The following is a 54,891-nucleotide window of genomic DNA, read 5'->3' as shown; positions in this document are numbered from 1 at the left end:
AAACCAGTTCCGCTCGCGGTTGGACTGCCGGGCGTCGGCGGCATATTGCGCATCACTGAGCCCCCGGCTGCTGAGCCAGGTAATCCATGTGCGTGACCTGGGCCCCTACCTTGAAGTTCTCCGTGAACTGGTAGCGCACGTCAGCGTAAGCCGTTTTGGAGTCAAAGTGCGAGTTGGGCCGCCAGCCGTCGCCGCGCTTGTACTGGGCAAAGGCATAGTAGCTTAGCTTCTTGACTGTGCCGCTGACGCTGTTAAACGAATTGAAAAACCCAAAGGAGCCTACCGTCTGCCGGGACACAACGCTGACGGTCTTATCGGGTTCGGGGGCGCGCAGGCTCGAAGTTGAGCAGCCCCCGAACTGGGTGCCGTACTGCAGCGAAGCGGCCCCGCGCACCAGGCTGGATGCGCTTGATGGCTTCCGTGGGCGGCGTGTAGTAGCTCTCGGGGTAGCCCAGGGCGTCGGCTGAGATGTCGTAGTTGTTCTGGCGCACGTTGAAGTTGCTGGTGCGGTTGGGGTCGAGGCCGCGGCCGCCGATGCTCAGCTGCAGGCCACCCTGGTCGTTTTCCCAGATGTTGAGGCCCGCCACCGGGCATACACCTGGCGGGCGTTGTTGGTAGCCAGGTTGGCCACCAGATTGTCGGGCACGATGACGTCGGACTTCTTGGCCGCGAAGATGGCCGTGCCCTCCACCTCGCGCAGGCGCTGCGGCCCAAAGCGCGACTGCGGGGCTGCCACCACCACTTCCTGAAGCTGCCGCTCCCGACGCGTGAGGGTAAAATCCACGATGCTGCCGTCCACCGGGGCTTCTACTTCCGTTTTGAACGGCTCGTGGCTGATGGAGGAAAACTGCAGCTGCTGGCGCCCGGCGGGCAAGCGGGCAATGGTGAACAGGCCGGCCGAGTCCGTGCGGACAATCTGCCGGGAGCCGCGCACGTACACCTCGCAGCCCACTACGGGCCGGCCGGTGTCGGTTTCGCGCACCCGGCCCTGCAGGCCGGCCTGCTGCGCCAGAGCGGAAAATGAGGTGAGCACGCTCACCACCAGGGCAACGCTATAAACCGGAAATCTCATCGTCAAAGGGTAAAATCCAGGGCTTGGCGCGCAGGTCGTCGGTCACGCCGGCCAAATCCACGGTGGGGTCAATAAAGCTTTTGCCCAGGCGGCCGTTCAGGCTCACGTAGGCATCGGCGTAAACTTTCGGGTCGTACACGCCGCGGCGGGCGTAGTAGTCGCGCAGGTAGTGGGCAAACTGCACCAGCATGTCGGGCTGCGTGCTCATCATCTTCTCCTGCAGCACGCTCAGGTGCTCGTCGTTGTTCACGAGCCGGGCCCGGCCGGTGGCCGAGTCCACCACCTTGAACTGCACCTGGCCCATCTTTTCCATCAGCATCACCCGCCAGGAAAAGCGGTAGCCTTCTTCGGTCCAGAACAGCTCGCGCGGGTAAAGCAGGTAGCGAAAAGGCAGCAGCAGCTGCACCACGAAAAACACCCCCAACGTGAGCAGTAGCGCCTGCCGGGTGCGCGGCGCGTACACCAGCGGCTGCAGCGCCGGGGCTCCCGGAGCCTTCTCCCACCAGCTACGCAGCCGGATGAGAAACCGCTCGTGGGCCCCGGCCGGGAAGAACACCAGCGCGGCTACTATCATTACGTAGGGAAACATGCCGATGGGAAACAGCACCGCCGTTAGCCCGTGAAAGACGACCACCGTGGCGTAGGCCCAGGTCCGGGTGGGGCGGTAGAGCAGGAAAAAGGGCACGGTCAAATCGTAGAACGCCCCGAACCAGCTGAAGGCGTAAGCCACCCAGGGGTAATTGAACAGGGGCCCGACCAGGGCAAATCATTTTTGGCCGGCAGCCAGATGCGCAGGGGCATGGCGTGCCCCAGCCAGTCGGAGTTAAGCTTGGCCAGTCCGGCGTAGCAGTATACGATGCCCACCAGCAGGCGCAGCGCGTCCACTGTCCAGCGCGGTACCTGGTTGCGCCAGCGGGCCGGGTCGAGGTGGGCATCCAGGGAAAAAGCGGCCGGCGGGCAGCAGCATGAGTAGAAACGCCGCCAGACTCACAAAGTAGTAGTGGTTCAGGTACGTGCTCTTGTCCATGAGCCTCGATGTAGGTGAAGCTCACAAACAAGCCCACCGCCGCCGTGCGGTACCACCAGCCCAGGGCCAGCAGCAGGGCGCACAGCCCGCAGATTACAAACAGTGCGTAGGTGTAGGCCCCCAGGGGCTTCACCCATTCGAAGCCGTAGTAGGAAAAGAAGAACTTCGGCTTCAGGTACAGCTCCGCAATCCAGCCCTTGGCCCAGAAGCGCCCCACGCTCACCAGCACCAAAGGCCAAAGGCCACGCGAAACGTGGCCAGTGGGGCGGCAGCGGTGTGAGCCTGCAAGTAGCGCCGGAGGCTATCCCCCATTAGTCGCCGTCGTTGTCGACGTAGGTCACCGTGATGCCCAGGGCCGAGGTCATGTCCACCTTAATCAGGCGCACGGCCTTCTGCATCTCGTTATAGGAAGCCACCGCGTCGGCATTGCGGGCCGTGATGGTCGTGTACAGGTCGGGCCCCAGAGAGCTGAGCTGCTGAAACGACACCCCGAATTGGGTGTTGATGATGCTGGTCAGGCTCTGGCCCGTGCGGCTGTCCTTGGCGCCGAGGGCATCGAGGTAGCTTTTCAGCGAAGGCCGGCCCGCGCGGCCGTTGAAGAACTGCTGCACCGTGGTGTGGGCCGTGGTAGCCAGCTGCAACGGCAGCGTACCCTTCAGGTAGTAGGCTTCAATCTTTTCGGGGCGCGGCGTGCCCGTCATGGTGCCAGCGGGGATGCCCACCTTGCCGGCACGCAGGTAGCGCTCGAAGTAGAGCGAGTAAGCATTGATAACCCGCGAGAGCGAGGAGCTGGCGTCGGTGCCGGCGTTGTTCACAAATGTGTCCCGGTAAGAGCCCGTCCACTGGCCGTACACGGTGCCGAAGGTCTGGTCCATCTTGGCTACCACGTCGGTGAGGTAGCGGCGGTGGTTGGCCGAAGCCACGTACTGCTGCACGATGGCCGCGTCGCCCGTGGCCACGCCGTTGAGCAGGTAGTCCAGCGTGGGAAAGCCCTGCTGCGGAATGGCCGTGGCCACCTCGAAATCGTAGGTGCCGGTGGTGATGTTGCGGTTGATGCCGGTTACGTCGGCCGGGTAGATGTTGAAGTGGTTGCGCAGGCTCACCGACTCGGCCGGGCCGAACTCAAACAGCTCCACTTTCTGCCACTCCAGGTAAGCCGCCTGCCAGGCCTGCCGCGCGTCCAGCAGCGTGGCCGTGGTGGGCGCCGCGGTGAAGGCCGTGGTCTTGGTTTTGAGTGCCGCCAGCTTCTCGTTGAAGCGCTGGTAGCCGGGCTTCACCAGGCTATCCGCCCATTGCGTGAGCAGGGCCTTGCGGTCCAGCGACGTGTCCGGGGCGGGCGTGTCCTCACCCGTATTCTTTTGGCAGCTGAAGATGCCAACGGCGGTGAAAAGCAGCAGCAGGGCAAACAAAACGGTCTTTTTCATCGGGGCAATTTTTCGTGGCGAAGGCCAACGGACCACGCAGCCGGGGCTGCCTGATTCGTTGGCCTTGGGTCCGCGGATGACGCGGGCCAAAAGGTGTTAAATGCTAAACTTGGCCTTGATGGCATTGATAGCCACGTCGGCCTGGGCGTTGGTCAGGCTCCAGGTGCCGTTGGTCCCCGACGTCAGGCCCGTGAGCAGGTTGTCGGAGAAGGTGACGTCGGCGCCGTACTTGCTGCAGAAGCGCAGCGAGTACACGAAGCCGAGGCCTTCGCCCAGCGCGTGGGCTTTTACGTCCAGTGTCGAAGCCGACTTCCAGCTGCTCAGGTAAGACACCGCCGCCAGGGCAATGGTTTTCTCCAGCTCGGTGCGGATGAGGTCGGTCTGGGTTTTCACGCCGGCCGCGTCGTTGTTGACGATAGCCGCGCGGCCCTTGAGGAAGGCCATATACACGGCGGGCGCGGCGGCCGGGTTTTTCTCGTTCACATAGCCGGCCAGGAACCGCTCGCGGGGCATCAGGTTGATGTCCGTGGTCATGATGGCGTTGCTGGTGAGGAAGCCATAGGCCAAGTCCCAGTTGTGCTCCAGCTCGGAGTAGGCTTTGCCATCCACCACTTTGGTATTGTTGGCCTTCAGCGCATTGTCGGTCAGCAGCACGTTGTCAATCTGATCAAGCTGCAGGGCCCCAATCAGCGCCTTTTGAATCACCTGGTTCACCTCAATGCCGTTGCCATCCACCAGGTAGCGGCCCAGGCGGCCGGCCGAGCCGGGCGTGGCCACGTTGTTTACCGACTGGCTGGCCGTGGCCAGCTGAGTCAGCTTCTGGTCTACGTAGGTACGAACGGTTTCCGCGTTGGTAGCCGGGAACGAAGCGGCCGTGCTCGTGCGCAGCGTCAGGCCCGAAGCATTCAGGCCGGTGCCGGTAAAGTAGCCGCCGGTGTTAGCGTAGTAGCCGCGCAGCTTGGCAACGTCCAGCGTTTGGGGCGCGGCCGGGGCCGCCGCCGCCACCAGGGCCATGTACGTATTGAGCTCGGAGAACATGTCCAGGCGCTGGTTCGACGTCGTCAAATCAACCGTCGATTGGCCGCTGGCGTCCTTGAATGATTCCGTGTACTTGGAGGAAGCCGTCAGCGTGCTGGCGTCCATCTTGGTACGCAGAGCCGGGGCCGACTCGGTTTTATTCTTGTCGCAGGAGCTCAGGGCTACAGTCAGGGCCAGCAGCGCGGCCGGAACGTACTTAAAATTCATGAGAACAGGGTTAACGGGGGACATTGGGTTGATGCCCCAAAGGTATTGACCTTATTTGGAATTATTCCAAATAAGGTCGAAGTTTTTTTATAAGGCTTCTAAATAAGTATTAACTATATATGCAATTATTCATAAAAGCTAGAAGCCAGTTGGAGAGGATTTGGCAACTGTTGACAAGGCTTTACCTTTACCCTGCGCAATCCTAACTCTTACCCGCCTGTTTGCATTTTATGGCCAAACGCTACGCTCTGTACATTCTGTTTCTACTAGCCTCCCTGCCCGCGCTGGCCCAGCGGCCCAAGCCGGCGGCCGTCAGTTTGCCGCCGGCCGATACCGTGTATTTCGACCGGGACTGGGAGCGCACCGAGACGCTGGAGGAAGTAGCCTATGCGCGGATTGCCCGCCATGATGCCGCGGGCAAAACGGTGGGCACCGTCCGGGACTACTTCTACCCTTCGTGGAAAAAGCAGTGGGAAGGCAAAATGGCCAGCGAAGCACCCGACAAGCCTACCGGGCTATGCTGCGGCTGGCACGAGAACGGCCAAGTGAGCTTCCGTGGAACCTATGTGAACGGGGTGCAGCAGGCCGACTATCGCAGCTGGCGCGCCGACGGGCGGGAAATTAAGTGCGGGTCTAAGATGGTCGAGGCCCTTCCGCTGAGCAATGCCTCTATTCACTGCAGCAACTGCATGCACTCCAGCCGCAAGGTGTTCATCGTGGATATTCCGGACGGCACCGTGGGCATCGTGTACAAGCTCGATGTGCGGGACGAAGGCCAGCCCCCGGTGTCGTGGTCGACGGCTCTGGCCGTGGCCGCCGTAGCTGGCAGCGGCGGGGCAGCGGCTCCGGCGCTGTTAGGAACCGCCGCATCAGCGCTGGTGAAGCAAGGCAATAACGCCCCGCCTACCGTCAGCACCAAGTGCCACTGGTACATCACGCCTGACGAGGATGCCGCCCAGCAATTCCTAGACACCAAGGGCACTATCAGCAAAGACAAGACTATCCTGCGGGCGGCGCTCAACACGCCGCAGGAAACACGGCCCATTACCTTGCCCCCGGCACTCGGCGCCTGTTTGTGTGCGTAAACAACGACAACTACACCACCGACGCCACGGCGACGCTGAGCGTGAGTGCCTTGGTGCAGGCCTGTAAATAAGAAGCAAAAAGAGCCCGCTGCTGTGTCCCGCCGCTTTAGTGCCTAGGCCGCCCTTCCCGGGAGTTGATGTCGGCTAGGCCTGGCGGCGCAGAAGCAGCCAACCGGCCGTGCGGGCCAGGCAGGTCCACGCAGCAAGGCTGACGACGCTCCTGTCCCAATCGATAGTCCATCCCGCCGGAGACGGCGAGGAGGTGTTGCCAGCTGACTTCAATTTCAGCTTCCGAGGACGGTCTAAAGGCTTGCGCCGCTCGGCGAATCAGGTTATCAAATTCCTCAGTATGCATGAATGGTAGCGCTGTTAGGCCAGCTTTTCAAGCAGCAATAGGGCTGTTGGAAAAGGGAGCGTGGGTACCGGTTCCCCTTTAGGCGTCTTACTGCCTGCTTACCAGACCAATCGAAAACTAGTAGTAGTGGGTTGCCTGTCAATAAACTATGCAATCCTGGCGGGGAGTCGTGTATGCGGCGGCCTCCTAGTTGAGCACTGGCCTAATAGTGGAAGGTGAGGCCGGCGCCCCAACCGTACTGGTTGTCGTAGTTGGTGCTCAGCGAGGCGTATTTGCTGACCATGTAGCGGAAGCCGAGGGTGAATTCCTTATCGGTGTTGGCGCTGATGTCCATAAACACGTTGTTGCTCAGGGGCAGGTCGCGGCGTTCCAAACGCAGGCGCACCTGGCCGGTCAGGTCCGTGCGCAACTCGGCCCGCACCAGCATCGGCAGCAGGTAGTACACCCCGACTTCGGCCTGGCGGCGGAAGTTTCGGTTGTTTTCCGCCGTGCGGCGGTTGCCGCCTTCGGCATCTTCTGCCGAGCGCAGGGTTTTGTTATCGCGGAAATCGTAGCCGACAAAGCCGGCCCACAATTGCCGCTTGTCGAGGTAGTGCAGCAGGTGGGTTTCGGTTTCGTAGTTGCCCTGGTAGTTTACGCGGCCCTCAAATTCCAGCGCGTTGCGGTTGTTGGAAAGGTTGCCTTCGAGGTAGGCGCCCTGCGAATGCACCGACAGGTCAAACCACGGATACACGGCGTTGTCCTCGCGCTTGAGCATGCGGTAGTTGGTTTTGGCAAACTCGTTCTGGGGGCTGGCATCGTAGCTGATGATGCGGGCCATGCCGGCCATCATGTGGTAGAGGATGTGGCAGTGGAAAAACCAGTCCTGCTGCTCGTTGGCCTCAAACTCGATGGTGACCGTGCCCATGGCCGGGATGTCGAAGGTGTGCTTCATGGGCGAGTAAGCGCCCTGGGCGTTGACCATGCGGAAAAAGTGCCCGTGCAGGTGCAGCGGGTGGCGCATCATGGTCAGGTTAGTGAAGGTCATGCGCACGTTCTCGCCCCGGCGGATGGGGATTTTATCGGCCTCTGACAAGGTCTTGTTATCGAACGACCACACGTAGCGCAGCATGTTGCCGGTGAGCGTGAGCTTGATGTCGCGCCACTGCCGGGTGGAATCCAGCGTGGTCGGGTTCAGAGCCCGCAGGCTGGTTGTAATTGAAGTCGCCACCAGAACCGCCCATGCTCATGCCGGCCATTCCGCCGCCCATGTCCATGCCGGGCATACCGCCCTTATCCTGCATCGTTCCCATGCTCTTGCCAGCTTTTTCCTGCATGTTCATCGGGCGGTTCTGGGGCGAGGGGGCCGTGGCGGCGGGCATGGTGCCGTTCTGCATGTTCATGCCCTTCATGGCCGGGTCCGCGGGCTGTTGCGGTGCCGGGCTGCCGGGCATGCTCATGCCTTTCATATCCCCACTGCCCCCTTTCATGTCCATGCCCTTCATGCCGCCACCCTTGGGGTCCATCTGGCCGTTTCCGCCCATGTCCATGCCGGTCATGTTGCCCATGCTGCCCATTTCCCGCATCATCTGGAAGTAGTTGATGCGCGGTAGGTCGGGCGCTTTCATCGGCTCGCCGGCCCCAAAGTAGCTGGACGAGTAGCCGGTGATGTCGTTGGCGGTGGCCCGCAGCTCAGCGGCGCCCGTGGGCGGGATGGTCACCAGCAGGTCGTAGGTTTCGGCCGTGGCAATTTCGAGCTTCGACACCGGGAAAGGCTCGACGTTGATGCCATCGGCGGCGATGACCTGCATGGGCCCGCCGGCGTACTGCAGGTAGAAGTACGAGGAGGCGCTGCCGTTGATGATGCGCAGGCGCACGACTTCCCCGGCTTCGCGTCGGGGTAGTAACTCTTCTCCCGGCCGTTGGTGAGAAACTTGTTGTAGTATATGTCCGTGAGGTCCATGGCCGGCATGCGGCCCCACTCCTGCTTGACCTTGTCCTTGAAGTAGCCGGCAGCAATGGCTTCGCCGTAGCTCTGGGTGGCGCCTTTCTGCACGGCAAACCACTCACCGGCCCGCTTGAGGTAGCGCAGCACTTCCTTGGGCGGGTGGTCGGTCCAGTCGGAAAGCAGCAGCACGTATTCCTTAAGCTCGTACTTCACCGCTTTGGGCTGGATGACGATGGAGCCATACAGCCCGGACTGCTCCTGCAGCATGGTGTGGGAGTGGTACCAGTAAGTACCGCTTTGAATGAGCGGAAACGTGAAGGTGTGCATGCCGCCCGGCTCGATGGGGGCCGTGTTGAGGTAGGGCACGCCGTCGTACTGGTTGGGCAGCAGAATGCCGTGCCAGTGAATGCTGGTTTCCACGCCCATCTGGTTGTGCACCCGGATGATGGCCGTGTCGCCCTCGGTGAAGCGCAGCGTGGGCGCCGGAATCTGCCCGTTGATGGCGATGGCCAGGCGGGTTTTGCCGGTGTAGTTCACCTGGCGCTCGTCCACGTACAGGTCGTACTCGACGCGGTGGCCGGTGTGGCTGGGGCGGGGCGCCACCACGTGGCCGCGCAGGTCCTGGTCCGGAGGAGGGGTAGCCATTCCGTTGGCCTCCTTGCCTTTGGGCATGGCTTGGTGCTGGGGCATCTGGGCAGCCAGGGGCAGCGACCCAAGCAAAAAGAGTAGAAGGGCAAATAATCTCATCAGGATGCTACTGTTTAGCAGGTTTGGGTTTGTTCCGGGCGGGGTTGTTGTCCTCAAAGCGGAACTTGTCCATCGGATTAGCCGGCATGCTCATGCCCGGCATGGAGCCCATAGCGGGCATCGCCTGGCCTTTTTCCATGCCGGGCATGTCTTTCATATTCTCCATCGGCGGCATAGACTGGCTGGGCTGTTTGGGGGTAGAAGTCTTCTTGCCGGGCATATCCGCCATGTTGCCCATGCCCGGCATTCCTTCCATCGCTGACTTGGCTTTAGTAGGCTTTTTGCGCCAGCCGGCTGCTTGTTCATTCCAGGCATGTCCGCCATTACGGGCCTGGCTTTCATCTGCTTTGGCTTAGCCGGACTGTTCATGTTCATGCTCTTGGGCATTGGTTGTGCATTTTTTGAGGCGGGCATTTTCATGCCCGGCATGCTTGGCATAGCGCCCGCCCGGGGGCCGGCCGAGCTTGGCCGGATGGCTGGGAGCCGGACATGTCCATGTCGCCCATCTGGTCGCGTACGGAGGCGTTGTCACTGCCCTTCTTAGGGGACGCCTCGCTGCGCATGTCCATGCCCTGTATATCATGAGAAGGAACCTTAGCAGCGGTAGATGGTTGGCCGGTGGTTGCAGGAGGCTCGTGCCCGTCCTCTTCCCTCTCCATGCCGGGCATCGGAGCTTCGCCGCGCTTGTCTTGATGGTGGCCTTTCATGACCAGGCGCCCCTGCGGCCCCACGCCTTCGACGTACACTAGTTGCGCCCCCGGTGCCCGGCCACTGACAGCACCCCCGCCGTGGCCAGCGCCGACACCAGCACCAGCACCTCATAGGCCCGCCGCTGCAGCTTGAAAAACTGGCCGATGCCCGCCAGCAGCAGCGTAATGCCGGAAAGCCAGAGCGTGTAGCCCGCGAACTTCTCATGGGCGTCGAACACAGCTGCTGCTTTGGGCGGGAGGCCCGAGGGCATGGCGTGAAAAATGGTGCTGGCGGCCAGCGCACCCAGAAAACCGCCCGCCATCACCCCAATGGTAATCCACTTCACCACCGGCCAGTCCTTGTACACCAGCAACGCCTGCAGGGCCGTGCTGAGCAGGAGCAGGACGATGGGAAAATGCACCACCAAGGGGTGCAGGTTGGGAAAATCTGAAAACATAGACGCGGTCAATAGTGCAAAGGGAAAGCCACGCAAGGCGCCGGATATCCTGCCAACGGCCGGGCGTTCCGGTCCTTCCCAGGAAGGAAGCTTAACCGGATGGTCCCGTCCGCCAGCACGGTGGTCCAGTTGGGACCGGATTTGGCCTTGTACGTAACGGAATAAGCCCAGGCGTGGGCGGAGGTAGGCATTCTGCCTGCTTTACGCCAGGTAGGCTGGACAATGTTTGCTGCTATTAGGGGCGGGAGCTACATAATTTCCACTGTCTGGCAAAGGATTACTGCCGAAAGGACCGAAATCAAAAACGCCCGGCAGGACCGGGCGTTTTAAGTACAAGCAAGCAGGCTACGGCTTACGCGGCCTGAATCTTGAAGCCAGCATTTTCCACGGCCTGCACCACTTGCTCCAGCGTGAGCTTGTCAGAACTGATGGTGAGAATCTTGTCCGGGTTGGCGGTATCTACTTGCCAGTTGCCGGCGCCGGCTTCCTGGTTGAGCGTAGGGGTAACGGCCTTAATGCAGCCACCGCAATTGATATTGGTTTTAAACTGAAGGGTTTTCATGGGAACAGAGTAAAGACTGTCGAGCGAGTCGGTTTCAGGTTGGTAACACGCAAAACTAGCCGGGCGTGCGCCGCAGCGGGTACAGAATTACGCTCTGAGCTTGCATGATTTTTACTCGGGAGAAACACGAAAGCCAGCTTGCGGAGCGAACAAGCTGGCTTTGGCAAGCGGGACGGCTTTAGGCGGCCATGCCCATGCGGCAGGCCTCTTCGCAGCGGCGGCACGCCTCGGCGCACTCCTGGCAATGCGGCATGTGGGCGCCGTGCTTGGCGCACTCATCGCCGCAGGCTTTGCAGATTTCGGCGCACTCCTTAAGCAGGTGTTGAGCGTGTTCGGAGCCCCGGGCCAGGAAGCGGGCGGTCAGGGCGCAAATGTCGGCGCAGTCCCGGTCGAGACTAATACAGCGAGCCATCATCTTCACGTCCTGTTCTTGCAGGCAGGCGGTGGCGCAATGTTCGCACGAGGCGATACAGGCATTGAGGGCGTCGAGGAGGCGTTGGTTTTGAGCGTGCATGGAGAAAAAGTTAGGTGGGTAATGGTGTTCAAGATTTTACTCCTAAAAGCAGACCTTGTTATGCACGATTGCCAGCACTTGCCTGCATAATTCACATGGGCCAGCCTGTTTTTTAATGCTCCCTGCACCCTTGCCTTGCTCTTCTGGGTACCAAAGTTTCCCGGTAGCACAGCCCGAAGGCGCACTCACGCCCATTTTAAGTGGCCCGAATGTATTTCCGGGTCAGTTGCTCGATACGTTGAATGGAATACTTAACCGTATCCAATACCTTCGCTCCTGTCAATTCCATTATAAAAGCTTCAACCAGAAGAGGTCGGGGCGGCTTTTTATGAAGGTGAAAGTAACTTCTCGCGAAGTTGTCTTTAAATTCCTGCACCAAGTAACGGGCGGCCAACGCCCAGCAATAAGCGAGGAGCAGGTTTCGCTCTTGGTCCTTAAACACCTTGATGGTAGTGCCCTCCGCGCTGACTCCGAGCGAAACCCTCAGCTCACTTTCCAGAGCGGCAACCTGCGGCAGTTGGTAGTTAAGCGCTAGCACATATTGGTTGATGAAGAGTAAGTAAGGATTTTGCTTTTCCAGGTGGAGAAACACGGGGTTGCGGCCGCTGTCCTTACCGGCTTTGTAATAGCCGATGAACAGATTCTCAGCAACCGGGTGGGTTAAACAGTTGCGCTCGATTGCAGCTTCTGAGTCAGCAAGAATGGCATTGACAACCACGTGCAATTCCGAGCGCAGGGCTACGTCCACACGAAAGTGATTGAAGGAGGTAACGGCACAGCGATAGATAACCGACAGCCAGAAAAAATGCGCTATTCTGACTTGCTGGGGGCTTAGTGCTTGGCCGCTGGCCAGGCGGTTGGCTACCTTTTGCTTATAAAGCGACTCGAAGAAAGAGAGCTTTTTCTCGCATGGTTTACAAAAGATGTAATCGGCTACGTAGGGATTGGGCTCGCTGTCGATTTCTTCGTCCGTCAAGGACCGACCGATAGTTTGTTCCACCTTTTCAGGTAGTACGCTCCGCCCGAAATAGGCCGTCGAGCCGCCGCCGCCGAGCTGAAAGTTCTGTTCCTTGTCGCGCCCTTTGCCTCCCTCGTTGAACATCGATTCCAGGACCGAATGCGGGATGATGTGGGAGCCGGTTTCGTCAGCTTCGTTGAGATTACATAGTAAGCAGGTCATAGCGTAGTTTAGGCTTTACTAGGCAACAAGGTAGATTCCAGCCGAACAGCAAGTGCGTTCTTGACAGTAACAACAGCTGCTCAACCACGCCCGTTATTTTGTCTCTGTTTTCAGGCAGTCTGCGCTCCACTTGCGCACTGAAGCCGGTACTCGGTGGGCGAAGTGCCTGTTTCGCGCTGGAACTGCCGGGACAAGTGCCCCAGGTTGCTGTACCCCAATTCCCGCGCCACGCGGCCCACGGGCAGGGTGCCTTCGCGCAGCAGGCGCCGGGCCGCTTCCACGCGCTGCCGGATGACGTACTGTTCCAGGCTCAGGCCTTCGGTGGCGGAAAAGACGTCGCTCAGGTAGGCAAACCGCCGCTGCAGCCGCTCGCTGAGCTGCCGCGAAAAGTGACCGCTGCGAAGCGTCGCTGGCTCGGTGGCCAGCAGGTGGGTGATGATTTCCTTGATTTGCGCCACCAGCCGCTGCTGCGGGGAAAGCTGGTCCAGAATCTCAAATCCCTCCGCTTCCAGGCACTGCCGCAGCCGGGTCCAATCAATGGTCGTGGCATCGTCGCGCAGCTCCACCTCCCCAGCTCCACCCGGAGCGGCACCAGCCCGAGCTCCACGAGCCTGCTCGCGCACCACCAGGATGCACTTTACGCAGACCATGTGCCGGATGTAGAGGAGCGTGGAGGCCATAGGGGGTGGATTACAGGGCCGGCGATAAAGCGTCCTGGTCGGCGGGCGGCGTCAGCGGCTGGGCGTCCAGTTCCTGCGGGTGGTCGTCCAGGCCCACTTCCTGGTGGGAAGCGAAGTATTGGGCCAGGGCCTTCTCCCCACCAGCCAGAAGACCACCGGCGTCACGATGATGTCGAGGAAGGTGGAGCTAAGCAGGCCCCCGAGGATGACGGTGGCCACCGGATACAGGATTTCCTTGCCCGGCGCGTCCTTGGCCAGCGTGAGCGGCACCAGCGCCAGCGCGGCCACCAGGGCCGTCATGAGCACGGGCACCAGACGCTCCAGCGAGCCGCGGATAATCATCGGCATTCCGAACTTCTCGCCCTCGTGCTCCACCAGGTGGATGTAGTGCGAAATCATCATGATGCCGTTGCGCGAGGCAATGCCGGTCAGGGTGATGAAGCCCACCAGGGAGGCGATGCTGAACGTGCCGCCGGTGAGCAGCACCGCCACCACCGAGCCAATCAGGGCCAGCGGGATGTTGAGCATGATTTGCCCCACCATGTAGCTGGACTTGAAGTGGGAAAACAAGACCAGGAAAATGCCGGCCAGTGAGAACAAACTCAGCCAGAGAATTTTCTGCGAGGCCGACTGCTGGCTTTCAAACTGCCCGCCATAGGTCAGGTAGTAGCCCGGCGGCAGCTTGACCTGCTGGTTAACTTTGGCTTGAATCTCTTTCACGGTAGAGCCCAGGTCGCGCTCGGCCACGTTGAGCGAGATGGTGATGCGGCGCTGGGTGTTTTCGTGGTTGACGGTATTAGGTCCCGGCTCATAGAGGATTTCAGCCACCTGACTCACGGGTATCAGGGCCCCGGAAGGCGTTTCAATGCGGGTCTGGCCAATGGCGGCGATGTCGTTGCGCTGCGCTTCGGGTAGTTTCACCACCAGGTCAAAGCGCTTCTGCCCGTCGAGCATCTGCGAGACCACGGCGCCTTGAAACAGGGTTTCCAGGTCGCGCACCACTTCGCCGCGCTCCATGCCGTAGGCCCGCAGGGCCTCGTCGCGGGGCCGAATGAGCAGCTGCGGAATCTGCACCTGCTTTTCGACCTGCAGGTCCACGACGCCGGGCACCGTACTGGCGGCGGCGCGCACCTCGTTGGCGTAGCGGCGCAGCTCCAGCAAATCGTTGCCGAATACTTTAATAGCTACCTGGGCCCGCACGCCCGACAAAAGGTGGTCGAGGCGGTGGGAAATCGGCTGGCCGATGTTCACGTTCACGCCCGTTATCAGGCTGAGCTTGTCGCGCATGTCGGCCAGAATTTCGTCGCGGCTGCGCATGGTTTTGCCCTCCTTTTCCAGCTCGGCTTCGGTTTTAAAGGCCACTTCGATTTCCGAGTTGTTGACCGATTCGGCGTGCTCGTCCAGTTCGGCCCGGCCGGTGCGGCGGGCGGTGTAGGCCACTTCCGGAATCTTGAGCATCTGGGCTTCCCCCAGGCTGCCCAGCCGGTTGGACTCGGTAAGCGAGGTGCCGGCGGGCGCCGAGAAGTTGACCGTCAGCGAGCCTTCGTTAAAGGGGGCAAAAACTCGGTGCCGAAAAAGGGCACCATGGCCGCGGCCATCACGAACAGCAGCGCCGTGGAGGTCAGCACCAGCTTGGGGTGCCGCAGGCCCCAGCCCAGCAGGCGCGTGTCCTTCTTTTTCAGCCAGCGCACCAGGCCCCCGTCGGTTTCGGGGTGGTCCATCTGCTTCATCTTCGGCAGCAGGTAGTAGCACAGCACCGGCGTGACCGTCAGCGACACGAACAGCGAGGCCACGATGCTGGTGATGTAGGCAATGCCCAGCGGCGCGAAAATGCGGCCTTCCATGCCCTCCAGGGCAAACAGGGGCAGGAACACCAGCACCACGATGATGGTGGCGTATACAATGGAGTTGCGCACTTCCGAGGAGGCCGCGTAAATCACCCTGAGCACGGGCTGCGGATTGGCGCGCTGCTTGTTTTCGCGCAGGCGCCGGTACACGTTTTCCACGTCCACGATGGCGTCGTCCACCAACTCGCCGATGGCAATGGCCAGGCCGCCCAGGGTCATGGTGTTGATGCTGATGCCGGCAAAGCGAAACACCAGCGCCGTGACCAGCAGCGAAAGCGGGATGGCCACCAGGGAAATGAAGGTGGTGCGCACATTGAGCAGAAAGGCAAACAGCACGATAACGACCAGGATGGCGCCGTCGCGCAGGGCCTCCTCCACGTTGGAAATGGACGACTCAATAAACTCGGACTGCTTAAACAGGCGCGTATTCACCTGCACATCCTTGGGCAGCGAGGGCTTGAGCTCCACCAAGGCTTTCTCCACGGCTTCGGTCAGGCCCACGGTGGCGGCCCCGGGCTGCTTTTCAATGCTCAGAATGACGGCCGGCTGGCCGTTGACGCTGCCGTCGCCGCGCTTGAAGCGGGCGCCAAACTCCACCTTGGCGATGTCGGCCACGCGGATGGGTGACTGCTCGCGGTAGCCCACGATGATGTTCTCAATATCCTGCACCGAGCGCAGGCGGCCTAGGTTGCGGATGAGTACTTCCGAGCCGTTGCGGTCAAAGAAGTTGCCGGTGGTGTTCAGGTTGGACTTGCGCAGCGCCTCCTCCACCTGGTTTACCGTCAAACCCGTGGCATTCAGCCGGGGCATGTCCAGCAGCACCTGGTACTGCAGGTTGTCGCCGCCGATGGGAATAACCTGAGCCACGCCGGGGATACTGAGCAAGCGCTGGCGCACCGTGTAGTTGGCCAGCGTGCGCAAATCAGCCGCGTTGGTTTCCTTACCTCCCGACAGCCCCACCAGCATTATCTGGCCCATCACCGAGGAGATAGGGCCGAGCACGGGCGTGATGCCCTGCGGCAACTGCTCGCCGGTGGTTTGCAGCTTTTCGCTCACAATCTGGCGAGCCGTGAAGATGTCGGTGCCGTAGTCGAACTCCACAAACACCATCCCGAGGCCAATGGCCGAGTTGGAGCGCACGGCTGACACGCCCGTGGCCCCGTTCAGGGCTGTTTCCACGGGCAGCGTCACCAGGGCCTCCACTTCTTCGGGGGCCATGCCGGGGGCTTCCAGGAACACGGTCACGCGGGGACGGTCCAAATCCGGCAGCACGTCCACCGGCAACTGGCCCGCGGTATAGCTGCCGGCAATGATGAGGCCTACGGCAAAGGCCAGCATAAGCAGGCGGTTCTGCAGCGCAAAGCGAATTATCTTGTCAAGCATGAGTTAGTGAGGAAGTGCAGGTAAGAGAAGGCGTAGCCCCGGGCCGGGCCGCAGGCTGTCCACGTGCGCCACAAAGGGCTGAGCGCCGGGGCGCCCGTGCAGGTGCAGCCGCTTCGTCGCGCGGCGTTGGGCTGGTGCCAGCACGAAGCCCAGCAGGTCGAGGGGCCCGGGCGCAAAGCGGCCATGGACCCCCAGTTCGGGCGCGGCGGCGTCCGCCGGGCCGGCGGTGGGATAAGCGGCCACGTGCCACCAGACCGCCAGTGGCTCGCCCAGGAGCCGAAAGGGCTGAGATGGCTGAGTCTTTAAGCCCGCCCGGGTAGCTGCGGCGTGGATGAAACCGGCCAATTGCGCCGGAGACGTAACCGTGGCAGGGACCGACCCGGCGTCCTGCCACTGCCTTACCCGGCTTTGCAGCAGCCAGGCAGCGCGGCCCTGAAAGCCGGCAGTGGTTTCGGTGGCCCCATCGGGTCGGAGCCGGGTAGTGTGCGCCTGCCCGGCCACTACCATAATCTCACCACCCCCTTCGGCCACGCCGACCGCGTAGAGCGTGGGCCGGGCCGTGAGCGTGTCCAGCGCCACGGCGGCCCGGGTTCTACCCGGCTGCAGCAGACGCGCCCGCCCGCCGGCCCGCTGCTGCTGGGCAGCCAGGGGCAGCGTCAGACCCAGCAGCAGGAATCCCAGGCTGGTTCGCTGGAGCCCGGGGCGTACCCCGGGAGGTGTCGATGAAAAGTGGCGGGCATGTGCGGGCAGAGGGGCTACTTGCGCGCCGAGTTGTGGTTGCTCACGAACTGCCACTGGCCCGCCGCGTTTTTGCGCAGCACGCTGGTCGCCACCCCGCGCCGCTTGATGGGTGCCGGCACCGCGATATCCTTGGGGCCTTTCTTCAGCCCGATGGCGTAGGTGTAGCTTTCCGTGGCGAAGGCATAAGACCCATCTACCGTCACGTCGGCCTTGTAGTCGCTGTAAGTAAACGAGCTGAATTCCTTGAGCTCGGGGCCCAGGTGGTGGTCCCGATAGCGGGCGTAGGTTCCTTCCCGACTGCCCGATTCCAGCACCACGGAGTTGGCCACAAACAAGCGGGTGGTCCCCGTGGTATCGAGCTTTTGTACCGCCTGCTGGTACTGCTTCAGCACGGCCCGCACGGCGGCTTCGTCGGCCGAAACGGCCGGAGCGGTCCCGGCAGCGGGCGCGGTGGTTTGGGCAAGGGCCGGCGCCGACAAAACGGGCACAGCGAGCAGAGCAAAGAGGAAACGACGCATAGTGAGGAAAGGTGAGGGAATTACTGATTGAGGTAAATGGACTTGAGCCTGGTAGGTGCCGGTGGTTACCACCCGGTCGTTTTCGTTGACCTGGCCCTGCACCAGCACGGTTTGCTCGCCGCTCGCGGCGCCGGGCTGCACGTAGCGAATCTTGAAGCGCTCCGGCTCGGTGTGCACGAATACCACGGGCTTGCCATTCAGGTCGGTAATGGCGGAGGTGGGCACGGTCAACTGCGGCTTGCCGCCCCCGGTCTGGCCCACTACCTGCACGTTCACGGCCTGGCCGGCGCGGTAGGCGCTGCCTTCCTGCGCATCCAGCTCCAGTACCAGCCTGGCGGGCCTGATTGACGGGGTTTACCACGTTGCTGAACACCACCAGCCGGGCGGGCACCCCGGGCTGACCCTGCAGGCCTTCCACCCGGAACACGGCCCCGGGCGTGACCTTGGCCAGGTCCTGGGCAAACACCTGGGCTTCCACGCGCAGTTTGCCGGGGTTGATGACGCGAAACAGCTCGTCGCCCTGGCTTACTTGTTGACCAATCGCCAGATTAAACACGTCCACGGTGCCGCTCACCGGGGAGGTGATGCTGACGCGGCGCTGGCTGGCCTGCCCGTTCTGGATGCCGGCGTTCTGCCGGGCCTGGCGCAGGCGCAGCTCGGCGGCCACCACGTCTTTGCGGGCGGCGATGTCGGCGATGCTCTGCAGGCGGGCGTAGTCCTGCTGGGCGGCGCGCAACTCAGCCTGGGCATTGGCCCGCTCGGTGCTGAGCCCGATTTGCTGGGTGGCGTCCAAGGTTTGCTCAATGACGGCCAGCGTCTGCCCGGCGCGCACGGTCTTACCTACCTGCGCGGTCAGGCTCACGATGCGGCCACCCTGGGGCACCACGATGCGGCCTTCGCCGCCGGCAGCGGCGGAAACCGTACCGTAGAGCGTGGCGCGGCTATACGTCGTGGAGAAAGCGGCCAGGGTGGTTTGCACCTGAAATAGGAACTGGCTTTCCTTGGGCAGCAGCACCTCGTCGGTCAGGGCCACGCCGGTGCTGGCTTTGGCCGTGCCGCCGTGGTCTTCGCCCCCATGGGCCTGGACCAGGCCCGGAGGCGGCAGCAGCACGGTCAGGACCAATCCGGCCGCGGCCGTGGCCGCCAGGAATTTATGCTTGGTTTTCATATCTTTTGAGCTTTAAGGAAAGGGGTGCGACGGCTGGCGGTCAAGGCCTGCTCCGAGGTCTGCAGCACGGGCTCCGGGCGCCGGCGGCGCATGAGCAGGGCCGTCAGGCCGATGCCGAGCACGAAGGCGCCGACCAGCGCCAGAATGGTTTTCCAGGAAGAGAAAAGCGAGCCGTCGGCGTGGGCGACCTCGGCCGCTACGGGCAGCTTCTCTCCCACTTTGATGCCTTCGAGCAGCATCAAATCGGCCTTATCGCCGGCCACGATGTTGGCCGCGAAGCTGTAGGTCTTGTTGGCTGGGAACTGGCCCTCCACCAGGTACACGCCCGGCTCCTTTTCCGTCACCGCCCATTTTAGATTCGCATCCTCCGGGTTGGTGAGCGTCAATTTGGCGCCCTTGATGGGGGCGTTGGTGGCGTAGTCCGAGAGGAACAGGCGCAGGTCGGCCGGCTTGCCGCCTTCCAGCGGCTCGTAGCGCAGCAGCACCTCGAACTGTTCCGAGAGCGCCGCCACGGAGAAGGAGGTCGCGCCGGCCGGGGTCGACGCTTTGGCTCCGTCGCCGTGGTCTTCGCCCCCGTGGGCGTAGGCCGCGCTGCTCAGCAGGAGCAGGCCCAGCAGCAAAATCAGGAGTTGTTTCATGTTATTCACCCCGCAGGTAGTTAAGTTCGATGAGGGCCTGACGGTAGTCGCGGATGGTGGTCAGGTAGGTATTCTGAATGGTAAAGGCCTGGTTGAGGCTCTGAATCAGCACGAGGTAGCTGATTTCGCCCGCCCGAAACAGGCGCTGCGACTGGCTGATGATGGCCCGTGACTGGGGCACGCCGGTCTGCTCGTAGTAGCCCAGCGAAGCCGAGAACTTGCGCGTGTCGGCGAGGGACTGCTGGTAGAGGCTGCTGAGCTCCAGGCGCTGGGCTCGCAGGCTGGTAGCCGGCCGCCTGCGAGCGGGCCGTGGCTGCCTGCAGCTGCGAGCGGTAGGTCCAGAACCAGATGGGCACCGACACGCCGAACTGGAAGCGGTACTTAAGGGCGGAGTTTTCAAACGCTTGATTCTGATAGCCCACCGTCAGCGCGGGCGTGCGCCGGGCCCGCACCAGGCTGATGCCCGACTGGCTCAGGGCCACGTTCTGGGTGGCGGCAGCCAGCGTAGGGCTGCGCACCAGGGCCGTGCTGTCTTCGGGTGGGAGGCTGCTCAGCAGTGTCCCGCCGGTTTGCACCAGGCTCGGGCCCGCTGCGGCGCAGGTCGGTGCTGGTGGTTAAAGTGGCCGAGGGTTGACCCAGCAGCAAGCCCAGGCGGCGCTGGGCGGCGCGCTGGTCTTCGGTGGCCTGCTGCAGCTGCACCGTCACCTGCCGGGCTTCGGCGTCGGTGCTGATGCGCTGCAGGGACGTGACTTCGCCAGCCGCGAACAGACGCTCGGTGGCCACGCGCAAGGCACGGAACAGGCTGTCCTGATAAGTGAGCTGGCGTACCTGCGCTTCGGCAAACTGCAGGCTCAGGTAGGCCAGGCGGGTGTCCCGCAGCACGCTGGCTCGGCTCACCTCGCGGTTGCGTTCGGCCAGGGTGATGCCCGCCTCGGCCACCTGGCGCTGGCGCCGGTACACATTGGGAAGGTCGATGGTTTGCACCACGCCCGGGGCCCACATCTCGCCCGTGGGCGCCGAGAACAGAAAGTCCGGGTTGGCCGGCGCGAAGGAGCCCCGCCTCAGGGCGCGCTGCTCCTCGATTTCACGGTCCGACTGCCGCAGCCGCGGGTGGCGGCGCAGCGTCAGGGCTTCGGCGCTGTCGAGGCGGATGGCGGTTTGGGCCTGCGCAACTTCCGGGAGTAGCCCGAGCAGCAGCGCCAGCACCAGCAGCCCTTGCGCCGCATGTTTCATTTTAGGGTACTTCATGGTATCAGGTTAGAGCTCGTCAATGGCCGCCCGCCGTTGCAGCAGCAAGCGGCCCGAGACGCAGGAGAGGGTCCGGACGCACTGCGTCCGAAAACAGGCTCTGCCTACGCCTTTTTCACGAGGGCCATGCCGCACTTCGGGCAGCTGCCCGGCTTGGTGCTGGCGCTGCCTTCGCACTTCATGGGGCACTCGTAGGCGGCGCCCACGGCCTTGCTGCCCTGGGCGGCCGCATCGAGCTTGTCGAAGCGGGTATTGATGGCTTTGCCGTCGGCCTTCAGGCTGACGATGGCCGTGCGCACTTTCGCCCCGGCGGGCAGCTTGGCCACCAAGTGGTCGGTGCCACCGGCTACCAGGGTTACCGTCGTGGTTTTGTTGTCGGTGGTTTGCACCATCACCGTGCCCGAGAGCGACTTGTTGGGCACCGGAGCCATCTTCGCCGCCAGCAGGTAAATGTGCAGCTCACCGGCCTGCTGCACCAGCTCCATGTGGTAGGGGCTGGCGGAGCGCACTACCCCACCGTGCGGGGCCACGTGGGCGTGGGTTTCGCCGGGGGCCATGTGGGCATCGGCCTTACCAGCGGCGTGGGCGTGCTGCGCTTGCGAGGCCAGGGGGCGAGGGCGAAAAGGGCCGCTGCGGCCAGGGAAATTCCAAAAAGCTTCATGGGAAAAGGAGTATTGAGGGGGTTGTTAAGGGTGAGAACGAGGCCGCCGGCACCGGCCTTCTTTGGACGTTGCTGCCGGCGGCTCGGATTACATCTTGTCGGCGTTCTTGTCGTGCCAGGCTTTGAATTCGGCGATTTCCTTCTGCTGGGCGTCAATCATTTTCTGAGCCATCTCCTTGAGCTTGGTGTCCTTGCCGTGGGCCAGCTCGGCTTTGGCCATGTCCACGGCGCTCTGGTGGTGCACCGTCATCATCATGTTGAAATTCATGTCCGGGTCGGCCACCATTTTGGGCATGCTTTGCATCATGCCGTCCATCGAAGCCTTCATTTTGCTGGTGAAGGGGTCGGCCGGGTCCAGGGGCTTGTAGTTGTTGGGCGCCGAGTCCAGGCGCTCGGCAATGGGCTCCATCTCCCCGATTTCCTTCTGCTGGTCGGCCTTGATTTTCTCGGCTAGCTGCTTCATAGTGGCGTCCTTGCCGTCGCGCAGGCTCGATGTCGGCCATGGCCACGGCGCCCTTGTGGTGCTCCAGCATCATGTGGGCGAAGTCGTGGTCGGTGTTGCCCTTCATCTTCATGGCGCTCATTTTGCGCATCATGTCGTTCATCGACGCCATCAGGGGCGAGTCGCCGGCCGCGCTGCCCTCGGCCATTTTAGAATGGTCCATGCTGGCCATGTCGCCTGAAGCAGTGGCGTCGGTGGCGGTCGTTTCGGTGGTCGTAGTCGTGGTATCAGCGGTTTTGTCGCTGCTGCACGAGGCGACCAGCAGGGTGCCCGAGCAGAGGGCGGCGAGGAAAAAAGCGGACTTTTTCATGGGTTTTGGAATGGTTGAGGGTTGGGAAAAGGAACTGATGCGGTGCCTTGGCCTTAGCTGGCGGCCGGGCCCTTCACGTTGATGGTGAAGTCGCCGGTGTGAATCTTCCCGGCGTGGTTGAACTGCAGGAAAACGCGGTAGAGGCCGGGTGCTTCGAAGTTGGTGTTGAAGCCGATGGCGGGCCCCTTGTCGGCCTGGTCGTTGGGGTGCACGTGCAGGTAGCGCTCGGTGTCCTCGCTGATGACTACCACGTGGCCCAGCGCCCCGAGGTAGTTGTCCAGGTCGGTGACGGGCTGGCCATCCTTGCTGATGTTGATTTTCATGCCCAGCAGGCTGGCCGGTGTTCAGGGCTTGTCGAACGTCAGGGTAGCCGAGTACCCATCCTTCGCCCACTGCATGTCGTCGTTCTTAAACTTGACCGGCGCGTAAGCCGGACCCTTCACCGAGATGGGCTGGCGGCCCAACTGGTGGCCCGAGCCCGTGGGCGTGTAGTCCTGAAACAGCACGTAGTCGCCGCCCTTGGGGAAGGTGTAGGCGGCCCTGTAGTTGCCCTGCGCGGTGTACTCGGGGTGCTCGTGATAGAATTGGCCCAGGTCCTTGCTCACGATGATGAGGTGGATTTTCTTCTCGTGCACCAACGCCAGCGGCACGGGCGCGGCCTCGTTGCCGACTTCCTGCGGCGTGAAAACGAGTTGCGAGGGCTGGCCGGCCGTGGGCTGCATGGGCTGCGGCTCAAACTTCATGGCGTAAGTCTTGCCATTGGCCACCTTATCGTTGTGTTCGAGCTTCATGCCGCACTTGGGGCACGTCTCCCCTTCCTTGGTGCTGGTCACCTCGGGGTGCATGGGGCAGGCGTAGGTGTGGCCGCTGGCGTGGTCAGCCGTGCCATCGGCCGGTCCTGCAGTAGGGGTAGTGACGGTGTTGGTGGCGCTGCTCGACGCGGAATCGGACGAGCAGCGGCCAAGGTTAACAGGCCGGCGACGGCCAGCAGGGAAACGGGTAAGCGAAACATAAAATGGGGTATGGGTGAGAAAAGGAGGTGCCAGAATTGGCGACCCCGGCGGCAGCAAGAGCCGCGTTAGGCATGCCACTGCTGCCAGAGCACGAAGCCCAGTGCAGCCGCCAGTAGGGCGTAGAGCAGGCCCGTAAGCAGCCGGCGGAGCGGGCCGCGGGGGCGGGCCGGCGGCCGGTTCGCAACAATCTTTCATTGCGGAGAAGGGTAAACCCGGAAGATGGAGGGGAGAAAAGGCCGGCTTAGGCGGCGCGACGGGCAAACGAAAAGGCCCGCCCCGGACACAGCGTAGCTGTGCCGGCGCGAGCCTTAGCGCGTCGGAAGAATCAGACAGTCAGCGACTGGATGAAAATGCGGATGTCGGGTATTTTGGGTTTCAGCTGCCGGCGGGCTACCAGCAGCACGGGCCGCGTGCGGTCCCATTGTTGAAAGCGGGCCACCAGGACCAGCGGGGCCGGGGGCAATGCCACCGGCATAAACACCATCTTCTCGATGCCAGCTTTCGGCGGATGGGCCAGCGAGGCCCACACGGCGGCAGCATCGTCCTGGCAGCAGGCTCCCTTGGAACCGTGCTTATGCGGCGCCGGGGTTTCGTTGTCGTGGTGCTCGTGCTTGGCAGTAGCGCCGTGCTGTTTCCCGTGGGAATGCGACGCCTTGTGCTCATGCTTGTGCGCCGGCGTACCGGCCGGGTGCTTGTGCTGATGTCCGCCGGCCGGCGTGGTGGGCATGGCCAGCGCGCAGACGACCTGCCCAAAGAACACGTTGAGGAAGACCACCAGTAAGGAGGCCGCCATCGTGCGTCTAGAATGGGTCTTGAGTCGGAACATTGGTACGAAGCAACGACAAAATTATTCGAAAGGTTTGAAAGGTTCGCCGGCCATCGAAAAGCCCCTTTTAGGCAGTGGCTTGTTCTGCGGCTGGCATAGGTGATTGAAAATGCACGCTTTAGGCCTGTAGTGCGGCTTCCGGCCCGCTGACTAAGGCCTTGCCCATCTGGTCTACGGGCTGCCAACTCTGGAAATCTTACAAGCTCGGCAGCTTAATCATGTACAACCGTGGCAGAATGTTGGCGGGGGACACGAATGTTGCAAGGGCAAAGCCCAATTCTACACATCTATTGCCAACCGAAAGGAGTTTAGATGATGTTGTTTTGCTGGCCGCCTATTGTGCGGCTCCCCAGAATCATTCTTCCTATGGAAACCACTCATCATCACCCCTCGGCGCCTCCGGTTCCGGCTGGCCCTCCCCGGCGCCGGCCGCCGGGTCCGAAACGGCAACGCTCAATATCGAGGGCATGACCTGCGCCTCCTGTTCCAACTTCGTAGAGAAGGCCCTGAGCCGCACACCCGGCGTGACCAGTGCCACTGTCAACCTGGCCAGCGAAAAGGCCACTATCGAGTACCTGCCTAGCCAGATTGACCGTGCCGGTCTGAAAGCTGCCGTGGAGCAGGCCGGCTACGGCGTGCACGAGGCCAGCCCGGCCGTGGCCGCCAACGTGCTGGCTTCCGACGAGGAGCTGGACGCCCGTAAAGCCGCCGCTTACAAGAACCTGAAGCGCCGCTTTCAGGTGGCCGTGGGGTTAGCGCTTCTCATCATGCCGCTGAGCATGCTCATGCTGTGGCCCGCCATGATGAGCCGCATCTCAAAGCCCGTGCTCAATTACGTGCTGCTGGCGCTGACGCTGCCGGTGTTGCTGTACAGCGGCCGGGAGTTTTACGTGTCGGCCTGGAACGGCCTGAAGCACCGCACCGCCAGCATGGACACGCTCATTGCCGTGGGTACCGGCGCCGCCTTCCTATACAGCCTGGCAGCGACGCTGATTCCGCACTGGTTTATGCAGCACGGCATCATGCCGGAGGTGTACTACGACACCACGGCCACCATCATTGCGCTGATTCTACTGGGCAAGGTGCTGGAGAGCCGGGCCAAGTCCAAGACCTCGGCCGCCATCAAGGCCCTGATGGGTTTGCAGGCCAAAACGGCCCGCGTGGTGCGGGGCGGTCAGGAAGTAGATGTGCCCATCGAGCAGGTGGTGGTGGGCGACGAAGTGGTGGTGCGCCCGGGCGAGAAGGTGGCCACCGACGGCACGATTCTCACCGGCCGTTCGGCCGTGGACGAGAGCATGCTGACCGGCGAAAGCCTGCCGGTGGAAAAAAGGAGGGCGACAACGTATTCGGGGCCACCCTCAACAAAACGGGCTCCTTCCGCTTCCGGGTAAGTAAAGTGGGCGCTGAAACCATGCTGGCCCAAATAGTGAAGCTGGTAGAAGAAGCGCAAGGCAGCCGCGCGCCCATCCAGCAGGCTGGCCGACAAGGTCAGCGCCGTGTTCGTGCCCGTGGTCATCATGATTGCCATTGCCACGTTCGTGCTCTGGTTTGACTTTGCCCCCGAAGCCAGCCGCGTGCCGCTGGCCTTGGTCAACTTTGTGGCCGTGCTCATCATTGCGTGTCCCTGTGCGTTGGGGCTGGCCACGCCCACGGCCATCATGGTCGGCACGGGCAAAGGAGCCGAGCACGGCGTGCTGATTCGTAACGCCGAAGCCCTGGAGAAAGCTGAAAAAGTAACCACCGTACTGCTGGATAAAACGGGTACCATTACCCGGGGCGAGCCCGCCGTGACCGACTTTTTGCCCACCAACGGTGATTCGGTCGCGCACCTGCTGCCCCGGCTGGCGGCCGTGGAGCGGCAGAGCGAGCATCCCCTGGCCGAAGCCGTGGTGCGCTACGCCGATGCGCAAGGGGCTACTCCCGGAAGTATGCCGGTAACGGCCACCGCGTTTCAGGCCTACGAGGGCCGGGGCGCCGGGGCCACCGTCGACGGGCAAGTGATTCTGCTTGGCAACCGGCGCCTGCTGAGTGAACATAACGTGGTGCTTTCCAGTGAGACCGAGCAAGCCGCCGCCCAACTGCTGAGCCAGGCGAAAACGGTGCTGTACGCCGCCATTGGGGGGCACGTGGCCGCCCTGATTGGGGTAGCCGATACGGTGCGCGAGTCGAGTCTGGCCGCCATTCAGGCCCTGCAAGCCGATGGCATCGAGGTCGTGATGATGACCGGCGACAACCAGCAAACGGCCGCCAAGGTGGCCGAGCAGGTGGGCATCAAACGCTTCTTTGCCGAAGTACTGCCGGCCGACAAAGCCGGCAAGGTGAAAGAGCTGCAGGCTGAGGGCCGGGTGGTGGCCATGGTGGGCGACGGCATCAACGACGCGCCGGCCCTGGCCCAGGCCGACATCGGGCTGGCCATGGGTGGGGGCACCGACGTGGCCATGGAAGCCGCCGGCATCACGCTCATGCGCTCGGACTTGGAGGGTGTGGTGACGGCCATTGACCTCTCGCGCCATACCATGCGCACCATCAAGCAAAACCTGTTTTTTGCCTTTATCTACAATACCCTGGGCATTCCCATCGCGGCGGGGCTGCTGTACCCGTTCACCGGTTGGCTGCTTTCGCCCATGCTGGCGGCCGCGGCCATGGCCCTGAGCTCGGTGTCGGTGCTCACCAACTCGCTGCGCCTGCGCCGCTACAAGCGCACGGCCTAACGCTGGGCTCCTTCATTCTTTTTTCTTGTTCTCATGGATACTACTCAATTAATTGTGACCCTGGTGGGGGTGGGCCTGCTGGCGTTTGTCGGCTGGTTTTTCTTTCTGGCGCCGCACCGGGTGGCCACGGCCGTTTCCTCGTCGGCGGGCGTGCAGCAGGTCGACATCGTGGTGAAGGGCGGCTACTCACCCAACGTCATCGAGGTGGAGCACGGCAAGCCGGTGCAGCTGAATTTCTACCGCGACGAGGAAGGTACCTGCTCGGAAGAGCTGCTGCTGCCCGATTTCAACATCCGGCGGGACCTGGCCCCGTTTAAAACCACGGCCATTGAGTTTTTGCCCAAGCAGGCGGGTACCTTTGAGTTCACCTGCGGCATGCACATGCTGCGGGGTAGCCTGGTTGTTAAATAAGTGTGATGCTGCAGTCCGCTACTTCGGTTTTGCCGGCCCCGCGGCCGGCGCCAGCCGCCTCTCCATTCGCAATATGGTGTGCCCCCGCTGCCTGCGGGTGGTGCAGCGCGAGCTGGAAAAGGCCGGGCTGGTGGTGGACGATGTGGCCCTGGGCGCCGCCAACGTGCGCATGGCCGATGGCAGCCCGGTGGATGAGCCAGCGGTGGAGGCCGCCCTGCAAGCGTTCGGCTTCGCCCTCGTCGATGACCCGCGCGACCAGCTGGTGGAACAGGTGAAGGCCCTGGTGGTGGAGCTCATTCATTACACCCCGGCCGAGAAACAGCCCTATCAGACGTACTCCCACTTTATCAGCGAGCGGCTGGGGCGGTCCTACGCCTACCTCTCGCACCAGTTCTCGCTGCGCGAGGGCCTGACGCTGGAGAAGTACATCATCCGCCAAAAAGTGGAGCGCGCCAAGGAGCTGCTAAGCTACCAGGATGCCAAGGTGGCCGAAGTGGCCCGCCTGCTGGGCTACAGCAGCGCGGCGCACCTGACCAACCAGTTTCGGCAGGTGACGGGCATGTCGCCGTCCGACTTTCAGGCCCTGGGCCCCGGCAGCGCGGGCCGGCTGAGCCTGCATGATTTGGCGTAACGCTTGAAACTTTGCAACGCCGGAGGGCGAATTGTGAGCATACCAGGTGGGACTTAGCCCGTTAGGAAGAGGGGGGGCTGTTGCACTGAACCGTTCTTCAGGTCGCACCTGGCAAAGCCTTCCTTTGCTACTGGCTTGTGCCTGTGGTGCTTGCTCTTCTCCACTTGCTGGTACCCGGTGGCGTGGCCTTTCTTTTTACCGGCCGCGCATTTGCTGAATATGGCCCCCGATTGCGTCGAATGCTGCCGGCTGGGCATTAGGTCTCCCACCGAAGCAGGTCTTCACCATTGCTCCTTCCCTTTCTTCTATGGAACCCTCCGACACGCTCTCCTCCGCCCTGCAGCTGCTGCGCGGCCGCGGCTACACCGAAGACTTCAACCTGCGGCCCGACTGCCTGTACTGCGCGGCCTACGACCTGCAGCTCCGGCCCGAACAGTTTCAGGTCGACTCGCTCTTCCGGTTTGAGGGGCCTTCTGACCCGGCCGACCAGTCGATTCTGTATGCCATCAGTGCCATTGAGCCGGGACTGCGGGGCGTGCTCGTCAATGCTTACGGCGTGTATGCCGACCCGCTGACGGCAGCCATGGAGGCCCGGCTGCGTTTGCCGCCCCGCTAAAGCCCCGGCCTTTTTGCCGGAGCCTTTAACTCCTACCTGTTTACTTCCCTTCCCATGATGCACCCGATGTCGGAGCCGCTGTTTCCCGAGTACCTGTTGTGGATTTGGTTTGCCCTGACCGCCCTATCGGTGGCCTACGTTGCCTGGGACCTGTTTACCAGCACCCCGGCAATGAAGGTGATGAAGTGGGGCTGGGTGCTGGTGACGCTCTACACCGGGCCGGTGGGACTGCTGGTGTACTGGTTTTCCTGCCGCGAGCCTTCGCTGGGTACCCATGAGCAGTTCGTGGCCCCCATGTGGAAGCAGGCAGTGGGCTCCACTATTCACTGCGCGGCGGGCGACGCGACGGGTATTATCGTGGCTGCTGCCATCACCGGCTACTTTGGGTTGAGCATGGGGGTGGACATCTGGCTGGAGTACGCCGCCGGCTTTGGCTTCGGGCTCTTCATTTTCCAGGCCCTGTTTATGAAGGACATGATGGGCCTGAGCTACGGGGAGGCTGTGCGCGAGTCGTTCCTGCCGGAGTGGATGTCGATGAACGCCATGATGGCCGGCATGCTGCCCACCATGGTTATTCTGATGACCCGCGACATGCGGGCCATGGAAGCTACATCGCCCTGGTTTTGGGCCTCGATGTCGGCGGCCACGCTGGTGGGCGTAGTGGTGGCCTACCCGGTAAATTACTGGCTGGTGAAGAACAAGCTCAAGCACGGCATGGGCACCGAGCGGGCTTTGGGCCATGGCGGCACGCCGGTAGCGGAGGAAGCTACTCCGGGGCGTGCTCCGCAACCTATGGCAATGGCTGCAATGGCCGGGATGCACCACGGGACAACACCGGCCAAGGGTGAGGCGGCCCACCAAGGGCATGCCATGGCCACTATGCCGGGCATGGACAGGAGCAGTGGCGCCCAGGTTTCGGGGCTGCGCAAGGCCGTGGTGACCCTGCTCACACTGGCAATGCTGGCAGTGGGGTATTACCTGGCGGCCCGGTACGGGGACCTGACCATGCGGCCCGGCGAGCCCATGCCGGCGATGCCCGGGCACTCCATGTAGGGCCGAATACTTCTAATCTCACGCCTGGGCACAGCACACTGCGGTCCTGGCTTCCTAGCAGCTCCCAGGTACAAATTATGTAAGTCGGAAGCGCCTACGGGTAAATCCCCGGCGCACAGGTAACGTACTTGCAATGAGTTAGCTGAACCCAAGTCGGTCAAGCCGTGCTGGTGGTTGTGACGGAGCAACTGCTTCGTCGGACCAAGCCCTCAGCCGTCCACCCTGCTGAGTAGCGTCGCCGATGCCCTTTCGACGGCAGGCTTCCACCGCTATGCGCCGATTGTTATGGAGCACAACACCTTCATCTTCGCCACGGGAATTGAAAACAGCTACCCGGTTATTTCCCTCCCGGACGGCAGCCGCCTGCGGGTAGATGAAATGCAGCTGACGCAGCATGACCAGCGCTGGCCCGAGGACTTTCAGCTGGTGCGGGAGCTGGGCCTGACCTATCTGCGCTTCGGGCCCCCATACTATGCCACCCACCTGGGTCCCGGGCGCTATGACTGGAGCTGGGCCGATGCCACCTTTACCCGGCTCCGGGAGCTGGGCATTGAGCCCATCGTGGACCTGTGCCATTTCGGGGTGCCGGACTGGCTGGGCAACTTTCAAAATAAAGACTGGCCCACCTACTTTGCGGAGTATGCCCAGGCTTTTGCCCGCCGCTACCCCCACCTGCGGTTTTACACCCCGGTTAATGAGATTATGATTGCGGCCACCTTCTCGGCCCAGCCTGGGCTGGTGGAACGAGTGCCTGACCGGTGATACTTCTTTTGTCACGGCCCTCAGCAACCTGTGCCGGGCCAACCTGCAGGCCATGCACGCCATCCTGAGCGTGCAGCCCCGGGCCATCTTCATTCAAAGCGAGGCCACCGAATACTTCCACGCCGAGGAGCCTTCCGAGCGCTGCCTGCAGCACACGGCCTTTCTCAATGAAAAGCGCTTCCTGGCCTTCGACCTCACTTACGGGCATGAGGTCAAGGCCAGCCTGTACACGTACCTGCTGGATAACGGCATGCAGCGGCAGGAGTACGAGTGGTTTCGACAGAACACCGTCAAGCGCCACTGCGTGATGGGCAACGATTACTACCAGAGCAACGAGCACCTGGTGCACGAGGATGGCAGCACCAGCGAATCGGGCGAAATTTTCGGCTACTACTCCATCACCCACCAGTATTTCAGCCGCTACCGCCTGCCCGTAATGCACACGGAAACCAACCGCGAAGACCCGGAGGCGGTGCTCTGGCTGCGCAAGGAATGGGCCAACGTGCACCGTCTCAAACAGGATGGCGTGCCCATCGTCGGCTTTACCTGGTACAGTCTGCTGGACCAGGTGGACTGGGATACCTGCCTGCGGGGCAACCACCACCGGGTCAACCGGCTGGGCCTTTACGACCTGGACCGCCGGGTGCGCCCCGTCGGGGAAGCCTATAAATCCCTGGTCAGCAAGTGGAAGCCAGAGCTTACATCGGAATGCTACGGCCTTCACATCTATAATTTCTAGTGAGCCCGGTACAGCTGGCTAACAGCTTGATATAAATCATTTGCCAGGTAGTCAGGTGTCATGCATTGGCTTGAGCAACCAGCTTTCTTTTGTTCTGTCCGCTTGATCACCGGCTGCCAGGTGAGGTCAACAGGTTAGGTGTTGATATTATTCCTAGTGTAAATTGAATTATATACTATTTTATAAGTCGCCCACCAGTTTATAAGTCACCCGCCAGCCGCGTCCGAATCCGGAAGCGGTCGGGGCTCCGCCCCGGAGTCCTGGTAATCTGCTCTCAACTTTCATTGCGATGGCCGTCCTGCTGCACCCTGCGCCTTCCGTTAACCCATCTCGGCCGGCCGGGCGGCCGGGCCTGAGCAGCACGGAAGCGGCGCGGCGGCTGGCCGAGGTGGGACCCAATGCCATCGTGCACGAGGCGGCCCGGAGCCGGTGGGTTATTCTGCGGAGCCAGTTTGCCTCGGCCCTGGTGCTGTTGATGCTGCTGGCGGCCGGGGTTTCCTTTTCCTGGGCGAGGGGCAGGATGGCGCGGCCATCCTGGTGGTTATTTTCGTGAATGCCGCCATCGGCTACTACATGGAAGTACAGGCACAGGTCTCGATGGAGGCCCTGCAGCAGCTGGCGCTGGTGCTGGCGCGCGTGGTTCGTGACGGCTTGCTGACGTCCATCAGCGCTGAAGCCGTGGTCCCGGGCGACGTGCTGTTTCTCGAAGCCGGCGACCTGGTGCCGGCCGATGCCACCCTGCTGGATACGGCGCAGCTGCTGGTCAACGAGTCAGCCCTGACCGGAGAGTCCCTGCCGGCGGAAAAGCAGCCGGCTCCCCTACCCCGGGGCTGCCGCTGGCCGAGCAAACCAACGCCGTGTTTAAGGGCACCAGCATCGTGAAGGGCAATGCCCACGCCCTGGTCACGGCCACCGGCATGGGCACCGAGCTAGGCCGCATTGCCCATCTGGTCCAAACGGCTGAGCAGGCAGCTACCCCTTTGGAGGAGAAGCTGGCCGTGTTTACCCGCACCCTGATTAAAGTCGCGGTCGGGCTGGTGATAGTGGTGTTCGCGGCCGGTCTGCTCAACGGCCAGCCCTGGCTGGAGATGGTGGAAACCAGCATTGCGCTGGCGGTGGCCGCTGTCCCGGAGGGGCTGCCCATTGTGGCCACCCTGGCTCTGGCGCAGGGCATGCTGCGCATGGCCCGCCACCGGGTGGTCGTGAAGAAGCTGGCGGCCGTGGAAACGCTGGGCGGCACCAGCATCATCTGCACCGATAAAACCGGAACCTTAACCGAGAACCGCATTACGGTCACAGGCTTGATTACCCCGGCGCGGGAAGTGACGGCGGGCTCGCTGCCCGCGCTGGCGGAGTCACCCGCTCCTGACCTGACGGTAGCACTGCGGGCCGCCGTGCTCTGCAACACCGCCACCGTCGATTTTGCCTCTACCGAACTGAGCGAAACGGGCGACCCCCTGGAAACGGGCCTGCTGCGGTTTGCCCACGCGGGCGGCACCGACGTCGCCGCGCTGCGGGCCGCCTTCCCCAAGCTTGGGGAAGAACCGTTCTCCTCGGAAACCAAGCTCATGGCGACCCTGCACGCGGGGGCTGCGGCCACACCCTCCACCGTGTACGCCAAAGGCGCAGTCGAGGAGCTGCTGCCCCGCTGCACAGCCCTGCTCCAGGCTACGGGACGGGCGGTGCTGGACGAGGCCACGCGTGGGCAGTGGCTGCAGCGCGCCGACGCGCTGGCGGCTACCGGCCTGCGGGTGCTGGGCGTAGCCTATAAAGAAACTACCGCGCCCGACCCGGAGCTGCTTCGTGAGCCTGGTGTTCGTGGGCCTGTTTACCATGCTCGACCCGCCCCGGCCGGATGTGGCCCCCGCCGTGGCGGAAGCCCAATCCGCCGGCATCCGGGTGGTGATGATTACCGGCGACCACCCGGCGGCGGCCCGCAACATTGCCCAGCGCCTGGGTATTCTGCCGGGGTGCGGACCCCGAGAGCGTGCTGGTCGGCCGGGATATGGCCGCCTACGAGCAGCTGGATGCGGTGGCCCGCCAGCGCTGGGCCGCCACGCGGGTCTTCGCGCGGGTCAGCCCTCAGCAGAAGCTGGATTTGATTCGCGTGCTGCAGGACGCGGGCGAGGTGGTGGGCATGACCGGCGACGGGGTCAACGACGCGCCCGCCCTCAAACAGGCCGACATTGGCATTGCCATGGGGCTGCGCGGCACCCAGGTGGCGCAGGAAGTGGCCGACATGGTGCTGCAGGACGATGCCTTCCCCTCCATTGTGCTGGCCATCCGCCAGGGCCGGACCATCTTTGAGAACATCCGCAAATTCGTGATGTACCTGCTCTCCTGCAACCTGAGCGAGCTGCTGGTCATCGGTGCGGCCTCGGTGATGAACCTGCACTTTCAGCTGGTGCCGCTGCAGATTCTGTTTATCAACCTGGTCACCGACGTGCTGCCGGCCCTGGCCCTGGGCGTGACGCCGGGCTCGGTCACCATCATGCAGCAGCGGCCCCGCCCGACGGCCGAGGCGCTGCTCACCCGCCCGCACTGGCAGCGCCTGCTGGTCTACGCCGGCATCATTGGCCTGACCAGCCTGGGGGCGGTGCTCATCAGTCATTTTGTCCTCCACGAGGGGGAACAGTGGAATCCGGCGCTGTGCAATAACATCCTGTTTTTAGCGCTGGTGTTGGGGCAGCTGGCGCACGTCTTCAACCTGGGTACGCCGGGGCTCTCACTGGCCCGCAACGAAGTTGTGCGCAACCCCTACGCCTGGTACGCCACCGGCCTGTGCCTGCTGCTGGTGCTCGGGGTGTATTCCTTCCCGCTGACCCGCCAGGCGCTGGACCTCTACCCGCTCAGCGGCTGGGACGGGCTCCTGGCTGGCAGTGCCGGCTTGCTGGTGCTGGTGCTCGGGCAGCTGTATCACTACTGGTTCTTTCCGGCCGTCGCGGGACTTGCCGACCCGCCGGCTTTGCCCCCGGCGCCACCCTGGCCCGCGACCGGCCCCTGACGAGTGCCGGCCCGCTGCAACCCTGCCTTTTTAGCCGTTTCAAACCCCTTAACCATGTTAGAGCGCCTCATTTCGTGGTCGGTCCATAACCGTTTCTGGGTGAGCCTGCTCATGGGCCTGATTGTGGCCGGGGGTATCTATTCCATCTACACCACCCCGGTGGACGCCATCCCGGATTTGTCGCAGAACCAGGTCATCATTTACACGGAGTGGATGGGGCGCAACCCTCAAATCATGGAAGACCAGGTCACGTACCCGCTGGTTTCCAACCTGCAGGGGGTGCCCCGGCTCAAGTCGATTCGGGCAGCCTCCATGTTCGGGATGAGCTTCGTATTCGTCATCTTCCAGGACGACGTGGACATTTACTGGGCCCGCTCGCGGGTGCTGGAGCGGCTCAACTACGCGCAGAAGTTCCTGCCGCCCGGCATCACGCCCTCGCTGGGCCCCGATGGAACGGGCGTGGGCCACGTGTTCTGGTACACGCTGCAGGCCCCGGACTACGACCTGGGCGAGCTGCGCGCCCTGCAGGACTGGTACGTGAAGTTTGCCCTGCAGAACGTGGAGGGGGTAAGTGAAGTGGCGTCCTTCGGCGGTTTTCAGAAGCAGTACCAGGTGAGTGTCAACCCCGACAAGCTGCTTTATTACGGTGTGCCCCTGACCAAGGTCATCAGCGCCATCAATCGCAACAACCGCGACGTGGGCGGCAGCCTGTTCGAGCAGAACCGCGCGGGCTACCTGGTTAAAGGCCTGGGCTACATCAAAAGCGTGGAAGACATCCAAAGCATCCCGCTGGGCCAGTACAAGTCAGTGCCTGTCCGCATCCGCGACGTGGCCACGGTGCAGATGAGCGCCGACCTGCGCCTGGGAATCACGGAGGAAAACGGGGAGGGCGAAGTAGTGGGCGGCATCGTAGTGATGCGCTACGGGGAGAATGCCCAGCAGGTCATCGCGCGCGTTAAAACCCGCCTCGCGGACGTGCAGAAGGGCCTGCCGCCCGGGGTCAAGTTTAAAGTGGCGTATGACCGCAGCGACTTGATTGCCGCGGCCATTGATACGGTCAAGGAAGCCATCTCGGAAGAGGTCATCGTGGTCTGCATCGTGGTGCTGGTGTTTCTGTTCCACTTTGGCTCGGGGCTGGTGGCCATCATCAACATTCCCTTGTCCATTCTCATCGGGTTTATTTTGATGAAGCTCTTTGGGGTGGACTCTAACCTGATGTCGCTGGGTGGCGTGGCCCTGGCCGTGGGCGATTTGGTGGACTCGGGCATCGTCATGGCGGAAAATGCCTACCGCCAGCTCACCGAACGAGTAGTGGGCCTGGACGAGCAAAAAGGCGAGTACTGATGGACAAGCCCCGCATCGGACATACCCGGGAGCTGCCCGAAGCCGAGCGCCTCCAGGCTGGTGGAGCAGTCGGCCCGCACCATCGGGCGGGCGGTGGTGTCTTCCATCCTCATCACGCTCGTCTCCTTTGCCCCCATCCTGCTGCTGACCGGGCAGGAAAAGAAGCTGTTCACCCCGCTGGTGCTCACCAAGACCTTCTGCATGATGGGCTCGGCCTTCGTGGCGGTGTTTATTCTGCCCATGACCATGGGCGTGCTGCTCAAGGGCAAGCTCATTCCCAACAGCCGCAACCCCGTCTCGCGCTTTTTCATCCTCGTGTTTGCCCCGGTCGTGCGCCTGTGTTTGCGTTGGAAAAAGACCGTGCTGGTGCTGGTGCTGGCCCTGATTCTGGTCAGCATCCCGGTGGTGCTGCGCACGGGCACCGAGTTCATGCCCCCCTCGACGAGGGCTCCCTGCTGATGATGCCCACCACGCTGCCCGACGTGTCCTACACTGAGGCCAAGCGCATTCTGCAGGTGCAGGACAAGCTGTTGAAAAGCTTTCCGGAGGTGGCCAACGTGCTGGGCAAGGCCGGCCGCGCCAACACGGCCACCGACAATGCCCCGCTGAGCATGATTGAGACAGTCATTCTGCTCAAGCCACGCGCGCAGTGGCGCGAGGGCATGACGAAGGAGCGCCTGATTGCCGAGATGAACGAGCGGGTGCGCATCCCGGGGTGTCCGTGGCCTGGACCCAGCCCATCATCAACCGCATCAACATGCTGAGCACCGGCATCCGCACCGACGTGGGCGTGAAGATTTACGGGCGCGACCTGGACAGCATTTACGTGCTGGCCCAGCAGGTGCGGCAGGTTATCACCGGCATCCCGGGCCTCGTGGATTTGTACGTGGAGCCCCTGACGGGCGGCAAGTACCTGGAAATCGACGTGCGCCGCGGCGAGCTGGCCCGCTACGGGCTGGACGTGGACGATGTGGGCACCATCATCGAGACGGCGCTGGGCGGGGCCCGCATCGGCACCACCGTGGAGAAACGGGAGCGGTTTACCATCAGCGTGCGCCTGGCCCAGGATTTTCGCAATAACCTGACCGCGCTGGCCCGGGTACCGGTGCAAACCAGCCAGTTCGGCCCGGTGCCGCTCTCAGCCGTGGCCACCCTGCGCCTGACCGAGGGGCCGGCCATGATTAACTCCGAAAATGCCCTGCTGCGGGGCACGGTGCTCTTCAACGTGCGCGGCCGCGACATGGGTGGGGTGGTGAATGAGGCCAAGGAGCGGGTAGCCAAGCACTTTCCGCGCCTGCCGCAGGGCTACTACATCGAGTGGAGCGGGCAGTACGAAAACCAGGTCAGCGCCCAAAAGCGCCTGCAGCTCATCATCCCTGGGGTGTTGCTGGTCATCTGCTTTATTCTCTACTTCACGTTCAAGGCCCTGCGCGAGGTGCTAATTGTCCTTTCCGGCATGCCGCTGGCCCTGCTCGGGGGCATCTACTCGCTGCACCTCTACGGCGTTAACTTCTCCGTTTCAGTGGCGGTGGGCTTTATCGCCCTGTTCGGGGTGGCCATGGAAACGGGGGTACTGCTGCTGGTATACCTGAACCAGGCGCTGGAAAACCTGGTCCGTTCCCGCCAACCGCAGTTCCCCCAGCCGGCACCACAGCGGACGAGGTCGGGGTAACGGCGCCCGCCCCGGCGCCGATTACCCAGCAGGACATCGAGAATGCGGTGTTTGCCGGGGCCGTGCTCCGCATCCGTCCGGTGCTGATGACCGTGGTGGTGGATATGCTGGGCTTGTTTCCCGTGCTGGCCGCCACCGGGGTGGGCAGCGATTTAATGCGGCCGCTGGCGCTGCCCTACGTCTTTGGGTTGGTGTCCTCAACGCTGTACGCGCTGATTGTGGTGCCCACGCTTTTTGCCCTGGTCAAAGAGTGGGAATGGCGCCGTACGGGCCAGCTCACTTACCTCTCCCTTCAGAATTAATGCCATGTACCGTCCCTTGCTCTTCCTCCTTCTGCTGGCCGCTGCTGTCCTGTTCCCCGCGCGGGTTCCGGCCCAGTCAGTTCCAACCCGGTCGCTGGCGCAGGTGCTGGCGGAAGTGGAGGCCCGTTACCCCTCCCTGGCGGCTTACCAGCGCCGGGCGCAGGGGTTGGAAGCCCGGGCCGCGGGGGCGCGCAGTCAGATGCCGCCCCAGGTGGGGGTGGGCGTGAGCCAGTTTCCTTACCGTACCGCCATCCTGAAGGAAATGGACTCGCCGGAAAACCAGGCCGGGGCGGTCTTCTCGGTGGAGCAGATGCTGACCAACCCCGCCAAGCTGCGGGCCCGGCGCGACCTGCTGCTCTCCCAGGTCCAGGTGGCACGCGCTGAGCAGCGATGGGAGCTCAACGAACTGCGCGCCATGGCCCGTATGGCCTACTTCCAGCGGTACGCGGCCGAGCATAAGCGGCAGGTGCTCACAGGGAGCCGCCGCACTCTGGCGCGCCTGGTGGCTCTCACCCGCGACCGGTACACCTACAACCAGGCGCCGCTGGGTACCCTCTACAAAGCGGAGGCCCAGCTTCAGGAACTCGACAACACGGATGCGGCCCTGCTCGCCACCATTCGCGAAAGCAACTTCACCCTCAACACCCTGCTGGGGCAGCCCTGGACCAGGGGTTCCAGCTCGACACCACCCAACTGTTGCGGGCGGAGTGGAGCGACACCACCGTGGCGCGGCGCAGCGACCTGGCCGCTGCCGAGGCCATGATTCAAACCACCCGGCTGGAGCGGCAGCTGGCCGGGCTGGGGCGCAAGCCCGACTTCGGCGTGCGCTTCGAGCACATGCAGATGACGGCCGGCATGGCCAACCGCTACGCCCTGATGGGCATGGTCACGGTGCCGGTCGTGCCCTGGTCGGCGCGCATGTACCGCTCGGAAACGCAGGCGATGACCCTGCAGCTGGACGAGCTGCGCCTGCAGCAGCAGGCCCGGCAGCGGCAGGCCCGGCGGGCGGTGGCCGAAAAGCGCAGCCAGCTGCAGGCCGCCGGGCAGCAGCTGCAGAATTACCGGCAGCGCATCCTGCCGGCCTACCGTCGCACGTTCGAGGTGCAGCAGCTGGCGTACCGGCAGACGACGGGCAACCTGTTTGAGCTGCTCGATGCCTGGCAGATGCTGCTGATGAAGCAGATGGAGTACTGGGATACCTACGAGCGGGCCCTGGGCCTGCAAGCCGGCTACGACTATGAAACCGAGCAGTAACTTCCTTTTCCGCTGCGGGACGCTGGGGGTGCTGGCCCTGCTGGTTGGCGCTTTGTACAACTGTGGTGGCACCGAGCCACCGCGCGCGTTACCAGCACCCGCCTCCGGACTGCCTCCCCACGTGGCCTACCTGGCGCAGTCGCCCAGCCGGCTGGTCGTGTCGGCCCAGCCTCTGGTCAGCCCCGTTGCGGCGGGCCCGGCCGATACCATTCCGCTCACCGGCTACGTGGCGCCCGACCCGCGGCGGGAGCGGCAGGTGGCTGCCCGCGTCGGAGGGCGGGTAGAGCACCTGTACGTGCGCTATAACTACCAGGCCGTCACCAAAGGGCAGAAGCTGCTGGACCTGTATAGCCCCGAGCTGAACACGGCGCTAGCCGAGTACCAGTACCTGCTCGCCCAGGGGGCGACGCGGACCTGGTCCGCCGGGCCCGCACCCGCCTGCTGCTGCTGGGTTTGTCGGCCGCTCACTTAACTTCCAGTGGCAAGGGACTCGTGCCCACTGTGCCCATCGTGAGCCCCTACGCGGGCTACGTGGTACCCGGGGAAGGAGCGGCAGCGTCGCCCATGCCCGCCCCCAGCGGCATGGCCAGCGGGGTGGGCATGGGCGACGCTGCTGGCATGGGCGAAGGGCCGGCACCGGCAGCGCCGGCCGACCTGTCGGCGCCCGCCGCGAGCCTGCTCCGCGAAGGGGACTACGTGGAGCGCGGCCGGCCGCTGCTTCGCATCAATGACCTGCGCCATGTATGGGGGATTCTGGCCGTGGAGGCGCGCTACGTGGCCCGGGTGCGGACCGGCCAGCGCGTGCTCCTGCGCAGCGAGCAGGCTCCGGGTCAGGTTTTGGAAGGCCGGGTGGCTTACGTCGAGCCGGCCTACGGCCCCAACCAGAAGCTGCTGCAGCTGCGGGTGTACCTGCCGAATCCGGATGGGCAACTCAAAATCAACTCCCTGCTCACCGGCACCCTGGAAGCCCAGGCGCCGGCCGGCCTGCAACTGCCTGCCGCCAGCGTGTACGACCTGGGGCGCCGCCGGCTGGTGTGGGTATACCGCGGGCCCACGGCCGGCGGGCACCGGCTGTTCGAGGCGCGCGCCGTGAGCACGGGGCCGTTGGGCGGCCCCATGGTGGCCATCCGGGGCGGGCTGGCGCCGGGTGAAAAGGTGGCTCGCAATGCTGGCTACCTCGTCGACAGTGAAAGCTTTATTGACTTGCAGCCATGAGCGAAAGAATGCACCCTATCGCCTGCTTCCTTCGGCAGGCAGCCGTTGGCCTCCTGCTGGGCCTGGGGCTGCTCAGCGCCTGCCAGCCCCGCACGAGCGGTTCAGCCGACCAGGGCAGCAAGCCTGCCGCGCCACCCGCGGATGGTTCCGCGCACCAGCATGCCGGGTCGTCATCCGCCGGCCCGGCCGCGGATACCCTGACCCTCGACGCCGGCCAGCAGGCGCGGGCCGGCCTGGAAATCGTGGTTGTAACGCCCCGGGGCCTTTTCTCCGGGCAGCAGGTGCTGGGCACGGTGGTGTCTGATGAAACCCAGACCGTAGTGGTCAGCGCCCGCGCGGCCGGGCGCCTGGACCACCTTTACGCGAACACCCCCGGGCAGCCGGTCCGGCGCGGGCAGCCCCTTTACGGTCTGTACAGCGAAACGCTGCTCGCCGATGCGCAGGAGTACCGGCGCACGCTGCGCGAGCGGGCGGAAGAGCCCAATGTCGGCGCCCCGTCCCTGTCGGCCAATGCGGCCCGCAAGCTGCGGCTGCAGGGCGTAAGCGCCGCGCAGCTGGCAGCGCTGGCGTCAGCCCGGCAGCTGCCCGCCACCCTGCGCTTCGACTCCCCAGCCAGCGGCTACCTGGCGGAGCTGCTGGTGCGGGAGGGGCAGTACGTGACGCAGGGAACCCCGCTGCTGCGCATTACCAACTCCGCCACGGTATGGGTCGAGGCCCAGCTCTACCCCACCGAGCTGACCGAGCTGCGGCAGCTGGGTCGGGCGGCAGTGGAGCTAGAGGCCTATCCCGGGCAGACGTTCCCGGCCCACCTCGTGGACGAGCGGCCTGCGCTGGCAGAAAACAGCCGCATTACCCTGGTGCGGCTGCGCGTGGTCAACCCCGCGGGGCAGCTGCGCCCGGGGATGATGGCCACGGTGCAGCTGGGTTCGGCTGCCCGGCGTGGGCTGACCGTTCCCTTCACGGCCCTCTACATCGGGACGATGACCACGGCCTGGGTGCAAACTGCCCCGACGGTGTTCGAGCGGCGCATGATTCGCACCGGCCGCCGGGCCGGCAGCTACGTCGAGCCTGCTCAGCGGCGTGCACGACGGGGAGCGGGTTGTGTCCTCCGGGGCGTACCTGCTGGAAAGCGAGCGGGAGCTGCGGCGGGGCAGCGGAAGCATGGCCAACATGCCCATGTGACCGGCCCAAGGCAGCTGCTTAGAGAATTGGAAACCACCTAACCCCACCATAGTATGAAAAGCTTATTGTTGGCCCTGGCAGGAATTTTTGGGCTATCCACCGATTCCTGGGGCCAGGCCGGGGCGTTGGGTAGCGGCATCTACCGTTCCGCCGCAGACTTCCGCCAGCACCGCCTCACGCTGGCCGTGGACTGCAAGACGGCGACTCACAAATTGCGCCTGCACGAATTCAGGGGCAAGCAGTTGATGACGGTGAAGCATGGCGGGAAGGTGTATCAGCTGGCCAAAGACAGCCTGTTCGGGTTTCGCGATTGCGATGGCCGGGACTACCGCTTTGCCTCCAACTTCGAGCACTACCCCATCCTGAATCCCGGAGAGGAAGTCCTGCTCTACAAGGTGGAGCAGCCGGCGGTGGGCAAGAACCCCGGCTCCGTACGGCTGTACTTCAGCCCGTCCGCGCAGGCTCCGGTGCAGCCCCTGACCCTACTGACGCTGAAGCGTGCCTTTCCGGACAACCATGCGTTTCACGACCTGCTGGATGCGCAGTTTCACTCGGGTGGGGACCTGACGGGGTACGATACCTACCATCGCATGACCAAAGTTAACTGGCTGCTACGCCAGAGCCGGACGGGCGGTGCAGGCCCTCATTAAAACCTTCTTGCTGCCTGATGACATCAGGCCGGGCCCTGCCAGGCATCCATAATAGCGGTCAGAAGTACACTTCTGTGCATCTTAGTGGTTTCATTGGTCTACCCCGTTTTATGTCTGCCGCGCTACCCCCTCTTATCCAGCAATACAAAGCCGATTCCGAGTCCGTTTACAACACCTGGTTCATCAACAACGAGGAACGGTTGAAGGCGTTTCGCTCCATCCGGCGCGGGGTGCAGCAGGTGGTCAAGGACATCAAAGCCGGCAGCTTCGGCAACGACTTCAAGGGCACTTCGCTTGAATTTGTGCTCAGCGTCATCAGCGAGCAAAAGCAGGTGTTCCAGGGGCGGCGCACCCTTCTACTGGAAGCCCAAGCTGCGCATCCCCGACATCTACGAGCACGAGGACAACAAGCGGGCCTTCGGGCAATTTCTGGAAAGCTGCCTGGCCGCCACTACCGAGCAGCAGCTACTCAAGGAAATCGAGCTACTCGACCGCCGCAAAATCAAGGGGCTGGGGCCGGCTGTGGCCAGCATCCTGTATTTCCTGCACCCCACGCTGATGCCGCCCTGCAACACGGCCATCGTCAACGGCTTCAACGCGCTGTTTGGCCAGAAAATCAAGCTGGGCTCCTGGTCCGAGTACCTGCGCATGCGCGAGCAGCTGCGCGACCTGAACCTGGCGCACCGCCAGCACCTGAGCCTGGACTACGGCGCGCTGGCCGGCCTACTCTTTGACGTGGGCGTGAAAAAGATGATTGCCGGCGACCAGCAATTCACCACGGACGAGGAGCGCGACAAGTACCAGCAGCAGGCCCAAAAGCGCCACAAAGAGGTGCTGTCCGAAGCGCAGGAGGAAAACCAGCACACTGAGATGCAGCACCACCTGCTGCGCATCGGCAAGGCGCTGAGCTGCGACGTGACCACGGCCATCAACGACCGCAACCGCCTCTGCGGGGGCAGAAGCTTTCGTTTCTCTGCCTCGACCAGCACCCCGAGTTGCCCGTGCCGGCCGACGTGGCCAGCACCATTCGCCTGATTGACATCGTGTGGTTTGCGCCCGGCACCAGCCGGGTGGTAGCCGCCTTTGAAGTGGAGAAGAGCACCAGCATCTACAGCGGCATCCTGCGCCTGACGGATTTGGCGTTTTCCATGCCCGAGAATGAGACGGCCCTGTACCTGGTGGTGCCCGATGCCCGCGAGAAGGAAGTGCGGGCGCAGCTCTCGCGGCCGGCCATCCGAGCGGCCGGGGCGACCATCCACTACATCCTGTTTTCGGAGCTACGGCAGCACTGCGAGGCCCTGTGCAAGTTTGGTGATTCACCGGCGGCCATGCGCAAGATTGCCCGCGCGGTTAATTAACCTCCCTCGTTTCGAAATGAGCATTTCTAAACTCTTCCTGTTTGCAAAAAACACCGATGCCAGTGCCTCCATGCGTGGCTACCAATATCAGGTGTTTAAAACCGTTGAAACGTGGCTGGAGAACTATCTGGACCACGTTGACGAAGCGATTTATTGCGACTATGAAGAGGATATCTTTCAGCACAATGAGCTGACGCAAGCCGCGACGTTCCGCCAGCTGAAGCTGTATTCCACCCCTTTTTCCTTTCGTAGCGAGGAGATACAGAAGGCGGTGGCGCACTTCTTTATGTTGCACGTTAAAACGGATTATGCGGCGAAGAACAAGGAGTTTGTTTTCGAAGCCAATAGTCGCATTGCGGAGTACCGCGAGGGTAATGAGTCCGATTTACTGCGCCGCTGGGTCGCCAACCAAGAGGCGCTTCCGGATGCCCTGCTCCCCGAATGCGCTAAAAGGTAAAAGTCCTCGTCACGTCCTACGTGAACGAGCGCGCCGCTCAGTTGGCCAACCAACTCGCCGAAAAGCTGAAGAAGAAAGCGGAGGACGCGGAGGCCCTGTTGGGCATAAAGGCCGAAGAGCAGGTGTTACAGGAGGCCGTTACTGTTTTCCAGAAGCTTACGGACCAGGACTGGGACGATTTTACGCGCCGGATAAAATGGCGCTTTGATGACCTGAGCCCGGACGAGGCCTTCAAAGGCACCATTGCCCGCCTCGAAGAGCTGGTCGCGCAGCTGCCGGACATGCCCAAGGAGCGGCGCAAGGGCTTTTGGGCATGCTGTGCATGCGGGTGGACATTAAAGCCTCCGAGCAGGCACCCGAGGACCGCAAGCTGGTTAACGGGGAACTCACGAACCTGCTGCTCCAGGCGGGCACCTTGGAAGACCTGTGGTACCACGAAGTATTTACCAAGTGGAATGAAATCGGTCAGCCGGCGGATTTTCGGCTCGGCGAATTTTACGAGGTGCTGCAGGCCGTGTCCTACTGCCGGGTCGCCAAGAATCTGCAGTCCCACGACGCGTTCTGGATTGGCTTGCTCACCTCGTACATTACGCAGCTGGAACAGCAGCCCGAATTTCGAAAGAAGGGACTCTATGAGCTACTCTGGCTCCGGATGCGGCCCACGGAGTATTTGGCGCCAGCTCTTGGCGACTTGTTCGGGCTGGAAGACTACATCCGGGAGTATTTCAGCGACTTCTCCGCCTTTACCGCCGCCGGGGACTTCGAAGATATTCAAAGCCTGCTTTTCCTGGTGATGGCCTCGGCATTGAACGAAAAGTCCGCGTTAACCCCCGAAGAAACCGCCAGTTGGCTGCAACAATTTAAAAAGCAGCTGGACCAACTCCTGAGCCAAACGACCAATCCGTCGGATTTGTGCCGCCTATTGGAGTGCTCCGCCAATCTGCACTTTTTTGCGGGCAGCCAGGACCGGAGCGCAGAGAACGTGGCCAAAATTATGGCGCCTTTGGAGCAGCTTTTGGCGAATTTAGACCAGGCCCGGCTCTACAATGCGACGCAGTTAAGCAACCGCATCCACACGCACATCCGCCTGTTAATTCAAGTGGATGAGGAGGAGAACGAGGTTCTGATTGATGCGTTCAAAGAGTTTGTCGGCCGACTTGATGCCGTGGTCGAAAAGAAGCGGGGTGCGCATGAGCGGGCCCGCCGCCTGGTGGCTTCAGGCGCCGCTTACCTGGAGTCTAAGACCCCCAATTCCCTGCTCAAAGCGCTCCGGGATTTTCACGAGGCCAAAGCCTTGTGGCTTCAGGATGAAACGTTCGAAGGCTATACCCTGGCCCTGCTGAACATTGCCCAGGTCTACGGCGCCTTGGACATGCACTTCGCCGCGAAGTATTATGGGCTGTGGGCCACGTGGGTCAGCTGGCAGAAAGGCAGCCGAAAACTGGTGAAGCGAATTGCCCAAGGAATCGGCATGGTTTTCCACGCTGATTTTGTCCAAGGGGCTTGGTTTAGCGCCCTGCTGGACTTTGAGCTTTACATGAGGATGCGACACGAGTTCGACCCCGAGCCGATTGACGCGGAGGGGGCCGAGATGCCCCAGAAAAGCATCATGAATTATGGGTTTCTGTTGTACGCCGCGCCCCTGCTGGCCCCGGAGTTACAGGTCATGGCACAAGCCAAGTTAACCGCGACCGGATACTTAAAAGAAGAGTATCTGGATGAGTTGCTGGCCGTACTTCAAGCGGACTTGCCGGAGGCTAAACTACGGGCTGGCCTCACCAGAAATTTTGCGGATGCGCCGCTTAACGACATGGGCCCCGAGCGTACCGTCCGGTTTCACGCTCTGGGGATGGAATGGCACGTGCACTTTCGTAATTCCTACGAAATGACCGCTCTGGGCGAGGACTTCTGCGCCATGCTGCAGGTGTTGTTGGTGGAAATAGCGCTTTCCAAGGTTGACTTTCATTTGCCCAGCGGCCTTGTTGACCTCACCCTGGAAGCTACCGACGACCCTCGTGAGCCAGAACAGTTGCCGGACAACGGGAAAGCAAAGTGGAAGGCTTTTGTGCAGCGGGTTGACAGCTCGGACTATGAAGTAGTAAAACTGGGGGCCGCCTTTGTCAGCGTTGCGCTCAAAGCCATCTTACAGGACATCAGCTTACTGCCTGCAGTCGAGTATAACGAGGCTTTCTGGGGTCTCTTTACTAAAAGTAATCTAGGCGCAAAGTCCATGCAGGCCACCTCCTACCAGCGCATGTTCCGGTCGTTGTTCGCCGAAAAAGCGTTTGGGGCATTTGGTCGTGATACGTTCTCTGCCCTGACGGACGTCCCCGAATTCCCGATGCTCAATCCGTTCATGCAGCCGAAAGCAGGCCTGAGCACGAAATACAATCCTTCAAGCGCCATCCAAAACATTGGGAACCGCTTTCAGAAAGCGGTACGCAACATCCACAAAACGCTTGCCGGCCTGAAGCAGGATGCCGGCTATGGCCCCTGGGTGCAAGCCCTGCGGCAAGAAGGCTGGCCGGACTGGCAAATAGTGGTAGCCATGATGAACTTCATGCTCTCCTACAAAGCCAACCGAATAATTGAAGGGCGAGAATTCGCGACGCCCGCGGAATACCAGGCGGCCTTGCAAACGGAGTTTCAGCGCATCCTGCAACGAGATGAAGTGGAACTGCAGATGGAATTTCCTCTCCAGGCCTTCCAGTCGACGGAATTCAGAATGAGCCTGGAGCAACTGCCCCTCATTTCATTGAGCTCTTTCGGGCTGGAGAACCATGCCCGCTTTCCCAATCCCGGGGCGGTGAGGAAGTTTATGAATGAGCGCTTTAACGTGCAGACTGATGCCAACGACGAGCACAATCCCTTGTTATAACCACCTGCTGGTACCAGGTGAATGAAAGAACTCCGCTGCATTTCCGCTGCTGTCCACCATTGCGCCGGTATTTGCCGGAGCTCTTGCCTTTGTTGGGCAACAGGATGCCCCTGAATTCTTGGGTCCTTGACAGCAGCTTTCCGTCGAGCTAACCCCAGTAATACTCGTAATGTATCTTACGCACATCATTAATGGCTGAAATAGCAGTTAATGTATCTTACAAGTATCATTACGGACATGATGTTGCCTTGCGAGTCGAATCAGTTAATGTTATCTTTGCGTAGCATTAACGGGGAAAATGGCAGTTAATGCTTATTAAACGCATCATTATGGACTGGTACGCTTTGTCAGACTTGGCCGCAGTAAGGGAAATTGGCCGAAACCTGCAGCTTATTCGGCTGAATCAGGACATCTCCCAGCAGGAATTGGCGGTTCAAACGGGCTTGAGCCGGCTGACCATCAGCCAGGTCGAAAACGGACGACCCGCCTCCACGCTGACGCTGGTGCAGCTGCTGCGCGCTTTGGGGCGGCTCGACGTGCTGGAAGTGCTGGAAGAGTCGGCCACCATCAGCCCCTTGCAAGCGGTACGCCTGGCGCGCCAGCGGCGGCAGCGGGCCAGCCGCCGGGACGAGGACTCTTCACCCACTGGATTATGAGTAGTACCAATACGGCCACAGTTTCTATTTGGGGCAAGCCCGTCGGGGCCGTGCTGTGGAATGAGAAACGTCGGATTGGCGTCTTTGAATACGAGCCTCGTTTGTTCGCTCGGGGCTGGAGCTAGCGCCGATTGAAATGCCCCTGCCAGTAGGACGGCGGTCGCGCACCTTTGACTTTCCCACGCTTAACCGCGACACCTACCATGGCCTGCCGGGTCTGCTGGCCGACAGCTTGCCCGACCGGTACGGGCGCCAGCTTATCGACGCCTGGCTGGCCTCCAAGGGACGAGACGCGGCTTCCTTTACCCCCGTGGAGCATCTGTGCTACCTCGGCCACCGGGGGATGGGCGCGCTGGTGTATGAGCCGGCCTCGCAGCCCGCGCTGGAAAAAGGCGCCTCGCTGGAAGTGGGCGAGCTCGTGAAATTTGCCCGTCAGGTGCTGACCAACCGGGAAGGCCTGCACACGTCGCTGGCTACGAATGCCGCCGAGGGCCTGGCAGAAATCATCAGCGTGGGTACTTCCGCCGGCGGTGCCCGGGCCAAGGCCGTGATTGCCTACAATGCCATCACCAAGGAGGTTCGCTCCGGGCAGGTCGATGCCCCCGTTGGCTTTGAGCACTGGCTGCTCAAGCTCGACGGGGTGACGAATACCAGTTTGGGCGACCCGGCCGGGTACGGCCGCATCGAGTATGCCTACCACCTGATGGCCAAGCAGGCGGGAATACAGATGACCCAGTGCCAACTGCTGGAAGAGAACGGCCGGGCGCATTTCATGACGCGGCGATTCGACCGGGTGGATGGCAGCCAGCGGCTGCACATGCAAACGCTGTGCGGGCTGGCCCACTTTGATTACAACAAGCCCGGGCTTTATACCTACGAGCAGGCCTTTCAGGTCTTACTCAAGCTCCGGCTGCCGCACCCGGCCGTGGAGGAGCTCTACCGGCGCCTGGTATTCAACGCGGTGGCGCGCAACCAGGACGACCACACCAAGAACATCTCCTTCCTGATGAACCCTGCGGGGGAGTGGAGTTTGTCACCGGCATACGACATGACCTATTCCTACAACCCCACGGGCGAATGGTCCAGCCAGCATCAGATGTCGCTGGCGGGCAAGGTCGACGATTTTACGGAGGATGATTTCCTGCAGCTGGCCAAGAACGTGCTGGTGAAAAAGCCCCGGGAGATAATCCAGCAGGTGGTCGACGCGGTAGCCGCTGGCCCCAGTTTGCGGCCGAGGCGGAAGTTCCGAAAAAGCAGCAACAGGCCATTGCCAAAACGCACCGCCTGCAGCTCTTCAGCGGCCTTACACAGTTAAGCTCGTCGGCGTCATAAGAGGGCCGGCATCCATTGTTTGAAGTGCCCCAGGCAGGCGAAGGGCAGGCAAGTAGACCATCCCGCCAAAGGGCTCACCAAAGGCTCATGGCTTGGGCCCCGGATGCGCAATACCATTTCCAAACGCTCCGGAAATGCCCTGTTGTGGTCTTTCGTACGCCATTGCAATGGGCTCACCAAGGGCTCAGAGGTCACTGCTGGCCTTAACCGACGGCCGTAACTATTTCGATTTTACCAAGAGACATTACCATGTTCGACTTTCACAAGCAAGCAGCATTCCAAGCCAAGCTGGCGCAAGTGTACGAGCGCTTCGCGCCGACTTTTAAAGCGGCGGTTTCGCAACAGGATTTCATCGAGGCGTTTCCTATCATCGAGATAGGCGGCCGGGGAACAATGCCCACTAAACCGGATGCAGAGTCGGCTTTTCTGCTAACGGATGAGGAATTTGAACGGGTCCTCGCGGCATTTGAGACGGTTTATGGACCTCGGTAATGAAGAGCTATGATAAGATTTACTTATCATAACCTGTTTTCACAGATTCCCAAATTGAAGTTAGGTGCTGTAAGGGAGGCTTATCATACCTAGATTAGGTTTTGAAAAGCCGTGCTCATCAAGCACGGCTTTTTCCCATGTTAGCTACCAATCCTTATTGTCTCCCTTCTTCGTCAGCGCGCTTTGAAAGGATGTTGCCAGCAAGAGCAGTTCGCTCGTGCCGGCCGCTTGCATTTCGTTCCAGTGCTTCGTCATCGCTTTTTTCCGAGTGTTGGCCAATTAGCCGGAAAGGTATCCGCCAAATCCGCACCCGAGGCCAGTATCATCGCATCCTTTAGCTGACCTTTCTGATAGGTGATATCTTCGATAATCAGCCGGCTTTTGCCTTCCTTAAAATCCAGCGTCATATTATAGGTGAAGCACCCGGCCGTGTTGACAATGCCGAGTCCAGCATTCCATTTCAATTCTTGCGTACGGGCTTTAACGGCTATTCGTCCTGCGGCCTTGTCATCGTACTGCTCAACCGTTTTGCCCGAGTTGTACGTTTTGTACAGCCAATCTTTGCCTTTCAGAAAAAGGGCATCCTGTTCACCCAGGGCTGGTACAATGAACTCAATGCGTGCCTTGCCATCTACCGTAGTTACTGTTGGGGCAGTGGTAGTTTGTGCTAGCAGACGGTAACTGGTTAGAAAACACAAGAGGATGAGCGTAATGAGACTTCTCATAGAATAAACAAGTGAATGAACGCGGAGAGGTAGCGAAGTTATGGTCTTTAAGAAGACAGTGGAGCCCTTCCTCTTACCGGGCTCCCTTGATAGCGTTTTGCTTTCGGGTCAGCAACTGTAGGTTCTCGAAGGAGGTAAGGCCCCCATTGCTTATCGCCGTGATGTGGTCCAACTGAAAGTCGAGTTTGTTTTTGCTTCGGTAATCGCCTTCGGCGCTTTGGTAGTACCCTTCGGCATCGCGATGCTTCTCGTACACCTGGTCACTCAGCCATTTCCAGTACGCCGGGTTCTGCTCCCGAATTTCCCCCATCGGCAGTTCCTCTAGTCGCCGTAGTTCCTTCCGGTCGGTGGGGATGATGGTCGGGCGCTGGTAGAGGTCCGGGTTGCTGATGCGGCGGATGGCCAAATCAACTTCATGCAGGAAGTAGCGCTTGTCGTGGCCAAAGAAGGTTTTCCACTGCGATTCGTGCTCGTCCCACAACTGGCTTTTGTAGGCTTCTTCCTGCGAGCGACTGTAATCGCCCGCCAGAATATCCTTGGCCACGTTGGTTATATCGAACTTGGCCCGGTCCTGCAACTCGATGTAACTCGGCAGCGATTCGCTCTGGTAGTAATACTGCACGATATCCTTGACATCCTGCGGGCTGTACCCCGGATACAAGTCGTGGCCGAAGAAAATCTGGCTCTCGATGGTCGCGCTCAGCTCCTGCAACTGCGCTTCCGAAAGGTAATCCGCCACCGGGGCCTTTAAGCCCGCTACCAGCGTGGGGAGAGCATTCATCAAATCGGCATAAGGCTGCTTGAGATTGCTGTACACGAGGACCTCGCAGTTCTTCTCCCGGGCTTCTTCCTCAAACTGACTCAATAGGGAGAAGTGGTAGATGCCCAGCGGCAAGCGCTCGATGAAAGGCATGTTTTCCAGCTTCTCCTTATCAGCTTTGTCGATGTGGTCGTTCACCAGCACCGCAAACTCTTCAATCTTGCTGATGGATATGAGCCGGACTAGCTGCTTTTGGGTGTTTTTCTGCGTGTCGTTGAAGTCCGTGTTCTCCTCAATGATTAACCGTTCGGGGTTGACCCAGGCAACCTTGTCCTCCCAGTTGTCAATGAAGCTGACGATGTAGGCTTCCTTGGTGCCACCGGCCTTTTCGCCGCGCAGCCCCCGCCCAATCATCTGCGTCATCAACGTCGGCGAGATGGTCGGCCGGGCCAGGAAAACGGTTTGGACATTGGGCAAATCCGTGCCTTCCGTTAGGATGTTGACGTTTATCAACACGTCCAACTCCCCAGCCCGAAAACGCTGAATTATCTCTTTGTTCCCTTTGCTGGAAATGGTAACGCCGGTGGTCTGGTCCCGAATCGAGGAGAGCACGTACTCGCAGCGGATGTCCTTGAGTTGGAACAGCTTTTTCAGGGCAATGGCGTTGTCCTGATTGAGTGCGAAAACGAGAGTCTGCTTGTACTTGGCCTTGTTCTCGCAGTAGCGGTTGACAATGCACCAGTTGCGCTGGTCGTTTTGGGCGATGGTTTTGGCCGTTACCTCGCCGATGCTGCCAATGTCGAAGTAGTTGAGCTTGTCTAGTTCCTGCTTGTTGAACAGGCTCAGGACGTTGAAATCGGTTTCGACACTCTCAAAGACGGGCTCGGACAGAATGCCGCGGGTAATGAGTTTGCGTAAGTCAATCTTGTAGATGATGTCGTCCGGGAACACTTTGGCCAACAGCCCCTGCTCTTCCTCAACCGTGCGGAAGGGCGTCGCGGTCAAGCCAATCATCCGAAACTGCTTGACACTGCCGCGGATGCTCTCGATGAGCTTCCGGTAGGTGCGGGCCGTCGCGTGGTGCGCCTCGTCGATGATGAGAAAGACCTCTTCCTGGTTGACCAGCCATTTATCCAGCAGATACTTGAAGCCTGCGTTCAGGCTGTCCTTGCTGGCAATGATGAGGTCATCGGTGGGCCGGATGTGCACTGGCTTGTCGTGAATACCCGAGATGATGCGGTAGTTGAACGAGGGCTTGGTACGCAGAATGTCTTGGAATGCCAGCCGTTCGTGAAACGTCGCCTTGGCTTGGTCCAGGAGTTCGTGCCGGTGAGCAATCCAGAGGACTTTCTTGTTCTGGTTCAGCAGGTTGGTGCACAGCCAATGGGCCGCCGTCAGGGTTTTTCCTCCTCCAGTTGGTAAGACGAGCAATCCCGCGAAGGGCACCTTCCCGGACTTGGTGACTTTATCATTCAGCTGCTGCAAGGCCTCCTTCTGGTGAGGATAGAGCGTAATACCGCTGTCCTGCTTGGCTACCTCGATGGTCCCGGCGTTGTCGTAGCTTATCTGGTCTTGGCCGTTCTGCATGGTTTTGGCTGCCCCTTCGAGGCGGAAGGTGATTCGGTCGGTGGTGCGGCGGTCAAAATCGGCGATAGAGTTTTGCGATTCTCGCTTACACCAAACGGTGATGTTGTTGGCTTGTAAAAACGTATCAATGATGGCCACCCGCTCAGGGTTGCGCCGGAGGCCCATCCCGAACCAATCCAGGAAGTTAACATACTTCAATACCAGCAGCTTGCGGTCGCGCTCTTTTATCAACCCTAATAGGTATTCACAAACGGCGATTACTTCAGCCTCTTCCATAAAAACGAGATGCGGGCGCTAAGAAAGGGCACAAGATAGGAGTAGCATTTTCATGGATGGGCTTAAGTCTACATTCTGTTTGAATTCACAAACTAGCCCCAAAATCAATTGCCTACGAACCATTAGCGACGGACCGTAGGCGATGTAAGCGAAACATGAAGTTTATCGCTCAGAGGCAGTGAGAACAACATGTTTTTTGTTTTGTAACGTGGAACGTTACCGGTTACGTTTGCATTATAGTTCTGAAACCAACCACCAGGAACCAGCGACAGATGACCAGCAAGAGTAATTCTCAAAACGCCCGCGTACCGGATGATACTTTCCTTTCAGAGCAAACCGCTCAAGCTACTGTATGAAAAAGGCGATGCTTCCAAGCTCCCCGCAGACCATCTAGCTAAAATTACCAACGTGCTCACTCGCCTCGATGCCGTGCAGCGGCCCGAGGAAATGAACACGCCCGGTTCCGACTACCACCTGCTGAAGGGGGACCGCAAGGACTTTTACTCGGTGAAGGTGAAAGCCAACTGGAAAATCATCTTTCGCTTTGAGGGCGAGGATGTCCTAGATGTTGATTACCTGGATTACCACTGACCCACCCGTAAGCAAGCGACCATCATCATGCCCATGTTCAATCCTGCTCACCCCGGCGATTTGATTCGTGAAACCATTGAGGGGCTGCGCGAAGAAACCGGGGAGAAACTGACGTTGGAGGAAGTTGCCGAGGGGTTGGGCACCACCCGCAAAACCTTGTCGGCCATTCTCAACAAGCGCCAAGGCGTGACGCCGGAAATGGCCTTGCGCCTGGCCGCGGCGTTCCGCAACACTACGGCCGAGTTTTGGCTGACCGTGCAGGAGCGCTACGACTTGGCCTTAGCCCGCCAGCGGATTTCCGTGGCCAACGTGCGCGTGTTTTGGGAGCCCGCCCAAGCGTAACCGCCGAGGCCCCCATTCCTAGCCAGTATTCGTATCTTGTACCTATGGAAAAGACTCTGTATTTCTCCGCGAACGAGCAGACCGAGCAGCAGCGCCGCGACGTGGTAAAGTTTGCCGTGGGGGTGTCGTTGAGCCAGTGCCGGCACCCTTCGCCGCTACTGGTGACCTTACAGAACCAGTACATTGCCGGTGAGATTGACTTGGAGCAGTTATCTGCCCGCCTCGATACTGAGTACCAGCCTGCCCCAGGGCCGGACCCGGCCGCGAAGTATGCCGCAGGTGAAGGCCCTTACGTGGAGCCCGCGCAGCCCTACGAGCCGTATTTGCACTTTGACGAAAGCCTTGCTCCCCTGAGCTTGTAGCTACTTGTCTCTTCCCCATAGCAAGCCCGGCCCGGTGCCGGGCTTTTTGCTATCCTATCCCTGCTGCTCACTGCCTGATGGCTGACCTCTTTACGAACCCCGCCGATGGATTGCTTTATAACAATGTTCGCGCAACCACCGAAAAAGGGTTGGACCGCCTCGAAGCGGACTTGTCGATAAAGCGCATGATGTTGATTCGGGCGCAGGTAGGCTTGCCCGAGCCCCGGCAGCCGGTGGAGGCCATCATTGGCCCGGCCTACGCGATTCCGCCCATCCCGCTCCGATTTGACGAACAACACTTGCGGGCCCTGCACCGCTACTTGTTCCAGGACGTGTACCCGTGGGCCGGGGAAACCCGTCAGGACCGCGCCTTTCAGGGCTACAAGCCGGCGCTGAACGTACAGGCCGACCTGATGATGACGTACACCAACCACCGCCGCATCACTACTGACGCGGCAGCTATCACCGCGCAGCTCACGGCCGAGAACAACCTGAAAGGCTTGTCCAAGGCGCAGTTTGTGGAACGCGCCGCCTATTACCTCGACCATCTCAACCATGTTCATGTGTTCCGGGAGGGCAACGGCCGCACTATGCAGTTTATGATGATGCAGCTGGGCCACCAGGCCGGCTACCGGGTCGATTTTGAGAAAGTGTATAAAGATTTTAACCTTGCGCGCGACACCGGAATCGTTGGGGTTTCTGTTAACACGGCCGAGAACCGCACCCGCTTACGGTACTTACTCGACGCGGCCAGCACGGAGCTACCAGGAGCAGCCGCTAAAGCAGCCCGCCACCCCAGCCAGGCGCGGCCCCTGGGTGCGGCCACCTTGGAAGTAGCCCGGCTGGAGGCTTTGCGCGAGTTGAAGGCCAGCAGCCAGCGCGTCGGCATTCGTTATGCCCAAGAAACCGGCGCTCCCCTGAACGATGCCGGAGGAAACACGATTATGTCGCCGCTTCTAATGTATGTGCAGGCATTGGTGATGGCCCGTCCAGCGGCGCTAACCGAGCAAGCCACGCTGGATGAATTGCAGAAGCCCTACGTAGTCATTGCCGCCTCCCCCACGGCGCAGTTGTCGGATAAGGCCATGCTCCTGCGCTACTCCCAGGCAGTCGGTCAGGCCGTGCAGGTGTTCCGCCCCCAACTTACCCAGCAGCCAGGCTTGCCGGCGCAGCAGACAATGCCGCAAAATGAACCAAGGGGGAGAATGCCTTACCTAATCCATCCACTCCCAAACAACAAAAAGCCCCCGAGCCGAAGCGCCGAGGGCCCAAATTAGGCTAAAGCAGGAGCACTACTTACTTATTGGTCCACCGATAGCCGCGGCTATACGACCAGTCCATTAGGTCCGGTGCGCTATGCTCCGTGAAGCGGTAACGGCCGAAAGCAAACAAGGCAAAGGCCAGGCCCAGGCCCCAGCCCCACAGCGGGCCAACAGTCGGAAACTGGCTAACGACCAGCGAACGCACCAGCCAGCCCGGCAACAGACAAGCCAGACTCACACACAGCGAGAAGGGCAACAACCAAAGCCGGCCCGGACGGTGCCTCAAAGCCACTATACAACCTTTCAGCCAGTAGAGGCCCGCGAAAGCCAGGAAGGCCACCAAGCCCATGCCGACCAGGCGAACCGCCCCCAGCATTGGACCGAGAAAATCCATTGGAGCCATTACGACAAAGCCAAGAACCAAAAGGGAGCCGCAACCAGGGCTTC

Annotated in this window: 58 protein-coding genes and 10 pseudogenes (1 of these 68 running past the window's edge); 34 read left to right on the top strand and 34 right to left on the bottom strand. The window is 61.6% G+C overall.

Translation table 11 applies throughout. The features are described 5' to 3' along the window. Positions 1-52: 52 nt before the first annotated feature. The 8 genes and pseudogenes from ACFQT0_RS27185 to ACFQT0_RS27150 form a co-directional block, all read right to left on the bottom strand. A complete protein-coding gene (locus tag ACFQT0_RS27185; RefSeq protein ID WP_380206357.1) occupies positions 53-394 on the bottom strand; it encodes a hypothetical protein in 342 nt (113 codons plus the stop codon). Then, positions 312-587, bottom strand: coding sequence for a hypothetical protein (locus tag ACFQT0_RS27180; protein ID WP_380206356.1), 276 nt, complete (start codon positions 585-587; stop codon positions 312-314). The genes ACFQT0_RS27185 and ACFQT0_RS27180 overlap by 83 nt, the downstream gene beginning before the upstream one ends. Continuing rightward, entirely contained in the window at positions 539-1,072 is a 534-nt protein-coding gene (locus tag ACFQT0_RS27175) for a carboxypeptidase-like regulatory domain-containing protein (protein WP_380206355.1), read from the bottom strand. The genes ACFQT0_RS27180 and ACFQT0_RS27175 overlap by 49 nt, the downstream gene beginning before the upstream one ends. Beyond that, positions 1,053-1,646 carry a hypothetical protein gene (locus ACFQT0_RS27170; protein ID WP_380206439.1) on the bottom strand — a complete coding sequence of 198 codons (594 nt, stop codon included), beginning with the start codon at positions 1,644-1,646 and terminating at the stop codon, positions 1,053-1,055. The genes ACFQT0_RS27175 and ACFQT0_RS27170 overlap by 20 nt, the downstream gene beginning before the upstream one ends. Before the next feature lie 30 nt (positions 1,647-1,676). Continuing rightward, a pseudogene (locus tag ACFQT0_RS27165) lies at positions 1,677-2,099 on the bottom strand (HTTM domain-containing protein); the annotation flags it as partial. A gap of 64 nt (positions 2,100-2,163) precedes the next feature. Beyond that, positions 2,164-2,316, bottom strand: a pseudogene (locus ACFQT0_RS27160) (HTTM domain-containing protein); the annotation flags it as partial. Between the two features lie 94 nt (positions 2,317-2,410). Next, positions 2,411-3,523 (bottom strand): imelysin family protein, encoded by a 1,113-nt coding sequence (locus ACFQT0_RS27155; RefSeq protein ID WP_380206354.1) that lies wholly within the window; start codon positions 3,521-3,523, stop codon positions 2,411-2,413. A 96-nt stretch (positions 3,524-3,619) separates the two neighbouring features. After that, positions 3,620-4,768 (bottom strand): DUF4856 domain-containing protein, encoded by a 1,149-nt coding sequence (locus ACFQT0_RS27150; RefSeq protein WP_380206353.1) that lies wholly within the window; start codon positions 4,766-4,768, stop codon positions 3,620-3,622. A 230-nt stretch (positions 4,769-4,998) separates the two neighbouring features. Between ACFQT0_RS27150 and ACFQT0_RS27145 the strand changes: the two genes are divergently transcribed. Next, entirely contained in the window at positions 4,999-5,853 is an 855-nt protein-coding gene (locus ACFQT0_RS27145) for a toxin-antitoxin system YwqK family antitoxin (protein WP_380206352.1), read from the top strand. A 557-nt stretch (positions 5,854-6,410) separates the two neighbouring features. Here ACFQT0_RS27145 and ACFQT0_RS27140 read toward each other — a convergent pair. From ACFQT0_RS27140 to ACFQT0_RS27050, 19 genes and pseudogenes are all read right to left on the bottom strand, one after another. Beyond that, positions 6,411-7,319: a multicopper oxidase domain-containing protein gene (locus ACFQT0_RS27140; protein WP_380206438.1), complete on the bottom strand. Its 909-nt coding sequence runs from the start codon at positions 7,317-7,319 to the stop codon at positions 6,411-6,413. Beyond that, entirely contained in the window at positions 7,291-8,019 is a 729-nt protein-coding gene (locus tag ACFQT0_RS27135; RefSeq protein WP_380206436.1) for a hypothetical protein, read from the bottom strand. Before ACFQT0_RS27135 ends, ACFQT0_RS27140 begins: the two co-directional genes overlap by 29 nt. Beyond that, on the bottom strand, positions 7,905-8,825 hold the full coding sequence (locus ACFQT0_RS27130; RefSeq protein WP_380206351.1) for a multicopper oxidase domain-containing protein: 921 nt from the start codon (positions 8,823-8,825) through the stop codon (positions 7,905-7,907). Before ACFQT0_RS27130 ends, ACFQT0_RS27135 begins: the two co-directional genes overlap by 115 nt. 64 nt (positions 8,826-8,889) lie before the next feature. Next, complete coding sequence (locus ACFQT0_RS27125) at positions 8,890-9,138, bottom strand: hypothetical protein (protein WP_380206350.1); 249 nt, start codon at positions 9,136-9,138, stop codon at positions 8,890-8,892. A 489-nt stretch (positions 9,139-9,627) separates the two neighbouring features. Then, positions 9,628-9,999: a hypothetical protein gene (locus ACFQT0_RS27120; RefSeq protein ID WP_380206349.1), complete on the bottom strand. Its 372-nt coding sequence runs from the start codon at positions 9,997-9,999 to the stop codon at positions 9,628-9,630. Positions 10,000-10,381: 382 nt separating this feature from the next. Further along, on the bottom strand, positions 10,382-10,591 hold the full coding sequence (locus ACFQT0_RS27115) for a heavy-metal-associated domain-containing protein (RefSeq protein ID WP_380206348.1): 210 nt from the start codon (positions 10,589-10,591) through the stop codon (positions 10,382-10,384). Between the two features lie 178 nt (positions 10,592-10,769). After that, the gene (locus ACFQT0_RS27110; protein WP_380206347.1) at positions 10,770-11,105 is read right to left on the bottom strand and encodes a four-helix bundle copper-binding protein; all 336 of its coding nucleotides are present in this window, start codon (positions 11,103-11,105) and stop codon (positions 10,770-10,772) included. Positions 11,106-11,301: 196 nt separating this feature from the next. Then, a complete protein-coding gene (locus tag ACFQT0_RS27105) occupies positions 11,302-12,285 on the bottom strand; it encodes a hypothetical protein (RefSeq protein WP_380206346.1) in 984 nt (327 codons plus the stop codon). Between the two features lie 110 nt (positions 12,286-12,395). Continuing rightward, positions 12,396-12,965 (bottom strand): helix-turn-helix domain-containing protein, encoded by a 570-nt coding sequence (locus ACFQT0_RS27100; protein WP_380206345.1) that lies wholly within the window; start codon positions 12,963-12,965, stop codon positions 12,396-12,398. A 51-nt stretch (positions 12,966-13,016) separates the two neighbouring features. Further along, a pseudogene (locus tag ACFQT0_RS27095) lies at positions 13,017-16,150 on the bottom strand (efflux RND transporter permease subunit). A gap of 48 nt (positions 16,151-16,198) precedes the next feature. Next, positions 16,199-16,990, bottom strand: coding sequence for a hypothetical protein (locus ACFQT0_RS27090; protein WP_380206449.1), 792 nt, complete (start codon positions 16,988-16,990; stop codon positions 16,199-16,201). Continuing rightward, positions 16,951-17,730 (bottom strand): nuclear transport factor 2 family protein, encoded by a 780-nt coding sequence (locus ACFQT0_RS27085; protein WP_380206434.1) that lies wholly within the window; start codon positions 17,728-17,730, stop codon positions 16,951-16,953. Before ACFQT0_RS27085 ends, ACFQT0_RS27090 begins: the two co-directional genes overlap by 40 nt. A 121-nt stretch (positions 17,731-17,851) precedes the next feature. After that, positions 17,852-18,622 (bottom strand): annotated as a pseudogene (locus tag ACFQT0_RS27080) (efflux RND transporter periplasmic adaptor subunit); the annotation flags it as partial. Next, positions 18,619-19,260 carry a hypothetical protein gene (locus ACFQT0_RS27075; RefSeq protein ID WP_380206344.1) on the bottom strand — a complete coding sequence of 214 codons (642 nt, stop codon included), beginning with the start codon at positions 19,258-19,260 and terminating at the stop codon, positions 18,619-18,621. The gene ACFQT0_RS27075 and the pseudogene ACFQT0_RS27080, both read right to left, overlap by 4 nt. Position 19,261: 1 nt before the next feature. Next, the gene (locus tag ACFQT0_RS27070) at positions 19,262-19,660 is read right to left on the bottom strand and encodes a TolC family protein (protein ID WP_380206343.1); all 399 of its coding nucleotides are present in this window, start codon (positions 19,658-19,660) and stop codon (positions 19,262-19,264) included. Next, positions 19,605-19,742 (bottom strand): annotated as a pseudogene (locus ACFQT0_RS27065) (hypothetical protein); the annotation flags it as partial. The pseudogene ACFQT0_RS27065 and the gene ACFQT0_RS27070, both read right to left, overlap by 56 nt. A 163-nt stretch (positions 19,743-19,905) precedes the next feature. After that, a pseudogene (locus tag ACFQT0_RS27060) lies at positions 19,906-20,493 on the bottom strand (TolC family protein); the annotation flags it as partial. A gap of 119 nt (positions 20,494-20,612) precedes the next feature. After that, positions 20,613-21,065 (bottom strand): heavy metal-binding domain-containing protein, encoded by a 453-nt coding sequence (locus ACFQT0_RS27055; protein WP_380206342.1) that lies wholly within the window; start codon positions 21,063-21,065, stop codon positions 20,613-20,615. Positions 21,066-21,257: 192 nt separating this feature from the next. Further along, positions 21,258-21,656 (bottom strand): DUF305 domain-containing protein, encoded by a 399-nt coding sequence (locus ACFQT0_RS27050; RefSeq protein WP_380206433.1) that lies wholly within the window; start codon positions 21,654-21,656, stop codon positions 21,258-21,260. 5 nt (positions 21,657-21,661) lie between these two features. Here ACFQT0_RS27050 and ACFQT0_RS27045 point away from each other — a divergent pair, with 5 nt between their 5' ends. Further along, entirely contained in the window at positions 21,662-22,063 is a 402-nt protein-coding gene (locus tag ACFQT0_RS27045; protein ID WP_380206341.1) for a hypothetical protein, read from the top strand. On the opposite strand, the gene ACFQT0_RS27040 is transcribed toward ACFQT0_RS27045, so the two are convergent. The 3 genes from ACFQT0_RS27040 to ACFQT0_RS27030 all read right to left on the bottom strand — a co-directional run bounded on the left by ACFQT0_RS27040 (position 22,035) and on the right by ACFQT0_RS27030 (position 23,787). After that, a complete protein-coding gene (locus tag ACFQT0_RS27040) occupies positions 22,035-22,304 on the bottom strand; it encodes a hypothetical protein (protein WP_380206340.1) in 270 nt (89 codons plus the stop codon). The two genes, ACFQT0_RS27045 and ACFQT0_RS27040, sit on opposite strands and share 29 nt — an antisense overlap. 21 nt (positions 22,305-22,325) lie before the next feature. After that, a complete protein-coding gene (locus tag ACFQT0_RS27035; protein ID WP_380206339.1) occupies positions 22,326-23,051 on the bottom strand; it encodes a heavy metal-binding domain-containing protein in 726 nt (241 codons plus the stop codon). Positions 23,052-23,319: 268 nt separating this feature from the next. Next, positions 23,320-23,787, bottom strand: a complete 468-nt coding sequence (locus tag ACFQT0_RS27030) for a hypothetical protein (RefSeq protein WP_380206338.1) — start codon at positions 23,785-23,787, stop codon at positions 23,320-23,322. A gap of 251 nt (positions 23,788-24,038) precedes the next feature. On the opposite strand from ACFQT0_RS27030, the pseudogene ACFQT0_RS27025 reads away from it, so the two are divergent. The 28 genes and pseudogenes from ACFQT0_RS27025 (at position 24,039) to ACFQT0_RS26890 (ending at position 48,539) form a co-directional block, all read left to right on the top strand. Next, positions 24,039-25,372: pseudogene (locus ACFQT0_RS27025) on the top strand (heavy metal translocating P-type ATPase). Then, entirely contained in the window at positions 25,317-26,531 is a 1,215-nt protein-coding gene (locus ACFQT0_RS27020) for a heavy metal translocating P-type ATPase (RefSeq protein ID WP_380206337.1), read from the top strand. The pseudogene ACFQT0_RS27025 and the gene ACFQT0_RS27020 overlap by 56 nt, the downstream one beginning before the upstream one ends. 33 nt (positions 26,532-26,564) lie before the next feature. Continuing rightward, on the top strand, positions 26,565-26,942 hold the full coding sequence (locus ACFQT0_RS27015) for a cupredoxin domain-containing protein (RefSeq protein WP_380206336.1): 378 nt from the start codon (positions 26,565-26,567) through the stop codon (positions 26,940-26,942). Further along, positions 26,932-27,573 carry a helix-turn-helix domain-containing protein gene (locus ACFQT0_RS27010; RefSeq protein WP_380206335.1) on the top strand — a complete coding sequence of 214 codons (642 nt, stop codon included), beginning with the start codon at positions 26,932-26,934 and terminating at the stop codon, positions 27,571-27,573. Before ACFQT0_RS27015 ends, ACFQT0_RS27010 begins: the two co-directional genes overlap by 11 nt. A gap of 307 nt (positions 27,574-27,880) precedes the next feature. After that, on the top strand, positions 27,881-28,189 hold the full coding sequence (locus tag ACFQT0_RS27005) for a phosphoribosylpyrophosphate synthetase (RefSeq protein ID WP_380206334.1): 309 nt from the start codon (positions 27,881-27,883) through the stop codon (positions 28,187-28,189). 54 nt (positions 28,190-28,243) lie between these two features. Continuing rightward, the gene (locus ACFQT0_RS27000) at positions 28,244-29,242 is read left to right on the top strand and encodes a DUF4396 domain-containing protein (RefSeq protein WP_380206333.1); all 999 of its coding nucleotides are present in this window, start codon (positions 28,244-28,246) and stop codon (positions 29,240-29,242) included. A 285-nt stretch (positions 29,243-29,527) separates the two neighbouring features. After that, positions 29,528-30,004, top strand: a complete 477-nt coding sequence (locus ACFQT0_RS26995; RefSeq protein WP_380206332.1) for a family 1 glycosylhydrolase — start codon at positions 29,528-29,530, stop codon at positions 30,002-30,004. After that, entirely contained in the window at positions 29,949-30,743 is a 795-nt protein-coding gene (locus ACFQT0_RS26990) for a hypothetical protein (protein ID WP_380206331.1), read from the top strand. The genes ACFQT0_RS26995 and ACFQT0_RS26990 overlap by 56 nt, the downstream gene beginning before the upstream one ends. 289 nt (positions 30,744-31,032) lie before the next feature. Further along, complete coding sequence (locus tag ACFQT0_RS26985) at positions 31,033-31,296, top strand: cation-transporting P-type ATPase (protein WP_380206330.1); 264 nt, start codon at positions 31,033-31,035, stop codon at positions 31,294-31,296. Continuing rightward, complete coding sequence (locus ACFQT0_RS26980) at positions 31,281-31,625, top strand: P-type ATPase (protein ID WP_380206329.1); 345 nt, start codon at positions 31,281-31,283, stop codon at positions 31,623-31,625. Before ACFQT0_RS26985 ends, ACFQT0_RS26980 begins: the two co-directional genes overlap by 16 nt. Further along, positions 31,601-32,389: pseudogene (locus ACFQT0_RS26975) on the top strand (HAD-IC family P-type ATPase); the annotation flags it as partial. The gene ACFQT0_RS26980 and the pseudogene ACFQT0_RS26975, both read left to right, overlap by 25 nt. 187 nt (positions 32,390-32,576) lie before the next feature. Continuing rightward, positions 32,577-32,645 (top strand): annotated as a pseudogene (locus tag ACFQT0_RS26970) (hypothetical protein); the annotation flags it as partial. Positions 32,646-32,730: 85 nt separating this feature from the next. Then, complete coding sequence (locus tag ACFQT0_RS26965) at positions 32,731-33,747, top strand: HAD-IC family P-type ATPase (protein WP_380206328.1); 1,017 nt, start codon at positions 32,731-32,733, stop codon at positions 33,745-33,747. Positions 33,748-33,801: 54 nt separating this feature from the next. Further along, positions 33,802-36,763 (top strand): annotated as a pseudogene (locus ACFQT0_RS26960) (efflux RND transporter permease subunit). A gap of 47 nt (positions 36,764-36,810) precedes the next feature. Continuing rightward, the gene (locus ACFQT0_RS26955; protein WP_380206327.1) at positions 36,811-37,065 is read left to right on the top strand and encodes an efflux RND transporter permease subunit; all 255 of its coding nucleotides are present in this window, start codon (positions 36,811-36,813) and stop codon (positions 37,063-37,065) included. A gap of 16 nt (positions 37,066-37,081) precedes the next feature. Further along, positions 37,082-37,828, top strand: a complete 747-nt coding sequence (locus ACFQT0_RS26950; protein ID WP_380206326.1) for a TolC family protein — start codon at positions 37,082-37,084, stop codon at positions 37,826-37,828. Continuing rightward, positions 37,825-38,319 carry a TolC family protein gene (locus ACFQT0_RS26945; protein WP_380206325.1) on the top strand — a complete coding sequence of 165 codons (495 nt, stop codon included), beginning with the start codon at positions 37,825-37,827 and terminating at the stop codon, positions 38,317-38,319. Before ACFQT0_RS26950 ends, ACFQT0_RS26945 begins: the two co-directional genes overlap by 4 nt. Continuing rightward, entirely contained in the window at positions 38,303-38,791 is a 489-nt protein-coding gene (locus tag ACFQT0_RS26940; protein ID WP_380206324.1) for an efflux RND transporter periplasmic adaptor subunit, read from the top strand. The genes ACFQT0_RS26945 and ACFQT0_RS26940 overlap by 17 nt, the downstream gene beginning before the upstream one ends. Next, on the top strand, positions 38,773-39,534 hold the full coding sequence (locus ACFQT0_RS26935; RefSeq protein WP_380206323.1) for an efflux RND transporter periplasmic adaptor subunit: 762 nt from the start codon (positions 38,773-38,775) through the stop codon (positions 39,532-39,534). The genes ACFQT0_RS26940 and ACFQT0_RS26935 overlap by 19 nt, the downstream gene beginning before the upstream one ends. Continuing rightward, entirely contained in the window at positions 39,531-40,757 is a 1,227-nt protein-coding gene (locus ACFQT0_RS26930) for an efflux RND transporter periplasmic adaptor subunit (protein ID WP_380206322.1), read from the top strand. Before ACFQT0_RS26935 ends, ACFQT0_RS26930 begins: the two co-directional genes overlap by 4 nt. Before the next feature lie 12 nt (positions 40,758-40,769). Then, positions 40,770-41,366, top strand: coding sequence for a hypothetical protein (locus ACFQT0_RS26925; RefSeq protein WP_380206321.1), 597 nt, complete (start codon positions 40,770-40,772; stop codon positions 41,364-41,366). 294 nt (positions 41,367-41,660) lie between these two features. After that, on the top strand, positions 41,661-42,401 hold the full coding sequence (locus tag ACFQT0_RS26920) for a hypothetical protein (RefSeq protein WP_380206320.1): 741 nt from the start codon (positions 41,661-41,663) through the stop codon (positions 42,399-42,401). Continuing rightward, positions 42,362-42,724 carry a hypothetical protein gene (locus ACFQT0_RS26915; protein ID WP_380206319.1) on the top strand — a complete coding sequence of 121 codons (363 nt, stop codon included), beginning with the start codon at positions 42,362-42,364 and terminating at the stop codon, positions 42,722-42,724. Before ACFQT0_RS26920 ends, ACFQT0_RS26915 begins: the two co-directional genes overlap by 40 nt. Positions 42,725-42,740: 16 nt before the next feature. Further along, complete coding sequence (locus ACFQT0_RS26910) at positions 42,741-43,181, top strand: dsDNA nuclease domain-containing protein (RefSeq protein ID WP_380206318.1); 441 nt, start codon at positions 42,741-42,743, stop codon at positions 43,179-43,181. Positions 43,182-43,509: 328 nt separating this feature from the next. Next, complete coding sequence (locus tag ACFQT0_RS26905) at positions 43,510-46,059, top strand: hypothetical protein (protein WP_380206317.1); 2,550 nt, start codon at positions 43,510-43,512, stop codon at positions 46,057-46,059. A gap of 329 nt (positions 46,060-46,388) precedes the next feature. Next, positions 46,389-46,715, top strand: coding sequence for a helix-turn-helix domain-containing protein (locus tag ACFQT0_RS26900; protein WP_380206316.1), 327 nt, complete (start codon positions 46,389-46,391; stop codon positions 46,713-46,715). Positions 46,716-46,851: 136 nt separating this feature from the next. Beyond that, a complete protein-coding gene (locus tag ACFQT0_RS26895) occupies positions 46,852-48,030 on the top strand; it encodes a type II toxin-antitoxin system HipA family toxin (RefSeq protein ID WP_380206315.1) in 1,179 nt (392 codons plus the stop codon). A gap of 266 nt (positions 48,031-48,296) precedes the next feature. Beyond that, positions 48,297-48,539 (top strand): hypothetical protein, encoded by a 243-nt coding sequence (locus ACFQT0_RS26890; RefSeq protein WP_380206314.1) that lies wholly within the window; start codon positions 48,297-48,299, stop codon positions 48,537-48,539. Between the two features lie 251 nt (positions 48,540-48,790). On the opposite strand, the gene ACFQT0_RS26885 is transcribed toward ACFQT0_RS26890, so the two are convergent. Together ACFQT0_RS26885 and ACFQT0_RS26880 are read right to left on the bottom strand one after the other, a co-directional pair. Further along, the gene (locus ACFQT0_RS26885) at positions 48,791-49,237 is read right to left on the bottom strand and encodes a DUF4468 domain-containing protein (protein WP_380206313.1); all 447 of its coding nucleotides are present in this window, start codon (positions 49,235-49,237) and stop codon (positions 48,791-48,793) included. A 100-nt stretch (positions 49,238-49,337) separates the two neighbouring features. Then, positions 49,338-51,887, bottom strand: coding sequence for a DEAD/DEAH box helicase family protein (locus tag ACFQT0_RS26880; protein ID WP_380206312.1), 2,550 nt, complete (start codon positions 51,885-51,887; stop codon positions 49,338-49,340). A gap of 312 nt (positions 51,888-52,199) precedes the next feature. Here ACFQT0_RS26880 and ACFQT0_RS26875 point away from each other — a divergent pair, with 312 nt between their 5' ends. From ACFQT0_RS26875 to ACFQT0_RS26860, 4 genes are all read left to right on the top strand, one after another. Further along, complete coding sequence (locus tag ACFQT0_RS26875; RefSeq protein ID WP_380206311.1) at positions 52,200-52,478, top strand: type II toxin-antitoxin system RelE/ParE family toxin; 279 nt, start codon at positions 52,200-52,202, stop codon at positions 52,476-52,478. A gap of 27 nt (positions 52,479-52,505) precedes the next feature. Further along, a complete protein-coding gene (locus ACFQT0_RS26870; protein ID WP_380206310.1) occupies positions 52,506-52,820 on the top strand; it encodes a HigA family addiction module antitoxin in 315 nt (104 codons plus the stop codon). A 44-nt stretch (positions 52,821-52,864) separates the two neighbouring features. Next, a complete protein-coding gene (locus tag ACFQT0_RS26865; RefSeq protein WP_380206309.1) occupies positions 52,865-53,182 on the top strand; it encodes an antitoxin VbhA family protein in 318 nt (105 codons plus the stop codon). A gap of 77 nt (positions 53,183-53,259) precedes the next feature. After that, the gene (locus ACFQT0_RS26860) at positions 53,260-54,459 is read left to right on the top strand and encodes a Fic/DOC family protein (RefSeq protein WP_380206308.1); all 1,200 of its coding nucleotides are present in this window, start codon (positions 53,260-53,262) and stop codon (positions 54,457-54,459) included. A gap of 19 nt (positions 54,460-54,478) precedes the next feature. Here the strand turns inward: ACFQT0_RS26860 and ACFQT0_RS26855 are convergent, their stop codons facing one another. Both ACFQT0_RS26855 and ACFQT0_RS26850 read right to left on the bottom strand, forming a co-directional pair. Further along, on the bottom strand, positions 54,479-54,838 hold the full coding sequence (locus ACFQT0_RS26855) for a hypothetical protein (RefSeq protein ID WP_380206307.1): 360 nt from the start codon (positions 54,836-54,838) through the stop codon (positions 54,479-54,481). Between the two features lie 8 nt (positions 54,839-54,846). Next, positions 54,847-54,891: the final stretch of a hypothetical protein gene (locus ACFQT0_RS26850; RefSeq protein ID WP_380206306.1), read on the bottom strand. The gene runs 135 nt beyond the window's last position; 45 of the gene's 180 nt are visible here — the last part of the coding sequence; its start codon lies off the right edge, out of view; its stop codon occupies positions 54,847-54,849.

It is taken from the genome of Hymenobacter humi, assembly GCF_042665855.1.
Taxonomy (GTDB): domain Bacteria; phylum Bacteroidota; class Bacteroidia; order Cytophagales; family Hymenobacteraceae; genus Hymenobacter; species Hymenobacter humi.
The sequence above is the reverse complement of the archived record's forward strand: the minus strand, read 5'-3'. Positions and strand labels throughout refer to the sequence as shown.

What these genes read in the sequence shown, in the direction of transcription:
- ACFQT0_RS27175 (WP_380206355.1), bottom strand. Translation starts at nt 1,072, where the DNA reads ATGAGATTTCCGGTTTATAGCGTTGCCCTGGTGGTGAGCGTGCTCACC.
- ACFQT0_RS27170 (WP_380206439.1), bottom strand. Translation starts at nt 1,646, where the DNA reads ATGATAGTAGCCGCGCTGGTGTTCTTCCCGGCCGGGGCCCACGAGCGG.
- ACFQT0_RS27155 (WP_380206354.1), bottom strand. Translation starts at nt 3,523, where the DNA reads ATGAAAAAGACCGTTTTGTTTGCCCTGCTGCTGCTTTTCACCGCCGTT.
- ACFQT0_RS27150 (WP_380206353.1), bottom strand. Translation starts at nt 4,768, where the DNA reads ATGAATTTTAAGTACGTTCCGGCCGCGCTGCTGGCCCTGACTGTAGCC.
- ACFQT0_RS27145 (WP_380206352.1), top strand. Translation starts at nt 4,999, where the DNA reads ATGGCCAAACGCTACGCTCTGTACATTCTGTTTCTACTAGCCTCCCTG.
- ACFQT0_RS27140 (WP_380206438.1), bottom strand. Translation starts at nt 7,319, where the DNA reads ATGCTGCGCTACGTGTGGTCGTTCGATAACAAGACCTTGTCAGAGGCC.
- ACFQT0_RS27130 (WP_380206351.1), bottom strand. Translation starts at nt 8,825, where the DNA reads ATGCCCCAGCACCAAGCCATGCCCAAAGGCAAGGAGGCCAACGGAATG.
- ACFQT0_RS27125 (WP_380206350.1), bottom strand. Translation starts at nt 9,138, where the DNA reads ATGGAAGGAATGCCGGGCATGGGCAACATGGCGGATATGCCCGGCAAG.
- ACFQT0_RS27115 (WP_380206348.1), bottom strand. Translation starts at nt 10,591, where the DNA reads ATGAAAACCCTTCAGTTTAAAACCAATATCAATTGCGGTGGCTGCATT.
- ACFQT0_RS27110 (WP_380206347.1), bottom strand. Translation starts at nt 11,105, where the DNA reads ATGCACGCTCAAAACCAACGCCTCCTCGACGCCCTCAATGCCTGTATC.
- ACFQT0_RS27105 (WP_380206346.1), bottom strand. Translation starts at nt 12,285, where the DNA reads ATGACCTGCTTACTATGTAATCTCAACGAAGCTGACGAAACCGGCTCC.
- ACFQT0_RS27100 (WP_380206345.1), bottom strand. Translation starts at nt 12,965, where the DNA reads ATGGCCTCCACGCTCCTCTACATCCGGCACATGGTCTGCGTAAAGTGC.
- ACFQT0_RS27075 (WP_380206344.1), bottom strand. Translation starts at nt 19,260, where the DNA reads ATGAAACAACTCCTGATTTTGCTGCTGGGCCTGCTCCTGCTGAGCAGC.
- ACFQT0_RS27055 (WP_380206342.1), bottom strand. Translation starts at nt 21,065, where the DNA reads ATGGCCCCCGGCGAAACCCACGCCCACGTGGCCCCGCACGGTGGGGTA.
- ACFQT0_RS27045 (WP_380206341.1), top strand. Translation starts at nt 21,662, where the DNA reads ATGTCGGCCATGGCCACGGCGCCCTTGTGGTGCTCCAGCATCATGTGG.
- ACFQT0_RS27040 (WP_380206340.1), bottom strand. Translation starts at nt 22,304, where the DNA reads ATGAAAATCAACATCAGCAAGGATGGCCAGCCCGTCACCGACCTGGAC.
- ACFQT0_RS27030 (WP_380206338.1), bottom strand. Translation starts at nt 23,787, where the DNA reads ATGGCGGCCTCCTTACTGGTGGTCTTCCTCAACGTGTTCTTTGGGCAG.
- ACFQT0_RS27015 (WP_380206336.1), top strand. Translation starts at nt 26,565, where the DNA reads ATGGATACTACTCAATTAATTGTGACCCTGGTGGGGGTGGGCCTGCTG.
- ACFQT0_RS27005 (WP_380206334.1), top strand. Translation starts at nt 27,881, where the DNA reads ATGGAACCCTCCGACACGCTCTCCTCCGCCCTGCAGCTGCTGCGCGGC.
- ACFQT0_RS27000 (WP_380206333.1), top strand. Translation starts at nt 28,244, where the DNA reads ATGATGCACCCGATGTCGGAGCCGCTGTTTCCCGAGTACCTGTTGTGG.
- ACFQT0_RS26995 (WP_380206332.1), top strand. Translation starts at nt 29,528, where the DNA reads ATGGAGCACAACACCTTCATCTTCGCCACGGGAATTGAAAACAGCTAC.
- ACFQT0_RS26985 (WP_380206330.1), top strand. Translation starts at nt 31,033, where the DNA reads ATGGCCGTCCTGCTGCACCCTGCGCCTTCCGTTAACCCATCTCGGCCG.
- ACFQT0_RS26945 (WP_380206325.1), top strand. Translation starts at nt 37,825, where the DNA reads ATGATTCAAACCACCCGGCTGGAGCGGCAGCTGGCCGGGCTGGGGCGC.
- ACFQT0_RS26940 (WP_380206324.1), top strand. Translation starts at nt 38,303, where the DNA reads ATGAAACCGAGCAGTAACTTCCTTTTCCGCTGCGGGACGCTGGGGGTG.
- ACFQT0_RS26930 (WP_380206322.1), top strand. Translation starts at nt 39,531, where the DNA reads ATGAGCGAAAGAATGCACCCTATCGCCTGCTTCCTTCGGCAGGCAGCC.
- ACFQT0_RS26925 (WP_380206321.1), top strand. Translation starts at nt 40,770, where the DNA reads ATGAAAAGCTTATTGTTGGCCCTGGCAGGAATTTTTGGGCTATCCACC.
- ACFQT0_RS26910 (WP_380206318.1), top strand. Translation starts at nt 42,741, where the DNA reads ATGAGCATTTCTAAACTCTTCCTGTTTGCAAAAAACACCGATGCCAGT.
- ACFQT0_RS26900 (WP_380206316.1), top strand. Translation starts at nt 46,389, where the DNA reads ATGGACTGGTACGCTTTGTCAGACTTGGCCGCAGTAAGGGAAATTGGC.
- ACFQT0_RS26895 (WP_380206315.1), top strand. Translation starts at nt 46,852, where the DNA reads ATGCCCCTGCCAGTAGGACGGCGGTCGCGCACCTTTGACTTTCCCACG.
- ACFQT0_RS26890 (WP_380206314.1), top strand. Translation starts at nt 48,297, where the DNA reads ATGTTCGACTTTCACAAGCAAGCAGCATTCCAAGCCAAGCTGGCGCAA.
- ACFQT0_RS26880 (WP_380206312.1), bottom strand. Translation starts at nt 51,887, where the DNA reads ATGGAAGAGGCTGAAGTAATCGCCGTTTGTGAATACCTATTAGGGTTG.
- ACFQT0_RS26875 (WP_380206311.1), top strand. Translation starts at nt 52,200, where the DNA reads ATGATACTTTCCTTTCAGAGCAAACCGCTCAAGCTACTGTATGAAAAA.
- ACFQT0_RS26870 (WP_380206310.1), top strand. Translation starts at nt 52,506, where the DNA reads ATGCCCATGTTCAATCCTGCTCACCCCGGCGATTTGATTCGTGAAACC.
- ACFQT0_RS26865 (WP_380206309.1), top strand. Translation starts at nt 52,865, where the DNA reads ATGGAAAAGACTCTGTATTTCTCCGCGAACGAGCAGACCGAGCAGCAG.
- ACFQT0_RS26860 (WP_380206308.1), top strand. Translation starts at nt 53,260, where the DNA reads ATGGCTGACCTCTTTACGAACCCCGCCGATGGATTGCTTTATAACAAT.
- ACFQT0_RS26855 (WP_380206307.1), bottom strand. Translation starts at nt 54,838, where the DNA reads ATGGATTTTCTCGGTCCAATGCTGGGGGCGGTTCGCCTGGTCGGCATG.